At 75.0% G+C, this 53,952-nt stretch carries 58 protein-coding genes (1 of these 58 running past the window's edge); 29 read left to right on the forward strand and 29 right to left on the reverse strand.

What is annotated here, in order from left to right; genetic code table 11:
* Positions 1–90 precede the first annotated feature (90 nt).
* Positions 91–1,011 (forward strand): YcnI family protein, encoded by a 921-nt coding sequence (locus tag DER29_RS00805; RefSeq protein ID WP_233599600.1) that lies wholly within the window; start codon positions 91–93, stop codon positions 1,009–1,011.
* Positions 1,012–1,026: 15 nt separating this feature from the next.
* Here DER29_RS00805 and DER29_RS00810 read toward each other — a convergent pair whose 3' ends face one another.
* The gene (locus tag DER29_RS00810) at positions 1,027–1,947 is read right to left on the reverse strand and encodes an ADP-ribosylglycohydrolase family protein (protein ID WP_121395407.1); all 921 of its coding nucleotides are present in this window, start codon (positions 1,945–1,947) and stop codon (positions 1,027–1,029) included.
* A gap of 73 nt (positions 1,948–2,020) precedes the next feature.
* Between DER29_RS00810 and DER29_RS00815 the strand changes: the two genes are divergently transcribed.
* Together DER29_RS00815 and DER29_RS00820 are read left to right on the forward strand one after the other, a co-directional pair.
* A complete protein-coding gene (locus tag DER29_RS00815; protein ID WP_121395409.1) occupies positions 2,021–2,710 on the forward strand; it encodes a response regulator transcription factor in 690 nt (229 codons plus the stop codon).
* Between the two features lie 29 nt (positions 2,711–2,739).
* Positions 2,740–4,128 carry a HAMP domain-containing sensor histidine kinase gene (locus DER29_RS00820; protein WP_199729064.1) on the forward strand — a complete coding sequence of 463 codons (1,389 nt, stop codon included), beginning with the start codon at positions 2,740–2,742 and terminating at the stop codon, positions 4,126–4,128.
* Between the two features lie 234 nt (positions 4,129–4,362).
* Here DER29_RS00820 and DER29_RS00825 read toward each other — a convergent pair whose 3' ends face one another.
* Complete coding sequence (locus tag DER29_RS00825) at positions 4,363–5,388, reverse strand: adenosine deaminase (RefSeq protein WP_121395411.1); 1,026 nt, start codon at positions 5,386–5,388, stop codon at positions 4,363–4,365.
* Complete coding sequence (locus DER29_RS00830; protein WP_121395413.1) at positions 5,385–6,182, reverse strand: trans-aconitate 2-methyltransferase; 798 nt, start codon at positions 6,180–6,182, stop codon at positions 5,385–5,387. The genes DER29_RS00825 and DER29_RS00830 overlap by 4 nt, the downstream gene beginning before the upstream one ends.
* Before the next feature lie 85 nt (positions 6,183–6,267).
* Between DER29_RS00830 and DER29_RS00835 the strand changes: the two genes are divergently transcribed.
* The gene (locus tag DER29_RS00835; protein WP_121395415.1) at positions 6,268–7,251 is read left to right on the forward strand and encodes an aldo/keto reductase; all 984 of its coding nucleotides are present in this window, start codon (positions 6,268–6,270) and stop codon (positions 7,249–7,251) included.
* A gap of 40 nt (positions 7,252–7,291) precedes the next feature.
* The gene (locus tag DER29_RS00840; RefSeq protein WP_121395417.1) at positions 7,292–7,486 is read left to right on the forward strand and encodes a hypothetical protein; all 195 of its coding nucleotides are present in this window, start codon (positions 7,292–7,294) and stop codon (positions 7,484–7,486) included.
* Between the two features lie 179 nt (positions 7,487–7,665).
* On the opposite strand, the gene DER29_RS00845 is transcribed toward DER29_RS00840, so the two are convergent.
* From DER29_RS00845 to DER29_RS00875, 7 genes are all read right to left on the reverse strand, one after another.
* Complete coding sequence (locus DER29_RS00845; RefSeq protein WP_007075740.1) at positions 7,666–7,869, reverse strand: cold-shock protein; 204 nt, start codon at positions 7,867–7,869, stop codon at positions 7,666–7,668.
* Positions 7,870–8,159: 290 nt separating this feature from the next.
* Positions 8,160–8,432 (reverse strand): DUF4235 domain-containing protein, encoded by a 273-nt coding sequence (locus DER29_RS00850; RefSeq protein WP_121395419.1) that lies wholly within the window; start codon positions 8,430–8,432, stop codon positions 8,160–8,162.
* Positions 8,429–8,779, reverse strand: a complete 351-nt coding sequence (locus DER29_RS00855) for a DUF3618 domain-containing protein (RefSeq protein WP_121395421.1) — start codon at positions 8,777–8,779, stop codon at positions 8,429–8,431. Before DER29_RS00855 ends, DER29_RS00850 begins: the two co-directional genes overlap by 4 nt.
* A complete protein-coding gene (locus DER29_RS00860) occupies positions 8,776–9,210 on the reverse strand; it encodes a phage holin family protein (protein WP_121395423.1) in 435 nt (144 codons plus the stop codon). Before DER29_RS00860 ends, DER29_RS00855 begins: the two co-directional genes overlap by 4 nt.
* 344 nt (positions 9,211–9,554) lie before the next feature.
* Positions 9,555–10,751 carry a mechanosensitive ion channel family protein gene (locus DER29_RS00865; protein WP_121395425.1) on the reverse strand — a complete coding sequence of 399 codons (1,197 nt, stop codon included), beginning with the start codon at positions 10,749–10,751 and terminating at the stop codon, positions 9,555–9,557.
* A gap of 82 nt (positions 10,752–10,833) precedes the next feature.
* Positions 10,834–11,655 carry a DUF1206 domain-containing protein gene (locus DER29_RS00870; RefSeq protein WP_121395427.1) on the reverse strand — a complete coding sequence of 274 codons (822 nt, stop codon included), beginning with the start codon at positions 11,653–11,655 and terminating at the stop codon, positions 10,834–10,836.
* Positions 11,656–11,715: 60 nt separating this feature from the next.
* Positions 11,716–12,081, reverse strand: a complete 366-nt coding sequence (locus DER29_RS00875) for a hypothetical protein (protein WP_121395429.1) — start codon at positions 12,079–12,081, stop codon at positions 11,716–11,718.
* A 90-nt stretch (positions 12,082–12,171) separates the two neighbouring features.
* On the opposite strand from DER29_RS00875, the gene DER29_RS00880 reads away from it, so the two are divergent.
* Together DER29_RS00880 and DER29_RS00885 are read left to right on the forward strand one after the other, a co-directional pair.
* Positions 12,172–13,398 (forward strand): cysteine desulfurase-like protein, encoded by a 1,227-nt coding sequence (locus DER29_RS00880; protein ID WP_121395432.1) that lies wholly within the window; start codon positions 12,172–12,174, stop codon positions 13,396–13,398.
* Positions 13,395–13,682, forward strand: coding sequence for a GNAT family N-acetyltransferase (locus tag DER29_RS00885; protein ID WP_121395434.1), 288 nt, complete (start codon positions 13,395–13,397; stop codon positions 13,680–13,682). The genes DER29_RS00880 and DER29_RS00885 overlap by 4 nt, the downstream gene beginning before the upstream one ends.
* Before the next feature lie 4 nt (positions 13,683–13,686).
* Here DER29_RS00885 and DER29_RS00890 read toward each other — a convergent pair whose 3' ends face one another.
* On the reverse strand, positions 13,687–15,183 hold the full coding sequence (locus DER29_RS00890; protein ID WP_121395436.1) for a glycoside hydrolase family 3 protein: 1,497 nt from the start codon (positions 15,181–15,183) through the stop codon (positions 13,687–13,689).
* A 178-nt stretch (positions 15,184–15,361) separates the two neighbouring features.
* On the opposite strand from DER29_RS00890, the gene DER29_RS35890 reads away from it, so the two are divergent.
* Positions 15,362–15,484 carry a hypothetical protein gene (locus tag DER29_RS35890; protein WP_255421002.1) on the forward strand — a complete coding sequence of 41 codons (123 nt, stop codon included), beginning with the start codon at positions 15,362–15,364 and terminating at the stop codon, positions 15,482–15,484.
* A gap of 96 nt (positions 15,485–15,580) precedes the next feature.
* Complete coding sequence (locus DER29_RS00895) at positions 15,581–16,531, forward strand: TIGR03557 family F420-dependent LLM class oxidoreductase (RefSeq protein ID WP_121395437.1); 951 nt, start codon at positions 15,581–15,583, stop codon at positions 16,529–16,531.
* Positions 16,532–16,584: 53 nt separating this feature from the next.
* Here DER29_RS00895 and DER29_RS00900 read toward each other — a convergent pair whose 3' ends face one another.
* Positions 16,585–17,391 (reverse strand): hypothetical protein, encoded by an 807-nt coding sequence (locus tag DER29_RS00900; protein WP_199729066.1) that lies wholly within the window; start codon positions 17,389–17,391, stop codon positions 16,585–16,587.
* Between the two features lie 120 nt (positions 17,392–17,511).
* Here DER29_RS00900 and DER29_RS00905 point away from each other — a divergent pair, with 120 nt between their 5' ends.
* The 3 genes from DER29_RS00905 (at position 17,512) to DER29_RS00915 (ending at position 20,099) form a co-directional block, all read left to right on the forward strand.
* Positions 17,512–17,790: a hypothetical protein gene (locus tag DER29_RS00905; RefSeq protein WP_199729068.1), complete on the forward strand. Its 279-nt coding sequence runs from the start codon at positions 17,512–17,514 to the stop codon at positions 17,788–17,790.
* A gap of 107 nt (positions 17,791–17,897) precedes the next feature.
* Positions 17,898–19,529, forward strand: coding sequence for a RecQ family ATP-dependent DNA helicase (locus DER29_RS00910; RefSeq protein WP_121398878.1), 1,632 nt, complete (start codon positions 17,898–17,900; stop codon positions 19,527–19,529).
* Positions 19,530–19,595: 66 nt separating this feature from the next.
* Positions 19,596–20,099: a hypothetical protein gene (locus tag DER29_RS00915; protein WP_121395439.1), complete on the forward strand. Its 504-nt coding sequence runs from the start codon at positions 19,596–19,598 to the stop codon at positions 20,097–20,099.
* A gap of 114 nt (positions 20,100–20,213) precedes the next feature.
* Here the strand turns inward: DER29_RS00915 and DER29_RS00920 are convergent, their stop codons facing one another.
* Complete coding sequence (locus DER29_RS00920) at positions 20,214–20,987, reverse strand: ABC transporter permease (RefSeq protein WP_233599601.1); 774 nt, start codon at positions 20,985–20,987, stop codon at positions 20,214–20,216.
* Positions 20,980–21,945, reverse strand: coding sequence for an ATP-binding cassette domain-containing protein (locus DER29_RS00925; RefSeq protein WP_121395441.1), 966 nt, complete (start codon positions 21,943–21,945; stop codon positions 20,980–20,982). Before DER29_RS00925 ends, DER29_RS00920 begins: the two co-directional genes overlap by 8 nt.
* A 100-nt stretch (positions 21,946–22,045) precedes the next feature.
* Between DER29_RS00925 and DER29_RS00930 the strand changes: the two genes are divergently transcribed.
* Both DER29_RS00930 and DER29_RS00935 read left to right on the forward strand, forming a co-directional pair.
* Positions 22,046–22,804, forward strand: a complete 759-nt coding sequence (locus tag DER29_RS00930; protein WP_121398882.1) for a TetR/AcrR family transcriptional regulator — start codon at positions 22,046–22,048, stop codon at positions 22,802–22,804.
* A 107-nt stretch (positions 22,805–22,911) separates the two neighbouring features.
* Positions 22,912–23,892 (forward strand): helix-turn-helix domain-containing protein, encoded by a 981-nt coding sequence (locus DER29_RS00935; protein ID WP_121395443.1) that lies wholly within the window; start codon positions 22,912–22,914, stop codon positions 23,890–23,892.
* Between the two features lie 217 nt (positions 23,893–24,109).
* On the opposite strand, the gene DER29_RS00940 is transcribed toward DER29_RS00935, so the two are convergent.
* Genes DER29_RS00940 through DER29_RS00975 form a run of 8 tightly spaced genes read right to left on the reverse strand, consistent with a single transcriptional unit; the run spans position 24,110 to position 32,758 of the window.
* Complete coding sequence (locus tag DER29_RS00940; RefSeq protein ID WP_121398885.1) at positions 24,110–25,093, reverse strand: DNA topoisomerase IB; 984 nt, start codon at positions 25,091–25,093, stop codon at positions 24,110–24,112.
* A complete protein-coding gene (locus DER29_RS00945; protein WP_121395445.1) occupies positions 25,077–26,030 on the reverse strand; it encodes a glycosyltransferase family 9 protein in 954 nt (317 codons plus the stop codon). Before DER29_RS00945 ends, DER29_RS00940 begins: the two co-directional genes overlap by 17 nt.
* Positions 26,027–26,728 (reverse strand): SDR family oxidoreductase, encoded by a 702-nt coding sequence (locus DER29_RS00950; protein ID WP_121395447.1) that lies wholly within the window; start codon positions 26,726–26,728, stop codon positions 26,027–26,029. Before DER29_RS00950 ends, DER29_RS00945 begins: the two co-directional genes overlap by 4 nt.
* Positions 26,725–28,302, reverse strand: coding sequence for a PfkB family carbohydrate kinase (locus DER29_RS00955; protein ID WP_121395449.1), 1,578 nt, complete (start codon positions 28,300–28,302; stop codon positions 26,725–26,727). The genes DER29_RS00950 and DER29_RS00955 overlap by 4 nt, the downstream gene beginning before the upstream one ends.
* Positions 28,303–28,315: 13 nt before the next feature.
* Positions 28,316–28,954 (reverse strand): SIS domain-containing protein, encoded by a 639-nt coding sequence (locus DER29_RS00960; RefSeq protein WP_121398887.1) that lies wholly within the window; start codon positions 28,952–28,954, stop codon positions 28,316–28,318.
* On the reverse strand, positions 28,951–30,168 hold the full coding sequence (locus DER29_RS00965; RefSeq protein WP_121395450.1) for a glycosyltransferase: 1,218 nt from the start codon (positions 30,166–30,168) through the stop codon (positions 28,951–28,953). Before DER29_RS00965 ends, DER29_RS00960 begins: the two co-directional genes overlap by 4 nt.
* Complete coding sequence (locus tag DER29_RS00970) at positions 30,153–31,130, reverse strand: glycosyltransferase (protein WP_121395452.1); 978 nt, start codon at positions 31,128–31,130, stop codon at positions 30,153–30,155. The genes DER29_RS00965 and DER29_RS00970 overlap by 16 nt, the downstream gene beginning before the upstream one ends.
* Positions 31,127–32,758: an HAD-IIIA family hydrolase gene (locus tag DER29_RS00975; RefSeq protein WP_233599602.1), complete on the reverse strand. Its 1,632-nt coding sequence runs from the start codon at positions 32,756–32,758 to the stop codon at positions 31,127–31,129. The genes DER29_RS00970 and DER29_RS00975 overlap by 4 nt, the downstream gene beginning before the upstream one ends.
* A gap of 285 nt (positions 32,759–33,043) precedes the next feature.
* Between DER29_RS00975 and DER29_RS00980 the strand changes: the two genes are divergently transcribed.
* From DER29_RS00980 to DER29_RS00990, 3 genes are all read left to right on the forward strand, one after another.
* Positions 33,044–33,472 (forward strand): SRPBCC family protein, encoded by a 429-nt coding sequence (locus tag DER29_RS00980; RefSeq protein WP_370040001.1) that lies wholly within the window; start codon positions 33,044–33,046, stop codon positions 33,470–33,472.
* Positions 33,469–34,470, forward strand: a complete 1,002-nt coding sequence (locus DER29_RS00985; protein WP_121395457.1) for an SDR family oxidoreductase — start codon at positions 33,469–33,471, stop codon at positions 34,468–34,470. Before DER29_RS00980 ends, DER29_RS00985 begins: the two co-directional genes overlap by 4 nt.
* A gap of 119 nt (positions 34,471–34,589) precedes the next feature.
* Positions 34,590–35,357 (forward strand): polyprenol monophosphomannose synthase, encoded by a 768-nt coding sequence (locus DER29_RS00990; RefSeq protein WP_121395459.1) that lies wholly within the window; start codon positions 34,590–34,592, stop codon positions 35,355–35,357.
* Positions 35,358–36,009: 652 nt separating this feature from the next.
* On the opposite strand, the gene DER29_RS00995 is transcribed toward DER29_RS00990, so the two are convergent.
* On the reverse strand, positions 36,010–37,614 hold the full coding sequence (locus DER29_RS00995; RefSeq protein WP_121395461.1) for an NAD(P)/FAD-dependent oxidoreductase: 1,605 nt from the start codon (positions 37,612–37,614) through the stop codon (positions 36,010–36,012).
* Positions 37,615–37,684: 70 nt separating this feature from the next.
* Between DER29_RS00995 and DER29_RS01000 the strand changes: the two genes are divergently transcribed.
* Complete coding sequence (locus tag DER29_RS01000) at positions 37,685–39,118, forward strand: aldehyde dehydrogenase (protein WP_121395463.1); 1,434 nt, start codon at positions 37,685–37,687, stop codon at positions 39,116–39,118.
* 61 nt (positions 39,119–39,179) lie between these two features.
* Here the strand turns inward: DER29_RS01000 and DER29_RS01005 are convergent, their stop codons facing one another.
* A complete protein-coding gene (locus DER29_RS01005) occupies positions 39,180–39,581 on the reverse strand; it encodes a ChaB family protein (protein WP_089001082.1) in 402 nt (133 codons plus the stop codon).
* A 178-nt stretch (positions 39,582–39,759) separates the two neighbouring features.
* On the opposite strand from DER29_RS01005, the gene DER29_RS01010 reads away from it, so the two are divergent.
* From DER29_RS01010 to DER29_RS01025, 4 genes are all read left to right on the forward strand, one after another.
* Positions 39,760–40,740, forward strand: coding sequence for a YihY/virulence factor BrkB family protein (locus DER29_RS01010; RefSeq protein WP_121395465.1), 981 nt, complete (start codon positions 39,760–39,762; stop codon positions 40,738–40,740).
* A 72-nt stretch (positions 40,741–40,812) separates the two neighbouring features.
* Positions 40,813–41,229, forward strand: a complete 417-nt coding sequence (locus DER29_RS01015) for a DUF2795 domain-containing protein (protein WP_121395467.1) — start codon at positions 40,813–40,815, stop codon at positions 41,227–41,229.
* Between the two features lie 52 nt (positions 41,230–41,281).
* Complete coding sequence (locus tag DER29_RS01020) at positions 41,282–41,743, forward strand: SRPBCC family protein (protein ID WP_121395469.1); 462 nt, start codon at positions 41,282–41,284, stop codon at positions 41,741–41,743.
* A 94-nt stretch (positions 41,744–41,837) separates the two neighbouring features.
* The gene (locus DER29_RS01025; protein ID WP_121395471.1) at positions 41,838–42,098 is read left to right on the forward strand and encodes a hypothetical protein; all 261 of its coding nucleotides are present in this window, start codon (positions 41,838–41,840) and stop codon (positions 42,096–42,098) included.
* Positions 42,099–42,224: 126 nt separating this feature from the next.
* Here DER29_RS01025 and DER29_RS01030 read toward each other — a convergent pair whose 3' ends face one another.
* Complete coding sequence (locus DER29_RS01030; protein WP_121395473.1) at positions 42,225–43,433, reverse strand: sugar MFS transporter; 1,209 nt, start codon at positions 43,431–43,433, stop codon at positions 42,225–42,227.
* A 154-nt stretch (positions 43,434–43,587) separates the two neighbouring features.
* On the opposite strand from DER29_RS01030, the gene DER29_RS01035 reads away from it, so the two are divergent.
* Positions 43,588–43,800, forward strand: a complete 213-nt coding sequence (locus DER29_RS01035; RefSeq protein ID WP_121395475.1) for a hypothetical protein — start codon at positions 43,588–43,590, stop codon at positions 43,798–43,800.
* Positions 43,801–43,841: 41 nt separating this feature from the next.
* Here the strand turns inward: DER29_RS01035 and DER29_RS01040 are convergent, their stop codons facing one another.
* Positions 43,842–44,405: a TetR/AcrR family transcriptional regulator gene (locus DER29_RS01040; RefSeq protein WP_233599603.1), complete on the reverse strand. Its 564-nt coding sequence runs from the start codon at positions 44,403–44,405 to the stop codon at positions 43,842–43,844.
* Positions 44,406–44,479: 74 nt separating this feature from the next.
* Between DER29_RS01040 and DER29_RS01045 the strand changes: the two genes are divergently transcribed.
* Positions 44,480–46,249: an ABC transporter ATP-binding protein gene (locus DER29_RS01045; protein WP_233599604.1), complete on the forward strand. Its 1,770-nt coding sequence runs from the start codon at positions 44,480–44,482 to the stop codon at positions 46,247–46,249.
* 79 nt (positions 46,250–46,328) lie between these two features.
* On the opposite strand, the gene DER29_RS01050 is transcribed toward DER29_RS01045, so the two are convergent.
* Complete coding sequence (locus DER29_RS01050; RefSeq protein ID WP_121398893.1) at positions 46,329–46,778, reverse strand: hypothetical protein; 450 nt, start codon at positions 46,776–46,778, stop codon at positions 46,329–46,331.
* Between the two features lie 162 nt (positions 46,779–46,940).
* Here DER29_RS01050 and DER29_RS01055 point away from each other — a divergent pair, with 162 nt between their 5' ends.
* Positions 46,941–47,318 carry a DUF6401 family natural product biosynthesis protein gene (locus DER29_RS01055; RefSeq protein WP_121395477.1) on the forward strand — a complete coding sequence of 126 codons (378 nt, stop codon included), beginning with the start codon at positions 46,941–46,943 and terminating at the stop codon, positions 47,316–47,318.
* A gap of 156 nt (positions 47,319–47,474) precedes the next feature.
* Here DER29_RS01055 and DER29_RS01060 read toward each other — a convergent pair whose 3' ends face one another.
* Complete coding sequence (locus DER29_RS01060; protein WP_121395479.1) at positions 47,475–48,341, reverse strand: hypothetical protein; 867 nt, start codon at positions 48,339–48,341, stop codon at positions 47,475–47,477.
* A gap of 189 nt (positions 48,342–48,530) precedes the next feature.
* Between DER29_RS01060 and DER29_RS01065 the strand changes: the two genes are divergently transcribed.
* The 3 genes from DER29_RS01065 to DER29_RS01075 all read left to right on the forward strand — a co-directional run bounded on the left by DER29_RS01065 (position 48,531) and on the right by DER29_RS01075 (position 52,771).
* A complete protein-coding gene (locus DER29_RS01065; RefSeq protein WP_121395481.1) occupies positions 48,531–50,657 on the forward strand; it encodes a SpoIIE family protein phosphatase in 2,127 nt (708 codons plus the stop codon).
* A gap of 41 nt (positions 50,658–50,698) precedes the next feature.
* Positions 50,699–51,376, forward strand: coding sequence for an HAD family hydrolase (locus DER29_RS01070; RefSeq protein ID WP_121395483.1), 678 nt, complete (start codon positions 50,699–50,701; stop codon positions 51,374–51,376).
* Between the two features lie 105 nt (positions 51,377–51,481).
* The gene (locus tag DER29_RS01075) at positions 51,482–52,771 is read left to right on the forward strand and encodes a sodium:proton antiporter (protein ID WP_121395485.1); all 1,290 of its coding nucleotides are present in this window, start codon (positions 51,482–51,484) and stop codon (positions 52,769–52,771) included.
* Positions 52,772–52,805: 34 nt separating this feature from the next.
* On the opposite strand, the gene DER29_RS01080 is transcribed toward DER29_RS01075, so the two are convergent.
* Positions 52,806–53,747, reverse strand: coding sequence for an NAD(P)/FAD-dependent oxidoreductase (locus tag DER29_RS01080; protein ID WP_199729382.1), 942 nt, complete (start codon positions 53,745–53,747; stop codon positions 52,806–52,808).
* A 164-nt stretch (positions 53,748–53,911) separates the two neighbouring features.
* Between DER29_RS01080 and DER29_RS01085 the strand changes: the two genes are divergently transcribed.
* Positions 53,912–53,952: the 5' portion of a DUF3072 domain-containing protein gene (locus tag DER29_RS01085; RefSeq protein WP_121398895.1), read on the forward strand. Its footprint extends 175 nt past the window's final position; the window shows 41 of its 216 coding nt (coding positions 1–41); the start codon lies at positions 53,912–53,914; its stop codon lies off the right edge, out of view.

Below are 53,952 nucleotides of genomic sequence, written 5' to 3' on the forward strand. Positions count from 1 at the left end.
GCCTCGCGTTGAACCTTTCCGTCCCCGCATCCGAACTACCCGGTGTGGCCGGAACCGGTGCCGGCCCCGTGGAGACGGATGGGACCGACGATGGCGACGATGCACGGTGCGCGCCCCCGGCGCCGGGCCGCGACGGTGGCGGCGATGCGCGGTGTGCGGCCCCGGCGCCGGGCCGTGACGATGGCCGTCCTGGTGGCGGCCGGGGTGCTGACCTGGCCCGCCCCGGCGTACGCGACAGACGTGACGACCAGCCCGACGCAGGCGCGGCAGGGCGGTTCCGTGAAGCTGGAGTTCGTGGTGCCCGACGAGCTGCCAGGCGCCCGCGCAGACCGGATCGAGGTCCGGCTGCCGGCCGACGCCCCGATCGCCGAGGTCTATCCGATGTCGGTGCCCGGCTGGGCGCCCCGGATCACCTCCCGCCGGCTCGACCAGCCGGTCGCCGGCATCCACTCGTCCCGGATCGACGAGGTCGTCAGCGCGGTGACCTGGATCCGGATGCCCGGCACGGCCCCCGGCCCGGCCCGGCTCACCCTGTCCATGGGGCCGCTGCCGCAGGCCGACCGGCTCACCTTCGAGGTGGTGCGCACGTACGCCGACGGGACGGTGGTGCGCTGGGCCGGGCCGACCGGGGCCCGCCGGGCGCCGGCGCTCACCCTGCTGCCTCCGGCCCCCGGCGGCGCGGCGGCCGGGCACGGCGGGCACGGCGCCGACCCGGCAGCCGGGGCCGCGGGTGCGCCCCCCGCCGGGGCCGGCAACGTCCCGGCTGCGGGGGCCCGGGCGGCCGGCGTGCCGGCGGGCGGCGACGCCCCGGCCGGCGGGAACGCGGACGGGATGCTGGCCGCCGGGCTGCTCGCCGGCCTCGGCGGGGGCGCGGCGATCGGCTGGCTGGTCAGCCGCTGGCGCCGCCGCGAGCCGGCCGAGCCGGTCGACCTGTCGGTGCTGCGGGAGGACCCGACACCCCCGACCGACGGCGGGGTGGGGGCGCCGGGCGGACCGGTCGCCGCCCGCTGAGCGCGGCGCGCGGGGTCAGCCGGCCCAGTCCGGCAGGGGCTCGCGGGCGGCCAGCCACTCGGTCGGCACCCCGCCCGGGGTCCCGACGCCGGTGTGCGCGGCCACCACCGCCCCGACGATCGCGGCGGTGGTGTCGACGTCCCCGCCGGCCTCGACGCAGGCGCGCACCGCCGCCGGGTAGTCGTCCAGGTGCACGGCGGCCACCCAGCAGGTGAAGGCGACGGTGTCCTGGGCGGTGACCCGGGAGCCGTTGCCGAGCACGTCGGCGGCCTCGGCCACCGACCGGTCGAGCAGGCCGGCGGCCCGGCGCACGCCCCGGTGCACCTCGGTGGCCGGGTCCAGCGCGGCGGTGACGCCGGCCAGCAGCCGGTCCGGGGCGGGCCGGTGGCCGTCGAGGCGGGCGCGGGCGGCCAGCGACGCGGCCACCGCCACCGCGACCGCGCCGGCGACGCCCTCCGGGTGCGCGTGGGTCACCTCGGCCGACGCCCGGGCCTGCGTCGCCGCCCGCGCGGTGGAGTCGGCGTACCACGCGCCCAGCGGGCCGACCCGCATCGCCGCGCCGTTGCCGCAGGAGCCCTGGCCGTCGAAGGCCGAGGCGGCCGCGACCGGCCACGGCGTGCCGGTGCGGATCAGCCGCAGGATGGTCACCGCGCCCGGCCCGTACCCCCGGTAGGGCTCGCAGCGCTCGGCGAAGGCCGCGGCGAGCGCGTCCCGGTCGATCCGGCCGGTCCCGGCGAGGGCGGCGACCACCGAGCAGGCCATCTCCGTGTCGTCGGTCCACTGCCACGGCGGTGGGGGCAGCTTCCCGGCGGCCAGGTCGCCCGGGTGCCGGCCGGGGACGAAGAACTGTGAGCCGAGCGCGTCGCCGACCGACAGGCCGGCGAGGGAGTCCCGGGCCAGCGCGAGGCGGGTGTCGGGAAAGAGCGTGAAGGACATCGTTGTACCAGCTTGCCCTGTTGCCGCGTGCGCCGCAACGCGCTCGACTTGCCACCGCGAGTACGGTCTTGCTGTGGCCACCGTGCTCCTGGTCGAAGACGATCACGTCGTACGCGGCGCGATGCTGCGATCCCTCGCCGACCGGGGGCACGCCGTGCACGCCGTCGGCACGGCGCTGGACGCGCTGCGCCGGGTGGCGGCCGAGACCCCCGACCTCGTGGTGCTCGACCTCGGGCTGCCCGACCTCGACGGCTCGGACGCGCTGCGGATGCTGCGCGGCATCACCGACGTGCCGATCATCATCGCCACCGCCCGCGACGACGAGCAGTCCGTGGTCCGGCTGCTGCGCGCCGGGGCCGACGACTACATGGTCAAGCCGTTCACCGGCGCGCACCTCGACGCGCGGATCACCACCGTGCTGCGCCGGGCCGGGCGGGCCAGCCGGACGGTGCAGCCGGCCGTGCACAGCGTCAGCGGGCTGCGGGTGGACGTCGGCGAGCGCAGCGCCCACCTCGACGGCGAGCCGCTGGCGCTGACCCGCAAGGAATTCGACCTGCTGGCCTATCTCGCCGCACGACCGGGCCGGGTAGTGTCCCGCCGGGAACTTCTGGAGGAGGTATGGCGGCAGCCATCGGTCGGCGAGGACCAGACCATCGACGTTCACCTGTACTGGCTGCGCCGCAAAATGGGCGAGTCCGCGGCGAAGCCGCGCTACCTGCGCACCGTGCGGGGGGTCGGCTTCCGGCTGGTGGCGCCGGACTGAGGCCGTCGCTGGCCCTGCTCACGGCCGGCATGTGCGCCCTGGTGGCGCTGGCGTTCCTCGTCCCGCTCGCCCTCGGTCTCGAGGACCGGGCGCGCGAGGAGGCCATCGCGGACGCCGCCCGGCGCAGTGCGCTGGTGACCGGCGCCCTCACCGTCAGCACCGACCCCGCCGTGGTGCAGCGGGTCGTGGCGGCCAGCGGCGACGACCCGGCCACCCGGCCGGTCGTGCGCGGGCTCGGGATGGACGAGTCGTCGGCCCGCGCCGACGCCGGGAGCCTGGAGCGCGCGCGGGCCGAGCGGCGCTCCGTGGTCGTCGACGTCGAGGGCGGCGTGCTCCGGCTGGACCCGGTGGTGCTCGGCGACACCACGGCCGTGGTCGAGGTCTTCGTGCCCGAGTCGGCGCTGGGCGGCAACAGCCGGTGGCTGCTGCTGCTCGGGGTGGCCGCCGCACTGGTGGGCGCGGCGGTGCTGGTGGTGGACCGGGTCGCCGCCCGCGCGGTCGACTCGGCCCGGGGCCTGGTCCGGGCGGCGCTCGCGATCGGCGACGGCGACCAGGGCGTACGCGTCGACCCGAGCGGCCCTCGGGAACTGGCCGAGGCCGGGCACGCCTTCAACCGGATGGCCGACCGGCTGGACGCGGCCCGCACCGACGAGCGGGAGTTGGTCGCCGACCTGTCGCACCGGCTGCGCACCCCGCTGACGGTGCTGCGGCTGGACGCGGAGGCACTGGAGTCCGACGACACCAGCGTGGGCTCGTTCAGCGAGGCGGAGCTGGACCGGCGGCGCGGCATCCGCCGGATCCGGCAGGCGATCGTCACCCTCGAGGGCGAGATCGATGTGCTGATCAAGACCACCCGCAAGGCGGTCGCGCACGAGGCCGGGCCGGCGGAGTGCGACGTCAGCGAGGTGGTGCGGGACCGGATGGTGTTCTGGGCCGCCCTGGCCGGCGACCAGAACCGGCCGCACCGGGTCAGCGGCGCCCAACTGCGCATCCCGGCGCCGGTTCCCCGGGCCGAGCTGGCCGCCGCGCTGGACGCGGTGATCGGCAACGTCTTCCGCTACACCCCGCAGGGCACCGCGTTCGAGGTGGCGGTCTCCCGCCGCGACGGATACGTGGCCATCCGGATCGACGACGCCGGCCCGGGGATCGCCAACCCGGACCGGGCGCTGCGCCGGGGCACCAGCGACCAGGGCTCGACCGGGCTGGGGCTGGACATCGCCAAGCGGGTGGCGTTGCAGGCGAACGGCTCGGTCAGCATCGACCGGGCCCGGCTGGGCGGGGCGAGCGTGGTGATGCTACTCGCCGACCCGGAGGCGACGCCCCGGCAGGTCAGCCGGTTCGGCCTGGTCGGCCGGATGGCGCGGGAGCAGAAGACCGGCAGCCGTCGCTGGCCCCGCCAGCGGCCCACCGGCGACTGAGCCGCGGCCCGGACGGATGCCCCGGATCGACGGCCGGTTGTGGGGCGGCGCAAGTCTTCCTTAGATCGAGGTTAACCACGGTGCCGGAGCGGGCCGGCGCTGACAGGATCGAATCCGAACCCATCAGTTCCACCGGTCAATGCCTCGGGGCACCCCACCGGCCGGTGGAACCGGGCGCGCGGCGGGAGACTCGGTCCCCCCACACCTCCTCCCGCCGCGCGCCGTCCCCTCCGCTCAGCCGGTGGCGGCGGCCAGGTGGGCGTCGATCTCGGCGGTGATCCGCCGCTTGCCGGCCGGGTCCAGGAACGAGGCGGTCACCGCGTCGCGGGCCAGCGCGGCCAGTCCCTCCGGGCCCACGTCGAGCAGCCGGGCCGCGACGGCGTACTCGTCGTCGAGGGTGGTGCCGAACATCGGCGGGTCGTCGGAGTTGATGGTGACCAGCAGGCCGGCGTCGACCAACTGCCGCAGCGGGTGCTCCTCGATGCTGGCCACCGCGCGGGTACGCACGTTGGAGGTCGGGCAGACCTCCATGCCGATCCGGTGCTCGGCGAGATACGCCAGCAGCTCCGGGTCCCGCGCGGCGGAGATGCCGTGCCCGATCCGCTCCGCGCCCAGGTCGCGCAGCGCGTCCCAGACGGTCTCGGGGCCGGTGGTCTCGCCGGCGTGCGGCACCGAACGCAGCCCGGCTGCCCGGGCCCGGTCGAAGTACGGCTTGAACTGCGGCCGGGGCACCCCGATCTCGGGGCCGCCGAGGCCGAAGCTGATCAGCCCGTCCGGGCGCTCCTCCAGCGAGATGCGCAGCGTTTCCTCGGCCGCCGCCAGGCCGGCCTCGCCGGGGATGTCGAAGCACCAGCGCAGCTCGATGCCGAAGTCCGCCTCGGCCCGCTTGCGGGCGTCCTCGATCGCCTCGCAGAACGCGGGCGCGGGGATCCCCCGGTGCACGTGCGAGTAGGGCGTGACGGTCAGCTCGGCGTAGCGGACCTGCTGGCGGGCCAGCTCGCGGGCGACCTCGTGGGTGAGCAGCCAGACGTCGTCGGGGTCGCGGATCAGGTCCACGACGCTCAGGTAGACCTCGATGAAGTGCGCGAAGTCGCGGAAGGCGAAGTAGTCGGCGAGCGCGGCCGGGTCGGCGGGCACGGGGCTGCGGCCCTCGTGGCGGGCGGCCAGCTCGGCGACGATCCGGGGCGAGGCGGAGCCGACGTGGTGCACGTGCAGCTCCACCTTGGGCAGTCCGGCGATGAAGGTTTGCAGGTCGGTCACTGGTTCTCCTCTGCGCGGGCGCCGGTGCGGGCGACGAAGAAGACGCGGCGGAACGGGAAGTGCACCTGGCCGTGCCGCACCGGGTACGCCTCGGCGAGGCGTACGCCCAGTTCGGCCCGGAAGTCGGACCAGCCGGCGGCGTCCAGGGCCGCGCGGACCGGCCGGAGCGCCGTCCCCTCCAGCCAGCTCAGCACGGGGTGGTCGGCGTCGGCGCGGGCCGGCAGCAGGTGCACGTAGGTAGTCTCCCAGGCGTCGACCGCGCAGCCGGCACCGGTCAACAGGTCGGCGTAGCCGACGGCGGTGTCGTCGGCCGGGGGCCGGCGCAGCAGCCCGGCGACGTCGGCACGCCACGCCGGCCGGTCGGCGACCTCCCGCAGCGCCCGGTGCGAGGGGGCGTCGAAGTTGCCGGGCACCTGCACGGCCAGCCAGGCCCCGGCGGGCAGTTCCCGGGCCCAGCGGGTGAGCAGCTCCCGGTGGCCGGGCACCCACTGGAGCACGGCGTTGCTGACCAAGACGTCCACGTCGGGTTCCGGGTGCCAGTGCCGGACGTCGCCGACGACGAAGGAGACCCCGGGGGCGACGGCGGCGGCCTGCGCGATCATCTCCGGTGAGGAGTCGAGGCCGGCGACCCGGCTGTCCGGCCACCGCTCGGCGAGGGTGGCGGTCAGGTTGCCGGGGCCGCACCCGAGGTCGACCACCGCGCGCGGGCGCTCGGCGGGGACCCGGGCGAGCAGCTCGTGGAAGGGCCGGGAGCGCTCGTCGCCGTAGCGCAGGTATGTCGTCGGATCCCACATGGCTGCCTCCCAAACCGTACGTTCGTCTTGTTTCACCGTACGGCCCGTCGCGCGACCGGACAAGCCGATCACTAGGCTCAGTCCCATGCAGCAGCGCACCTTCCCCCGGCTGGGGCGGCGCGTCGGGGTGATCGGGCTGGGCGCCTGGCAGCTCGGCGCGGACTGGGGCACGGTCAGCGAGGCCGACGCCACCGCCGTACTGACCGCCGCCGTCGAGTCGGGGGTCACCTTCCTCGACACGGCGGACGTCTACGGCGACGGGCGCAGCGAGCAGCTCGTCGGGCGGTTCCTGCGCCGCCGGCCCGACGCCACGCTGACGGTCGCCACCAAGATGGGCCGCCGCGTCGCGCAGACGCCCGAGGCGTACACCCTGGCGCACTTCCGCGAGTGGACCGACCGGTCCCGGCGCAACCTCGGCACGGACACCCTCGACCTGGTGCAGCTGCACTGCCCGCCCACCGCCGTCTTCGCCGACGACGCCGTCTTCGACGCGCTGGACACCCTTGTCGCCGAGGAACGCGTCGCCGGCTACGGGGTGAGCGTGGAGACCTGCGACCAGGCGCTCACCGCCATCGCCCGGCCGGGGGTGGCCAGCGTCCAGATCATCCTCAACGCGCTGCGGCACAAGCCCCTCGACCGGGTGCTCCCGGCCGCTGCCGCCGCCGGGGTCGGCATCATCGCCCGCGTCCCGCTGGCCAGCGGGCTGCTCTCCGGCCGGTACGACGAGCACACCACCTTCGCCGCCGACGACCACCGCAGCTACAACCGGCACGGCGAGGCGTTCGACGTAGGCGAGACCTTCTCCGGTGTCGACTTCGCGCTGGGCCTGGCCGCCGTACGCCGGTTGGCGCCGCTGGTCGGCGACGGACGCACGATGGCCCAGTTCGCGCTGCGCTGGGTCGTCGACCAGCCCGGCGTCACCGTGGTCATCCCGGGCGCCCGCGACGCCGCCCAGGCCCGGGGCAACGCCGCCGTGGCCGACCAGGCGCCGCTCTCCGCACGGGAGCTGGCGGCGGTGGCGGAGGTCTACGACGAGCTGGTCCGGCCGCGGGTGCACGACCGGTGGTGAGTCGGGTGGCCGCGACGGGGATCGACGGAGGGAAGACGCGATGAAGGGCTGGCTGCCGCTCACCCTCGGCCTGCTCGCCGTGGTCGGCGGTGCGGTGTGGACGGTGCAGGGCCTCGGCTACGTCGAGGGCAGCGTGATGACCGACCAGCGGATCTGGGCCGTGCTGGGGCCCCTCGTCGTCCTGGCCGGGCTGGTCGCGCTCTGGTTCGGGCTGCGCGTCCGCAAGCGCCGCTGAGCGCCGCCGGCGGGCCCCTGCCTCTCGCCGCCCCGGCAGCCCGCAGCCCGGTTCCACGTGCGGCCACGGCGGCCGGCGTCGTGAGCGCGGAAAGCCCCGCATCCCGGTCGGGATACGGGGCTTCGCTGTGATCCGGGCGCCGGATCACCCACTGGCCGGCGGCTGCCGACCGGCACTGCTCAGATGGGGCGGACCTGCTCGGCCTGCGGACCCTTCTGACCCTGGGCGATCTCGAACTCCACCCGCTGGTTCTCCTCCAGCGTGCGGTAGCCGCTGGTCTGGATGGCCGAGAAGTGGACGAACACGTCAGCACCCCCGCCGTCGACGGTGATGAAGCCGAAGCCCTTGTCTGCGTTGAACCACTTCACGGTTCCCTGCGCCATGTGTATCTCCTTCTAAAACTGGCGGCCGAGCACGCCGTGCGGCCGATTGGCCGTTTTCGAGCAGCGGTGCCTGAGGCGGCCCCCACGAAGGAGACTTCACTCAACCCACGCCATCTCTCAACAGCGTGGAACAGCAAACCACGTAGCGAAAACTCTGCACAGCCTACCGGACGAAATTCTTCGACATGTGACCTGACGGATGCCGAAGATCCGCTGGGTGGGCCCTTGCACGCGCGCGAAAAGGCCCCCGCGCCGTCGTGCCGATGCGGGGGCCCTTCGGCATTGTCCGGTCAGTCCGGCCAGCTTCCGGTGAACCGGCGTACGCCCACCGCGCCACCCCGGTCGACGGCGGCCCGGACGACCGCGAAGATGGCGCCCTGCAACGCCGCCGCCGCCAGGATCTCGCCCCAGCCGCGGTCCTCGTCGGTGGCGCTGGGCGCCTCGCCGTCGCCCGCCGTCATCTTCCACACCTGCCGGAAGATCGCGCCCGCGACCGTACCGGCGGCGATGCCCATCAGCACACCGACCGGCTTGTACGCGGCCTTTCCGATGCCCCTGCTCACCGCTGCCTCCCCCGGACGATCACCAACACGATCACGGCCGCCACCGCCCCGGCCGCGAGGGCGACGAACGGCGTCGGGTTACGCCGTACGACGGCACCCTTCTCCTGCGCCTGCCCCCGCGCGAGCTGCGCCTTCTGCGCCGCCTGCCCGCGCACCCGGGCCACGGTCTGCGCCGTCTGGTCCCGCACCCGCTCCTTCGCCTGGTCGGCGGAGGACCTCAGCCGCGCCTTGACGTCGGCCTTGGCCGCCAGCGCCTCCATCGTCTCGCCCAGCTCGACCCGGGTCCGCCGGATCTCCTCCCGCAGCGCCTCGGTGTCGCCGCTGCCCCGGCCGTTGCCCGTCGTCATGCCCGTCCCCTGTCCTTCACGGCGGCGGCGACCGTGTCCACGTCCGCCCGGACGCTACGGACCGCGGCCTCCGGCACCGGCGGGACCGCCTGGCTGACCTGCTTCTTGCCCACCAGGGCCAGGACGCCGGCCATCGCGAAGAGCACCACCGCGACGATCAGGGCCGCCGCCCAGGCCGGAAGCACCAGGTCGAGCAGCAGGATCGCGGTGGCGACCAGGGCACCGAGGCCGTAGAGCGCCAGCGCCCCGCCACCGCCGAAGAGACCGATGCCGATACCGGCGTGCTTGCCCTTCTGGGTCAGCTCCGCCCGGGCCAGGGCCAGTTCGTCCCGGACCAGGCGGGAGACCTGCTCCGTGGCCCGCTGCACCAGCTCGGCGGTGGACGGCTCGCTCCCGGTACGGGATGTGCGGGCGTTCGCCACGTCAGCCATGCTGTCCTCCTTTCATCATCACCGCGCTGTATGCCCGGAGTCGCCGCCCGCCAATCCTTCGCCCCGGCGGTCGGTGGGCCCGGACCGCCGCGTCCCGAGCCGCCGCACGGCGCGGAAGAAGATGCAGAAGCGTCGCGCAGCGGTTCCCGCCACACGCCCGGTCAAACTTCCCGAGCCAGCGCACTTCGCCCGACCACCCCACGAGGCACCACCCCGCCCACACCCTCCAACGCCCCCGCCCCCCACAGGTCACGACCCACCCCGGAAGGTGGGGACGGGGGAGCCCTCCGGCGGGCGGGCGGCCGGAGGGCTCCAGGGGCGGGGCGGGTAGGGGGCCGGGTGGGTCAGCGGCGGGCTTCGGCGGGCTCGTCGGGGCCGATGAAGGCCTCGCTGCGGGCGTCGCCGTCGTCGCTGCCGCCGAAGACCCGGGCGTCGTCGGGCAGCTCGGCGTCGGTGCGGCGACGCACGGGCCGGCGGGGTCGTACCCACTGCCACGCCAGGTTGCTCTCCGCGTCCCCGATCTCGGTACGCATCCGGGGCATGGCCGTCGGCCGGTGGTCCCGGATCCAGGCGACCAGTTGCTCGCGCACCAGGCAGCGCAGGTCCCACAGGCTGCCGGCGTCGGCGGCGCTCACCAGGGCGCGCACCTTCACCGTCCCGCCGGTCGCGTCGGTCACCTGGAGTACGCAGACCCGGCCGTCCCACAGGTCGGTGCCCTCGACAAGCCGGCGCAGCTCCTCCCGCATGGCCTGCACCGGGATCGCCCAGTCGACGTCGAACTCGGCGGTGCCCAGCACCGCCGCCTCGGTCCGGGTCCAGTTCTGGAACGGCTTGCTGGTGAAGTACGAGGTCGGCAGGATCAGCCGCCGGTCGTCCCAGATCTGCACGACCACGTAGCTGAGCGTCAACTCCTCGATGCGGCCCCACTCTCCCTCGACCACCACGACGTCGTCGAGCCGGACCGCGTCGCTGAAGGCGAGCTGGAGACCCGCGAAGACGTTGCCCAGCAGGCTCTGCGCGGCCAGCGCGGCGACCACACCGACCACACCGGCACTGGTCAGCACGCCGGCGCCGATGCCGCGTACGGCCGGGAAGGTCATCAGCATCACGCCGACCGCCAGCACGACGATCACCGCGATCGTCAGCCGGCGCAGCATGACCACCTGGGTCCGCACCCGCCGCGCGTGCCGGTTGTCCGGCACGTCCACCCGGAACCGGGCCAGTGCGGTGTCCTCCGCCACGACGAGCAGCGAGGCGACCAGCCAGGCGACGCTGGCGATCACGCCCAGCACCAGCAGGTGCAGCAGCACCTGCCGCCACTGGTCGCCGACCGCGTAGCCGGTGCTGAACCGCACGGCGAACTGGACGGCGACGACGGTGGCGGCGACCTGGATCGACCGGTGCGCGTGGTCGGTGAGCTCGGTCAACAGCAGCGAACGCCGGCCGACCCGCCGGATCACGCGGTGCGCGACCTCGACCGCGAACAGGGCGATCGCCGCCGCAGCGAGCGCGGCGACGATCGTCCCGAGGTAGCTCTGCACGGGTTCTTTCCTCCTCCTTGCGCCGGGCACGCGCTTCGGGCAAAGGCCCAATAATGCCCGGCGACGCCGGAATCGACCAGGCTCAGACCTTCCGATACCGGGACTGGAGGAAGCAGAAGACGCCGAAGGCGGCGATACCGAGCGCCACCAGGGTGAGCAGGATCTGGCCGTACGCCTGGTCGCGCAGCGTGCGCAGTGCCGCGTCCAGACCACGGGCCTTCTCCGGGTCGTAGTTGACGGCGGCCAGGATGATCAGCAGGCCGGAGATGCCGTACGCGACGCCCTTGGAGATGTAGCCGGCCATGCCCAGCCGGCGGGTGAGCTGGCGCGTCTTCGCGTTCATCTCACCGGTCTTGAGGTGCTTCTCGAAACGCTTGATCAGGCCGTAGATCACCAGGCCGACGCCGATCGCGGCGAGCACGAGCCCGGCCAGGCCGACCAGCCAGCGGCCACCGGAGGACTCCATGGCCTTGCCGGTCAGCGCCTCCTGCTGGTCGGCGCTGTTGGAGCCGGCGTCCTTGAAGACCTTGAAGGCCGTCCAGGCGAAGTAGAGGTAGACGACGGTCCGCCCCGCCGAGGCGAGCCGCTCCCAGACCCGCTCCTTGCCGCGCTCGGCGCGGTGCCCGACGGCCGCCTCCAGCGCCTGCCAGATCGCCATGGCGAGCAGGCCGACCGCGATCGTGACGACGAGGAACTTGCCCAGCGGCTGGGCGGCGATGGTGCGCAGCGCGCCGGACTGGTCGCCGTCGTCGCCGGCCTTGCCGAACGCGATCTGCAACGCCAGCCAGGCGAACAGGAGGTGCACGATGCCGTAGCCGATGAAACCGACTCTGGCCAACAGTTCGAGCCACCTGCTGTTCGCCGTGCGGGAGGCGGTGGCTTCGGCGTTCCGGGTGAGTGACATGGCGCCACAATCACCGAATACGAAGATTTCCAAACGTCAGCCACCGCCGCCCCGGTCGGGTCAGTTGCCCGGGTTCCTCGACACCCGGATCTTGACCTCCTGGTCGGTGACGCTGTCCAGCGTCACGGCGAAGCCGCCGACCTCGGTGGCCTGCTGGCCGGTCGTCAGCGACAGCTGCTCACCGGCGACCTCGACGGTCACCTGGTCGCCCTGCGCGCCGATCAGCTTGGCCTCCACGCCGAGGATGGTGGCGCTGGCGTCCACGCCCCGGTCGAAGGTGACGGTGCAGGCGTCCAGACCGCAGTCGGTGCTGGCGCCCTCGGAGCTGCAGCCGGCGAGCACGGCGACGCCGAGCGCCAGGCCGGCCAACAGGCCGGCGGCCCGGCGGGTGGGGGTCAGCGGGGAGTCAACACGTCGGTTCGTCACCCCGCCAAGGGTACGAGACGTCGGCCACTGCGGCAGCGCGTGATCATCCGCCCAGGTGGGGCGCCCGCGGCAGGGGTTAGGGTCCCGGGCATGCCGTTCGACATCGCCCGCACCCGGGCCGCCTACCCCGCCCTCGCCGAGGGCTTCGTCCACCTCGACGGCGCCGGGGGCACCCAGACCGCCGGCCCGGTCGTTGACGCGGTCGCCGCCGCCATGCGCGCGGCGGTGGGCAACCGCAGTGCCGCCTTCGCGCCCGGCCGGCGCTCGCTGGAGATGGTGGCCGCCGCCCGCTCGGCCGTGGCCGACCTGCTCGGCGCCGAACCCGACGGGGTGGTGCTGGGGCCGAGCGCCACCACGCTGACGTACACCCTGGCCCGGACCCTGGGGGCGCGGTGGCGGCCCGGCGACGAGGTCGTGGTCTCCCGGCTCGACCACGACGCGAACGTGCGCCCCTGGGTGCAGGCCGCCGAGGCGGCCGGCGCGACGGTGCGCTGGGCCGAGTTCGACCGGGACACCGCGGAGCTGCCGGCGGCCCGCTACGCGGAGCTGGTCGGCGAGCGGACCCGGCTGGTCGCGGTGACCGCGGGCAGCAACGCGACCGGCACCGTCCCGGACGTGGCGGCGATCGCCACGACCGCGCACGCCGCCGGGGCGCTGGTCTGCGTCGACGGGGTGCACTCGGTGCCGCACGGGCCCACCGACGTCGCCGCGCTGGGCGCCGACTTCCTGGTCACCAGCGCGTACAAGTGGTCGGGGCCGCACCTGGCCGCGATGGTGGCCGCCCCGGCGACGTGGGAGCGGCTGCGACCGGCGAAGCTGCTGCCGTCCTCCGACGCGGTGCCGGACCGCTTCGAGTACGGCACCCCGAGCTTCCCCCTGCTGGCCGGCGTGGCCGCCGCCGTGGACCACCTGGCCGGGCTGGACCCGACGGCCGCCGGGAGCCGGCGCGAGCGGCTGACCGCCGGGCTGAGCGCCGCGCGGGCGTACGAGGAGTCGCTGCTTCAGCGGCTGCTCGCCGGGCTGGCCGCGCTGCCCGGGGTCACCGTGCTCGGCTCCCCCGCCCGGCGCTGCCCGACGGTGTCCTTCCGGGTGGACGGGCTCTCCCCGCAGCGCACCCAGGAGGAGCTGGGCGCGGCCGGCCTCTGCCTCTCCGCCGGCGACTACTACGCGTACGAGTACTTCCAGGCGATGGGGCTGCGGGACAGCGGCGGGGCGGTTCGCGCCAGCCTCTACCACTACAACACCGTCGACGAGGTGGACCGGTTGCTCGGCGAACTGGACCGCCTCGCCGGTCGCGGGGGCAGAATGGCCGGGTGAGCACCCTGGTCGAGGACAATCCCGCCAAGCACCGGTTCGAAATCCTGGTCGACGACGCGCTGGCCGGGTTCACCGCGTACCTGCCGCGCGGCGAGGTGCTGGTCTTCACCCACACCGAGGTCGACCCGAGGTTCCAGAACATGGGCGTGGGCGCGGCGCTGGTCCGGGGCACCCTCGACCAGCTCCGCGAGCGCGGCACGACGCTGGTGCCGCGCTGCCCGTTCGTGGCGGCCTTCATCGGCCGCCACCCCGAGTACGCCGACCTGGTCACCCCCGAGGCGTGACCCGTCAGCGGCCCGTCAGCAGCCCGACGGCGGCGTGGGCGGCGGCCCGGGTGGCGCCGTGGGTGGCGACGTGGACCGCGCCGGTGACCAGCTCGGGCACGCCCAGCTCGACCACCACCGCGTCCGGGCGGGCAGCCAGCGCACGGCCCACCGACGCCCGCATCCAGTCGTGCCGGTGCAGGTCGCGCACCACCAGCACCAGGCACCGGCCGGCCGCCCCGGCGGTCGGGTCGGCGGGCACGTCGGCCTCGGCGTAGCGGACGGTGGTGGTGCCGGCGAGCTGGTCGGCCAGGGGGGCGGCGAGCCCCCACGGGGTCTCCGGACCGATCGCGATGTTGCGCGGCGGCTCGAACTCGACCACGTGGGCGGGACCGGCCAGCGGCAGCGCGCCGACGCCGGCGGGCGCGGTGGTGACCCGCAGCGCCCGGCGGGCGGCGGCCAGCCCGACGGCCGAGCCGGCGGCGGTCGGGCGGGGCCGGTGCGGCCGGTCGGCGCGGGCGGCCACGGTCCAGGCGGCGAGCTGCCCCACCCGCTTGGCCGCCTCGGCGAGGCGTTCCTCGGGCAGGTCGCCGGCGACGACCGCGGCGACGATGGCGTCGCGCAGCAGCCGGGCCGATCCCTCGTCGGCGCGCTCCCCGCCGACGCAGATCGCGTCGGCGCCGGCGGCGAGGGCACGCACCGCCGCGCCCGCGAAGCCGTACCGGTCGGTGACCGCCCGCATCTCCACCGCGTCGGTGACCACGACGCCGGAGAAGCCCAGCTCGTCGCGGAGCAGCCCGCCCAGGATCCGGCCGCTGAGGGTGGCCGGCAGTTCCGGGTCCAGCGCCGGCACCAGCAGGTGGCCGGTCATCACCGCCTGCACCCCGGCGGCCACCGCGGCCCGGAACGGGGCCAGCTCCACTGCGTCGAGGCGGGGACGGTCGGCGGCGATCCGGGGCAGGTCGTGGTGCGAGTCGACCTGGGTGTCGCCGTGCCCGGGGAAGTGCTTGGCGCAGGCGGCGACCCCGCCCGCTTGGAGGCCGCGCACCCAGGCGGCGGTGTGCCGGGCGACCAGCGCCGGCTCGGCGCCGAAGGCGCGTACGCCGATCACCGGGTTGCCCGGGTTGGAGTTGACGTCGGCGTCGGGGGCGTAGTTGAGGGTGATCCCCAGCACGGCGAGGTCGGCCCCCAGGTCGCGGGCGACCTCCTCGGTGAGCGCCGGGTCGTCCACGGCGCCGAGGGCGAAGTTGCCGGGCCGGGAGCTGCCCCGGGCGGACTCGATGCGGGTCACGTCGCCGGCCTCCTCGTCGATGGCGACGACGACGTCGGGGCGCTCGGCGCGCAGGGTGGCGGTGAGGGCGGCCACCTGCTCCGGGTGGACCACGTTGCGGGCGAAGAGCACCACGGAGCCGAGGCCCTCGCCGAGCCAGCGGCAGATCCAGGGTGGCGGCGTGGTGCCGACGAATCCCGGTTGCAGGACGGCGGCGGCCAGGGCCGTCAGGCTCCCGGCGGGGGCGCTCACGCCGGCCCGCCCGCGTGGTGGCTGATGTGTCGCTCGCTCATGCGGTCGTCGTACCCCCGTCTTCTCCGCGCCCGGCGGCCCGCCACCGGCGGCGGTGCTGACATGGTCACACCGTGCGAGGAAATAGTCAATAAACCTTACAGTTGCCCTCGGGCGCGGAGCTGGGGACAGTTCGGGGATGGATCCCCTGCTGCTGGCCGACGCGACGAGCCCGGCCGACATCCCCGGCGTACGCCTGCTCGGCCTGGTCGTCGGCGGCCTGTTGCTGCTCGTCGCGATCCGCGCGATGTTCCGGCGCTGAGCGCGCCGCGTCCCGGCGCCGGCGCCCGGGATTCGGCGGCGGCCACCGGGGTACCGCCTGCCTCGTTGGACCGGTACGACACCGCGAGGGGGAACGATGAGGATCGGCTACTTTCTGTCCACCGAGGAGTACACGCCGACCGAGCTGCTGGAGCAGGCGCGCGGCGCGGAGCGGGCCGGCTTCGAGGCGCTCTGGATCTCCGACCACTACCACCCGTGGACCGACGCGCAGGGGCAGAGCCCGTTCGTCTGGTCGGTGATCGGGGCGCTCAGCCAGGTCTGCCAGCTCCCGGTCACCACCGCCGTGACCTGCCCGACCGTGCGCATCCACCCGGCCGTCGTGGCGCAGGCGGCGGCCACCAGCGCGGTCATGCACTCCGGTCGGTTCGTGCTCGGGGTGGGCAGCGGCGAGGCGCTCAACGAGCACATCCTCGGCGACGCCTGGCCGCAGACCGACGTCCGGCTGGAGATGCTGGAGGAGGCCGTCGAGGTGATGCGCGAGCTGTGGCGGGGCGGCTTCGTCAACCACCACGGCAAGCACTACACCGTCGAGCACGCCCGGATCTACACACTGCCGGACACTCCCCCGCCGGTCTACGTCTCGGGCTTCGGCCCCAAGGCGGTCGACCTGGCGGCCCGCATCGGCGACGGCTTCGTCAACACCTCGCCCGACGCGGAGCTGGTCCGGCGGTTCCGGGAGGGCGGCGGCGGCGACAAGCCGTGCCAGGCCGGCTTCAAGGCGGCGTACGCGCAGACCGCGGAGGAGGGGATGCGGATCGCGTACGAACGCTGGCCGAACGCCGGGGTGCCCGGCGAGCTGTCCCAGGTGCTGCCGTCGCCGCGGCACTTCGAGCAGGCCGCCGAGCTGGTCCGCCCGGAGATGATGAAGGACGCGTTCGTCTGCGGGCGGGACGTCGACGGGCACCTGGCGAAGCTCGAGGAGTACGCCAAGGCCGGCTTCGACGAGGTCTACGTGGCCAACACCGGCCCGAACTGGCAGGGCCTGCTCGACCTCTACCAGCGCGAGGTGTTCCCCCGCGTACGCTGACCGCGACGTCCCCGGGCACCCCCGCCGGTGGGGCTGCCCGGGCTCAGCGCGGGCTAGCCGACCCTCCTGGCACGTGGGCTGGTTTCCAGCGCGGCAGCCCTCGCGGCACCGGCGTGGGCGGTCAGCGTCCGTGGCTTCGCGAGAACGATCGGCCCCACCACCAGGAGCACGAGCCACAGTGGCGCCAGGCGGGGGGCGATCGACAGCCAGACGGGCCACACCGGCTCGGCGAGCATGTCCGCGGCCAGGTCCCTCCAGGTCAGGGCGACGCCCGGGAGCAGGGCCACCGTCACCAGCATGCCGATGAGCCGGGGCACGGGCGCAGGTCGTCGCGCCACCAGCCAGAACAGCGCGGCACCGGTGGCGGCGCCGAAAAGGACGCCAGCGAGGGTGATCGTGAGGAACCCGTCCAGCGCAGCCGGCGCGACGCTCAGTACCGACCCGTTCGCCTGGTGCTTGAGCGTGATCGTCAGCCCTTCCCTCTCGGCCCGCCAGCCGTCGCACGGGACGCCCGGCACGCGACCCAGGCCCTGCCACCCCGACGATGCGGCGTTGTGCCGGAGTTGGTCCGAGAGCGCGCAGTCGGCGCGGTCGCCGTAGTGGAACTCCGCATGAGCCGAACCGAAGTCGTCAGCGGCGAGGAAGACGCCGTACCGGTAGCCGGGAACGAACGACGAGCCGGTTCGCCCGGTCTCCGGGAGCAGTTCCGTCGCCACGCCCTGCGCGCGGTCGGGGCTGAGCGGTACGGTGCCGCGGCCGCCGTACCAGGAGCCGACGGCCAGGCCGACCGTCCCGAACAGCACCGCACCGAGCAGCAGCATCGCGACGTGCCGCAGTCGAGGTCCCCCCTTCCCTGTCACAGTGCGGCAGCGTAGCCGTCGCGCCGGCAAGCGGCAGCCCTGTGACGTACGGCCCTTGGGGATCTTCCAGAGGGGTCACGATAATGCCCAGCCCGCCCTGAGGACCGAGAAGGAGAAGCCGTGAACAGTGAGCCGGAGCCGGGCATCGCGCCCGAGGACCAGTCGCCCCGCTACGCCGGTGATCCCATCCTGTTGACGGTCGACGGGCACGACTTCCGGGTTCGGGTACGCACCGGGGAGCCCGGCACGTACGACTTCGACTGGCTCAGCGGGCCGCACGACTACGGCTTCGGCCTCTCCGGGGCTGCCGGCGCCCCGATGAGCCGGGCCGCGATGGAGGAGGCCATCCGCGGCTTCCTCGCCGGGATCGACCCCGCCACCGGCTACCTGGCGCAGTGACGGCAACTGGCGGCAACCCTGCCGTCGGCCACCAGGCGCGCCGGGTCGCCGGCGTCACCCGGGCCGGCGGTTTCGCCGCTGATCACGGCGGGTACCTCCGGCCCTCGATGAAACTGTCCACGCACTCCACGACACTGCGCCGCGCGGCCAAGAGCCTCTTCGGCTGGACGGCGCTGCGGCCCCACCAGTTGGCCGCCATGCGGGCGGTCATGAAGCGCCGCGACGCCCTGGTGGTGCTGCCCACCGGCGCCGGCAAGTCGGCGATCTACCAGATCCCGGCCAGCCTGATCCCCGGCCCGACCGTGGTGATCTCGCCGCTGCTCGCCCTGCAACAGGACCAGATCGCGGCGCTCAACGAGCGGCAACGACCCGAGCTGCGCGCGGTGCGGATCAGCTCGGACGAGTCGGCCGCCCAGCAGGCGGAGGCGATCGCCGAGATCCGCGACGGGCGCGCGGAGTTCCTCTTCATCACCCCGGAGCAGCTCGCCAACCCCGACCGGATGGCCGAGGTGAAGTCGCTGAAGCCGGCGCTGGTGGCGATCGACGAGGCGCACTGCATCTCCGCCTGGGGGCACGACTTCCGCCCCGACTACCTGGCGCTGGGCCACCTCATCGACGGCATCGGCCGGCCGCCGGTGGTGGCGCTGACCGCCACCGCCTCCCCGCCCGTACGCGACGACATCATCGCCCGGCTGCGGCTGACCGAGCCCGAGGTGGTGGTCTCCGGGCTGGACCGGCCGAACCTGTTCCTCGAGGTGGCGCACTGCCCGACGGAGGACTACCGGTGGCGGCGGCTGATCGCCCTGCTGCGCGACGACACCCGACCCGGCATCATCTACGTGCCCACCCGGCGCTCCGCCGAGGAGCTGTCGGCCCGGCTCACCGACGCCGGCTTCCCGGCCCAGTACTACCACGGCGGGATGGCAGCCGGGGCGCGCGCCGAACTGCACGAGGCGTTCCTCGCCGACCAGGTGCCGATCATGGTGGCCACCTCGGCCTTCGGCATGGGCATCGACAAGCCGAACATCGCCTGGGTGGTCCACATGGCGCTGCCGGACTCGCCGGACAGCTACTTCCAGGAGATCGGGCGGGCCGGCCGCGACGGCGCCCCGGCCCGGGTGCTGCTGCTGTGGCAGGCCGAGGACGTCGGGCTGCAACGCTTCTTCAGCGGCGGCCTGCCGGACGCCGACGAGCTGCGCGACCTGTCCGCGCTGCTGCGCAAGAAGGCCCGGAACAAGAAGGAGCTGCGCGAGGTCACCGGGCTCGGCCCGCGCAAGCTCGGCCAGTACCTCGCCCTGCTGGAGCAGGTCGGCGCGGCCGAGCCGAGGGCGAAGCAGCGCATCGGCGCCCCCCGCTACTCCCCCGCGCCCGTGGACGCCGCCGCGGCGGCCCTGGCGGAGGCCGAGCGGCAGCAGACCGTGACCCGGTCGCGCACCGACATGATGCGGGCCTTCGCCGAGACCACCGCCTGCCGGGGGCAGACGCTGCTGGCCTACTTCGGCGAGCAGATGACCCAGGTCTGCGGGCACTGCGACAACTGCCACGCCGGCACCAGCACCCCCGACGACGGCGCGGTCGGGCCCTTCCCCGTGCACAGCCAGGTCCGGCACCCGGAGTGGGGGCACGGCCTGGTGCTGAGCTACGAGGAGGACCGGATGACGGTTCTCTTCGACGAGGTGGGGTACAAGACGCTGTCCGTCAGCGTGGTGTCCGAACAGGGCCTGCTGACCCTCGACTAGCCTGAGCCGGGCACCGCTGGCGGGGCCGTGGACGACGAGCGACAACAGTGCGGAAGGGGCGTTGCCGTGATCGAGCAGCCGGCGTACACCGGATTCGGTTTCTCCGACGAGGAGTGGGGGCTGCTGGTCGGCCTGCCGCAGTCGGTGCTGACCGCGGCGAGCGCCGCCGAGTCCGACGGCACCCGGCGCACCATGGCCGAGAACGCGGCCGGGCTGGAGACCATCGCCGCCGGGCGGGAGTCGGCCAGCCCGCTGGTCGCGGCCGTGGCCGGCGAGATCGTCACCCGGGTGGGCGACCCGGAGGCCGGCGAGGAGATGCCGGTCATCGCGCCGTCCGACCCGCGCGCCTACCTGGAGGACGTGCTGGGCCGGGCCAGGGAGGCGGCGGCGCTGCTGGCCGCCCGGACGGACGAGGGCGAGGCCGGCGCGTACAAGCACTGGCTGGTGGACATCGCCGAGCAGGTGGTGGGCGCGGCGTCCAGCGGCGGCATCCTGGGCCTCGGCGGGGACGTCGTCAGCGACTCGGAGCGCCGCTTCCGCGACCGGCTCTCCCAGGTCCTCAACGACTGACGCGACGACGACGGCGGCACCGGGCGGGGTCCGGTGCCGCCGTCGCGCGTTCCGGCGCGGGTGACCGGCGCGTGGCGGTGGCCGGTGGCAACGGGCGCGGTCGGCCCGTGGCGGTCAGGCCACGCGGCGGCGGAACAGCACGGCGGCCAGCAGCACCGAGACCGCCAGGATGCCCAGGCACCAGGCCACCGCCAGGGCCGGGGCGGTGCCCGTCGGGGTGCCCAGCAGCAGGGCCCGCAGCGTCTCGATGACGGGCGTGACGGGCTGGTGGTCGGCGAAGCCGTGGATCCAGCTCGGCATCGTCTCCACCGGCACGAACGCGCTGCTCGGATAGGGCAGGAACATCGCCAGGAAGGTGAAGCCGCTGGCGGCCTCCGGGGTGCGGGCCAGCAGGCCGATGGCCGCCGACAGCCAGGACACGGCGAGCAGGAAGAGCAGCAGCACCCCGAACGCGGCCAGCCAGCGCAGCGGCGTGACGACCGGGCGGAAGCCGATGCCGACGGCGATGGCCAGCACCAGCACCGTGGAGACGGTGTTGCGGGCGATGCTGGCGGCGACGTGCCCGCCGAGGATCGCGGTGGCGCTGACGTCCATCGTGCGGAACCGCTCGATGACCCCGTTGGTCAGGTCGGTGGTCACGCTGACGGCGGTGGTCGCCGCGCCGAAACTGGCGCAGAGCAGCAGGACGCCGGGCACGACGTAGGTGACGTACCGGGTGCCGGTGTCGATCGCGCCGCCGAACAGGTAGACGAAGAGCAGCATCAGCAGCACCGGCAGCAGCAGTGACGTGAGCAGCGCGTCGACGTTGCGGCGGGACAGCCGTACGCAGCGCGCCACCATGACGAGGGCCTCGCCGGCACGGGTCGGCCGCAGGGTCAGCTCAGACACCGGCCGCCTCCCGCCCGACGGTCACCGGGTCGCCGGTGAGGGTGAGGAAGACGTCGTCCAGGGTCGCCTCGCGGACGGTGAACCGGGCGAGCCCTCGCCGGTCGGGGTCGACCTCGTCGAGCAGGTGGCGGATCTCCGGCGCGCCGCCGTCGGTGGCGACCGCCAACTCCAGCCGGGCCGGGTCGCGGTGCGTGACCCGCCCGCCGAGCCGGTGCGCCGCCTCGGCGAAGCTGCGCGCGTCCCGCAGAGTCAGCTCCAGCCGGTGGGCGCCGAAGCGGCGCTTGAGGTCGTCCGCGCTCCCCTCGGCGGCCAGCCGGCCCCCGTGCAGCACCGCGATCCGGTCGGCGAGCCGGTCGGCCTCCTCCAGGTACTGCGTGGTGAGCAGCACCGTCACCCCGGCACCGGCCAGCTCGGCGACCACCTCCCACAGCCCCTGCCGGCTGCGCGGGTCGAGGCCGGTGGTCGGCTCGTCGAGGAAGATCACGGACGGCTCGCCGACCAGGCTGGCCGCGAGGTCGAGGCGGCGGCGCATCCCGCCGGAGTAGGTCACCACCCGCCGCCCGCCGGCGGCGACCAGGTCGAAGCGCTCCAGCAGGTCCGTGGCGCGCCGCCGGGCGGCGGCCGGAGCCAGCCCGGCCAGCCGGGCCATCATGTGCAGGTTCTCCGCGCCCGTCTGCTGGTCGTCGAGCGCCGCATGCTGGCCGGCGAGGCTGATCGTCCGCCGGACCCGGCTCCGGTCGCGGACCACGTCGTGCCCGTCCACGCGGGCCACGCCCCCGTCGGGCGTGGTGAGCGTGGCCAGGATCCGGACGGTCGTGGTCTTGCCGGCCCCGTTGGGGCCGAGCAGGGCGTGCACGCTGCCCCGGGCGACCCGCATGGTCAGGCCGTCGAGCACCGCCACCCCGCCGTAGGACTTGCGTAGGTCGACGATCTCCACCGCCGAGGCTGCTGTCCCCATCGCTTTCACTCTCCATCTTCTGCGTACGCCATACGCTGTTCTGCGTGCACCATACGCAGAAGCTAGGATGGCGGTCAACACCGCGTACCGGGAGGTGAGGATGAGCGACGCCGACGTCGAGCTGCCGGAGAGCATCGAGCTCGCCTGGGGCCTGCGGGAACGGCCCGGCAAGGGACCCCGGCGCAGCCTCACCATGGGGCAGGTGGTGGCCGCCGGCATCCGGGTGGCCGAGGCCGACGGGCTGGCGGCGGTGTCGATGAGCCGGGTCGCCGGCGAGCTGGGCGTGGCGACCATGTCGCTCTACCGCTACGTCTCCGCCAAGAGCGACCTGCTGGACCTCATGGCCGACGCCGCGTACGGGGACCCGCCCGCGCCACGCGGCCCGGACGAGGGCTGGCGGCCGGCGCTCGCCCGCTGGGCGCTGGCCAACGTGACGGCGATCCACCGCCACCCGTGGATCCGGCAGATCCCGATCAGCGGCCCGCCGTTGGGGCCCAACCAGGTGCGCTGGATGGAGCAGGGGCTGGCCGCCCTGCGCGGCACCGGCCTGCGCGGCATCGAGCGGCTGTCGACGATCATGCTGGTCAGCGGGTACGCCCGGAACTGGGCCACGCTCACCGCCGACCTCGACGAGGCCGCGGCACGCGAGCAGATCGACCCCGACGACGCCGGGGCGCGGTACTGGCACCAGCTCGCCCGGCTGACCCGCCACGGCGCCTATCCGGCGATCCGGGAGCTGCTGGCGGAGAGCGCCGAGGGACAGCAGGACGAGGTGTTCGACACGGAGTGGCAGTTCGGCCTCGACCGGATCCTCGACGGCGTCGAGGCGCTGATCCGCGACCGGACGGCCACGCACTGACCCGACCCCGGCCGTCGCCCCCGGCTGCGCCGACCGGAAACGCCCTGGGCGGTCCGGCGCCCACGATGGACAATGGCCACCGGAACGGCGCGAGGACGGGGGAGCGGATGCTTCGGCGGACCACCGTCGACACCGAGCAGGTGCCGGCGGCCGAGCGCTTCGACATGTGGCTCGACCTCGTGGCGCGTACGGCCTCGCCGCTGCGGATCCGCACGGAGCACGCGCACGACTTCACCGCCCGGGCGGAGATCGTCGAACTCGGCCCGATCCAGGTGGTCAACTACCGGTACCCGTCGCTGGAGGGCGTCCGGACGCCGCGGCTGGGGCGCGAGTCGGCCCCGGAGATCTACACGCTGGCGCTCACCGTCGACGGGGACGGCGCGGCCAGCCAGGCGGGCCGGAGCAGCGTCCTCGGGCCGCAGGAGTTCATCTTCTACGACGGGTCACGGCCGCACGGGGTCCGGCACGTCGGCGACGACGACGGCCGCGAGCCGGCCCGGTCCGTCGTGGCGATCATCCCGCACGCCGCGTTGCCGCTGCCGCCGGACCGGCTGGCGCCCCTGCTCGGCGGCCGGATGTCGGGCACCGAGGGGATCGGCGCGCTGCTGGCCCAGTTCCTCCTCCAGATCGCCCACCACCCCGAGCAGTACCACGCCGCCGACGCCACCCGGCTCGGCGCCGTCGGGCTCGACCTGGCGTCCACCATGCTCGGGCGGCATCTCGTGGCCGAGGACGCCGTGCCGGCCGAGGTCCGCCGGCGCGCCCTCGTCGCCCAGGCACGGGCGTACATCCAGCGGCACCTCGGGGACGCGACGCTGAGCCCACAGGTGGTGGCCGACGCGCACCACGTCTCGCTGCGTACGCTGCACCGGCTCTTCGAGGCCGAGGAGTCGACGGTCGCGTCGTACATCCGCGAGCTGCGGCTGGCGCGGTGCCGGCACGACCTCGCCGACCCCGGCCTGCGCGGCCAGCCGATCCAGGCGATCGGGGCCCGCTGGGGCTTCCCCGACAAGGCGCACTTCAGCCGGGTCTTCCGCAAGGCGCACGGCGTCGGGCCGCAGGCCTGGCGGGCCGGCCAGGCGGAATGAGCGGCACGGGAAGTCAACTCCACGGCATCCACGGTCAACCCGGTCGCGGCAGACTGGCACCGAGGCGGCCGATCCCTCCCCGCCACGGCACCGGTCGGGATCGGACCGCCGACGAAGGCCGTGGCGTGCCGCCCGCCGCCACGGGGGAGGCGGGCGGCCGCCCGGTGACCCGGCCCGGCCCCGGCGCCCCTCGCCCAGGATCGGCGTCGGGGCCGCGTCAGGCGTCCTCCAGCAGTTCGAGCACGATCCGCTCGGCCTTCTCGCGGGGAGTCGCGGGCTCCACCGGGGCCACCACGCCGTCATGGAAGAGGTCGACCACGCGCGGGTCGACGTAGGACGTGCGGGCCACGGTGGCGGTGTTGCCGAGCAGCTCCGCGACGTCGCGCATCACCGCCGCGACCGCCCGCTTGCGGGCGGTCGCCGAGCGCGGCGGGCCCACCGTCGCCAGTTCGGTCGCCGCCAGCACCGTGGCGTGCCAGGTGCGGAAGTCCTTCGCCGTCATCTCCCCGCCGCTGGCGTCCCGCAGGTACTCGTTGACCTCGTCGCTGCGTACGTCGCGCCAGTCCCCGCCGTCCCGGTAGCCGAACAGCCGGTCGGCCGACCGGCGCTGGCGGCGCAGGTTGACCAGCACCCGGCACAGCTCCGGGTCCTCGATGCGACGCACCTGCTCGATGCCGCCCTTCGCGGGGAACTCGAACACCACACAGCCACCCCGGGACCGGGCGTGCTCGGGGCGCAGGGTCGCCACCCCGAACGTCGGGTCGTCGCCGGCCGCGTACTGGTCGCTGCCGACCCGGAACATGCCCATGTCCAGCAGCCGGGTCACCGTCGCCAGCACCCGGTCGCGGTGCAGCCCCCGGCCGGACAGGTCCCGCCCGACCCGCTCGCGCAGCACCGGCAGCCGGCGGGCCACCTCCAGCACGTGGTCGAACTTCGCCTCGTCGCGCTTCTGGCGCCACTTCGGGTGGTAGAGGTACTGCTTGCGCCCGGCCGCGTCGATGCCGGTGGCCTGGATGTGCCCGTTCGCGTACGGACAGATCCACACGTCCCGCCAGGCCGGCGGGATCACCAGCGCGCGCAGCCGGCCCAACCGGTCGGGGTCGCGGACCGGCTGCCCGGACGGATCCAGGAAGAGCCAGCCCCGACCGCGCCGGCGTCGCCCGTACCCCGGCCCACCCGGATCACTACGCCGCAACCGCACCGGAGCCACGCACCGCCCGTTCCACCTCGTCCACGGCGGTCACCACGTCGTCGACACCGATGCCCGCCAACGTCGGATGGCTTCCTACCCCGTCCCACCAGGGCCAATCCCCCGCGCCCGCCCACAGCGCCCGGTGCCGGGGCCGGTCCGCCGGCGGACCCCACAGCGCCGGGGGGACCGGGCCGAAGAGCACCACCGACGGGGTGCGGTAGCCGGTCGCGAGGTGCGCCACGCCCGTGTCCCCGCTGACCACCAGCCGGGCGTACGCCACCAGCGCGGCCAGCCGGCCCAGGTCCGTCCGCCCGGCCAGCACCGCGTCGGCGGGCAGCCCCGCGGCGTCCGCGATCCGCTGCGCCGTGACCCGCTCGTCGGGGCTGCCGGTGAGCACCACCCGGTGCCCCCGGGCGGCCAGTTCCCGGGCCAGCGCGGCGAAGCGTCCGGACGGCCAGCGCTTCGCGGGGATCTTGGAGCCGGGGTGCAGCACGGTCAGGCCGCCGGGGGCGCCGCCGGGGGGCGGGCGCCGCAGCTCCAGGTCGGTGCGGTCGGCGGGGATGCCGTACCAGCCGAGGAGCCGGCACCAGCGGTCGACCTCGTGTTCGTCGTCGCGCCATCCGGGCCCGTCGTGGTGGCCGGCCTCCGGGCTGGCGTAGGCGAGCAGCCGACCCGGGCGGGTGGCGGTGAGCATGCGGTGCGACTCGGGGCCCCGGCCGTGCAGGTTCACGGCGACGCGCGGCGTCCGCAGGGCCGGGTCGGGGCGACCGAGCCCGTCCGTGGGCACCAGCCGGTCGACGCCGCCCACCAGGTCGACCAGCGGCGCCAGCCAGCCGGGTGCCGCGAGGACGAGCTCCCGGTCGGGGTGGGCGGCGCGCAGGGCACGCAGGGCCGGCACGGCGGTGGCGAGGTCGCCGACGCCGAGGGCGCGCAGGGCGAGGATCACGGGTAGGAGGTCTCCTGGTCGGCGCAGACGACCATCTCGCGGACGGCGCAGCCGGCGGGTTGGGACAGCGCGAACATGACGGCGGCGGCGGTGTCGGCGGGGTCGTTCAGGACGGCGTCGGGACCGGGTCGGTACGCGGCGTCGCGGTCGTCGAAGAAGGCCGTGCGCATGCCGCCCGGCACGAGCAGCGTGACGCCGACCCTGCCGGCGAGTTCGGCGGCGAGGGCCCGGGTGAAACCGACGACCCCGAACTTCGCGGCGCAGTACGCGGTCGCGTCGGCGACGGCCTTCACCCCCAGCGTGGAGGCGACGGTGACGATGCTTCCCCGGGAGGTCTCCAGGAAGGGCAGGGCGGCCCGCACCACGGCCGCCGTGGCGAGCAGGTCCACGGCCACGATCCGGTCCCAGGTCTCGCCGGGCACGTCCGCCAGCTTCCCGGGCACGTCCATCCCCGCCGCGGTGACCACCGCGTCCAGCCCGCCCGAGCGCTCGGCGAGCTGCCGGGTGGCGGCCTCGGCGGCGCGGGTGTCGGCCAGGTCGCACTCCACCCACGGCACCCCGTCGGCGGGCGCCTGCCGGTCCAGCACCAGCGGTCGACCGCCGGCCCGGGCCACGGCCGCGACCACGGCGGCACCCAGGCCGCTCGAACCGCCGGTGACCAGCACGGTCCGCCCCGCGCCGGGCGACCCGCCGCTCATCGGGTGCCCTCCGCCGTGCTCGGCCCCGCGACGGGCCGGCCGGAGCGCGCCCGTGGGCGCTCGCCGCCGGTGGGCGCCGAGGCTCCACCGGGGGCGGGGCCGGGTGGCGGCGTACAGGCCGGCGGCACGGTGTCGGTGAGCGGCGGCCCGACCGCGACGGCGGTGCCGGTCGACCGGGCGGCGGCGATCAGCCCGGTCGTGGAGCGACCGTCCAGATACGGCACCACCACGGCGTTGCCGCCCCAGCGGCGCAGCACCTCCGCCTCGGGCAGGGCGGGCTCGCCGCCGTCGCCGGCGTAGTCGCCACCCTTCACCCAGATGTCCGGCCGCAGCCACGACAGCGCCGCGTGCGGGGTGGCCTCGTCGAAGATCATGACCGCGTCGACGCAGCTCAGCGCCGCGAGCAGCCGGGCCCGGTCGCACTGCGGGATCACCGGCCGGTCCGCGCCCTTCAGCCCCGTCACGCTCGCGTCGGAGTTGAGGCAGACCACCAGGCAGTCGCCGAGCTGCCGGGCGGCCTGCAACGTCGCCACGTGCCCGGCGTGCAGCAGGTCGAAGCAGCCGCCGGTGGCCACCACCGTCCCGCCGGACGCGCGTACCGCCGACACCACGCCGGCCGCCGCGGCCACACCGACGCGCTCGCCGCCGGGGCCGGAGACCGCCGGCGGCAGCGGACGCACCGGCCGCGGCAGCGCCGTCGCCACTCCCCCGCCGGCCACGTACGCCGACGCCTCGGCGACCGCCTCCTGCACCGCCTCGGAGACCAGCGCCCCCCGGGCCAGCGCGAGGCCGGCGGTGGCCGCGAACCGGTCACCGGCCCCGCAGGTGTCCCCCTCGGCGGTGGCCGGGGCGGGCACCACCATCGGGGTCGCACCGGCGTGGCAGAGCAGCGCGCCGTCCCCGCCCAGCGTCACCGCGACCGCGCCGGCGCGCCAGCGCTGGCGCAGCCCCTGCGCGCCCCGCGCCGCCGTCGCCAGCCGGGTCGCCCCCGGCGCGAGGGTGACCAGCTCCCGCACCTCGGACTCGTTGGGGGTCACCAGGTGCACCCCCGGGACGGCCGCCGGTCCCCGCGGGTGCGGGTCCCAGACCACCGGCGCCCGGGTGGCGGCGAGGGCCGCCCGCAGCGCGGGCTGCCGGGCCACGCCCCGGCCGTAGTCGCTGACCAGCACGGCGGAGGCCCGGGCGATCACCCGCAGCACCGCCTCGGAGGGCTCGCCCGGCGTGGCGGCCGCGCCGCCCCGGTCGTGGCGCAGCAGCACCCGGCCCCGGGCGCGCAGCCGGACCTTCTCCGGCGTGCCGCCACGCAGCCCGAGGGGATACACCTGCACGCCGGCGTCGGTGAGCAGCGAGGCGAGCCGGGCACCCCCCGCGTCGTCCGCCAACGCGGTCACCAGCACCACCTCGGCGCCCTGCGCGGCGGCGAACACCGCGGCCAGCCCGGCGCCACCGGGCCGGTCGACGTGCGCGGTCTCGTCCAGCACCGGCACGGGCGAGTCCGGGCAGAGCCGGTTCACCACCCCCTCGACGTCCCGGTCCAGCAGGGTGTCACCGACCACCACGACGGGTCCCCTCACGCTTCCCCCCTCATCACGCCTGGACCTGCTGACCTGCACCGCCGTCGAGCACCACCTCGACCCCGGTCCGTACGGGCGCGGCGGGCAGCGCCCGCTCGACGTACTCGCAGAGGAGGTGGCTGGTCACGAGGTGGAGTTCCTGCACGACCTGGCTGTCGGGCGAGCCGACGGCGAGCACGTCGTGGCAGAGCTCCGCCAGGGGGTTGGGGGCGGGACCGGTCAGGGCCCAGCAGGTGAGTCCGCCGTCGCGGCCGGCACGGGCGGCGGCGAGCAGGTTGGCGCTGGTGCCGCTGGTCGACAGCAGCAACAGGACGTCGCCGTGGCGGCCGTGGGCGCGTACCTGGCGGGCGAAGACCTCGTCGTAGCCGTAGTCGTTGCCGATGGCGGTCAGCGCGGAGGTCTCCGCGTGCAGCGCGATGGCGGACAGGGGCTGGCGGTCGTCGTGGAGCTTCCCGACGAGTTCGGCGGTGAGGTGCTGGGCCTCGGCGGCGCTGCCGCCGTTGCCGGCCACCAGCAGCCGGCCGCCGTCCACCAGCCGACGCGCGAGGGCCTCGCCCCACCGGGCCAGCAGCGCCTCGTGCGCCCGGAAGGGCACCAGCGCCGCCGCCAGGTTCGTCAGGTGCGTGTCCAGCGGCGTGGGCGCCGCCATCAGGCCACCACCCGGGTCGGCCGGCGGACCGCCGCCACGTCGCCGTAGACCTCCACCAGCCGCTCCGCGGTGGCCGCCCAGGAGTACCGTCGCCGGGCCCGTTCCCGGGCCGCCGTCGCGTACGCGAAGCGGCGGATCCGGTCGTCGAGCAGCCCCTGGATTGCGGCGCCCAGCGCACGCGGGTCCCGGGCCGGCACGAGGTCGCCGGTGACGCCTTCGACCACGGTGTCCTTGATCCCGCCGACGGCGGTGCCCACCACGGGCACGCCGCACGCCATCGCCTCCAGCGGGGTGAGCCCGAACGGCTCGTACCAGGGGGCGGCCACCAGGACGTCGGCCGAGCGGTACCAGCGGCCCATCTCCTCGCGGGGCACCGCGCCGACCAGCTTCACCCGGTCGGCCACCCCGCAGCTGACCGCGAGGGCGCGCAGCCGGCGGGCGTACGGGTCGGTCTCCAGCAGGCCGGCGGGCGGGCCGCCGACCACCACGCACTCGGCCCCGGGCACGTACGCCATCGCCCGGACGACGGTCTGGAAGCCCTTTCGCTCGACCAGCCGGCCGACGGTCAGGATCCGCGGCCGGCCGTCCTCCCGCTCGGCGGTGGGCCCGAGCGGGGCGAAGGTGCCCAGGTTGACCCCGGACGGCACGACCGTCATCCGGGACCGGGGCACGCCCATCCGGACCAGCTCGCCGACCTCGTCCCGGCACTGGGCGATGACCCGGTCGACGGCCCGGCCCAGCTCCCGCTCGAAGCCGATGCGGCGGGCCGGGCTGGTGTCCTGCACGCCCTGGTGCCGCCGCTTGACCACCCCCAGGGCGTGGTACGTCTGCACGACCGGCACCCCGGTCTGCCGGCTGGCGGCCAGCGCGGCGAGGCCGCTCATCCAGAAGTGCGCGTGGATCACCTCGGGCATCCAGTCGCCGCCCCGCCACCGGTCGACCAGCCAGCGGCTGAACTCCCTCATGTGCGGCAGCAGGGCGTCCTTGGCTACCGGCTCGGCCGGCCCCGCCGGGACGTGCACCACGTCGTAGCCGTCCGCGCTGCGTACCGTGACCGGCAGGTCCACCGCGTCGCGGCGGGTGTAGACCCGCACGTCGTGTCCGGCGGCCGCGAGGGCTGCGGAGAGCTCGGCGACATGCGTGTTCTGACCGCCGGCGTCCTCGCCGCCCAGGATGGCGAGCGGGCTGGCGTGCTCCGAGATCATCGCGATGCGCATACTTCCTCCTCCAGCAGCCGGTCCCAGTCGGCGAGGAAACGGTCGAGGCCGTAGCGGTCCCGGGCGGCGACGCGGGCCCGTTCCCCCGCCCGGCGCGCCTCCGCCGGTTCGTCGACGAACCGGCGGGCGGCGTCGAGCAGGGTGTCGAGCCGGGTGGACAGCGCTCCCGCCCCGGGTGGCACCGCCATCGCCGCCTCGGTGGCGGCCAGCGCGACCACCGGCATCCCGATGGACATCGCCTCGATCAGGCTCAGCCCCAGCGAGGTCCACCGGCACAGGTGCAGGTACGCCCGCCGCCGCCCCAGCTCGGCGTGCATCCGGTGCTGGGGGACGTCGTCGTGGCTGGCGAGCCGGTCCGCCGGCAGGCCCAGGTGCTCGGCCAGCCCGGCCACCTTCATGCCGAAGACGTCCAGCGGGGCGATCTCGGCGAAGCGGGGCAGCAGGTCGGTGCCGGTGACCCGCCAGCGGCGTACCGGCTCGTTGATCACCACCGCGAGCCGGTCGAGTTCGCCGGTGTACTCGGCGGCGGGGGTGACGATGCCGTGGTCGACCACCGTGGTGCGGGTGGTGCCGGTGTCCCAGAACAGCTCGTTGAACCCGGTGACGTGGGCGACGAGCAGGTCGTCGCGGTCGGCCATGGGGTGCCGGCTGTTGGGCACGTCGCCGTCCTTGGGCGTGTTGTGCTCGACGTAGACGGCCGGGACGTCGCGGCCGGGCCGCCGGCCGAGCCACTGCTCGGCGAGGTCGATCTCCTCAGGGCGTTGCAGGACGACCAGGTCCACGTCGGCGGTGCGCAACTGCTCGGGGGTCACCTCGACGGCCGTGTCGGGCCACGGGTAGGTGCGGGCGCGGCCGAGGCCGTAGGGGCCCCGGTCCGGGGTGACGGGCACCAGGTACCGGTGCTTGCCGTGCACGAACGACGTGGTCCAGGAGCCGTGCACGTGCCACAGGAGCAGGTTCATCGGCCGCTCCCGCCGGTGCGGGCCCCCGCCGGCACGCCGCCTGCCCGGCCGGCGGCGGGCGGTGCCGGCCGGACCGGTGGGGTCACCCCGAGCAGCCGCAACCCGTCGAGCACCTGCCCGGGTTCGACGCCGCTGAGGCAGGGGTGTCCGGGCACCGGGCAGCGCGCGGCGCGGGTGTCCCGGCAGGCGGCCTCCGCGTCGCCGAGCCGCACCGTGGGCACCCGCCACGGCCCCCACTGCCCGAACGGGACCGTGGGGGCGAAGAGGCTGACCACCGGCACCCCGTGGGCGGCGGCGAGGTGGGCGGGGCCGGTGTTGCCGACCACGACCGCGCCGGCGCCGGCGACCGTCGCGGCCAGCCCGGCGAGGGAGGTACGCCCGCCCAGGTCGACGGCGACGTCGCCGGCCACCCGCGCGGTCAGCTCCTGCTCGTCGGGGCCGCCGGTGACCACCACCCGGTGGCCGGCGGCCGTCAGGGCGCGGGCGATGCGCGCGGCCATCTCCGGCGGGCAGCCCCGGGCCTGCGCCGCCGAGCCGGGGTGCAGCACCACGTAGCCGGGCGCGCCGACCTCCGGCGGCGGCGCCTGCGCCGGACGCAGGCGCAGGGCGGGTCCGTCGTGGTCGGCGAGCGTGAAGCCGGCGGCGGCGGCGAGCGAGAGCGCGCGCTCCGGTTCGGGTACGCCGGCCGGCACCCGGTGCCGGACGTCGAGCAGGCTGCCCGGGTAGTCGTCGCTGATGGCGCTCACGCGTCGGACCCCGGCCAGGCGCAGCAGCAGGGCCAGGGGCAGGGGCGACTGGTGGAAGCTGGTGAAGACGACCGCCTCGTCGGCGTTCACGGCGGCCAGCCGGTCGGTGAGCTGACGCATGTCGGCGGGGTCGACGGGGTCGGGCACGGGGTCGATCCACGGCAGCCGGTGTTCGACGATCTCGTCGACGCCGGGCAGGAGTTCCGCCGCGGCGCGTCCCCGGGGCCCGCACAGCAGCACCACCCGTTCGGCGGCGGCGGCGACGGCGCGGATGGCCGGCCCGGTCACCAGCACGTCCCCCGCCGAGTCGGCGCGTACCACCAGCACCGTCCCCGCCCGCCCCCGACCGGCGCCCCGCTCCGTGGCCGGGCCGACCGCCGCCTGGCGGCGCAGGATCTCCGCCACCGCCGCCGGCAGGTCGGGGGCGACCTGCGGCGCGGCGGCCACCTCCTGCGGGCGGGTCACCGGCGTGGGCACCAGGATCCCCGACGCGCCCGCGGCCGACGCCGCGACCATGTCCCGGCCGATGTCCCCCACCAGCACGCACCGCGACGGCACGGTGCCCAGCTCCCGCGCCGCGGCGTGCACCAGCCCCGGCGCCGGCTTGCGGCACCCGCATCCGTCGCCGTCGTCGTGCGGGCACACCAGCCAGGCGTCGAACGGCCCCAGCAGCCGCTCGACCCGGGCGTGCACCGCCCGCATCTGCGTTTCGGTGAACAACCCGCGGGCCAGGCCGGACTGGTTCGTCACCACCGCCAGCCGCAGGCCCGCCGCCCGCAACCGGTCCAGGGCGGCCCGTGCCCCCGGCACCGGCCGCACCTTCTCGGGATCGCCGTTGTACGGCACGTCCTCGATCAGCGTGCCGTCGCGGTCCAGGAGCACCGCGTCGAACAGGACGGGCCCGGACGCGGCCCCGTCAGCGCCGGCAAAAACCCGGGCTGACCTGCGCTGATCCGGCTCTACCTGGTCCTGTCGCACAGCCGGCGGGTTCCCGGCGCCCCGGGGAGTAAACGTCGTCTTGAACGCGCCCGCCGCGTCGGGCGCCGGCGGCGTCGACACGCCGGCCCGCAGGTGCCGTTACCCGTCGCCCGGGAGAAGCTAACCCGTCGGCACCGTTAGCCCCGCCCACACCCGGGGTATGGGAGCGCAGTGGCGATTGTGGAGAAAGTGATCGAAGCTTCCCCGGAGCAGGTCTGGGCGGTGCTGGCGGACGGGTGGACGTACAGCGACTGGGTGGTCGGCACGGTGCACGTCCGCGACGTGGACGACGCCTGGCCCCGGGTGGGCAGCCAGTTGCACCACAAGGCCGGACCGTGGCCGTTCTCCCTGCAGGACTCCTCGACGGTGCTGACCTGCGAGCCGCCGCGCCGGTTGGTCATCCGCGCCGGCCTCTGGCCCGCCGGGGAGGCCATCGTGGTGTTCACCCTCGAAGCGGTCGGCGCGGGCGCGACCCGCGTGCGCATCGGCGAGGACTTCGCCGCCGGCCCGCTGCGCTGGGTGCGCAACAAGGTCAACGACCTGGTGCTGCACCAGCGCAACAAGGAGACCCTGACCCGGCTGGCCGACATCGCCGTGCGACAGAAGGCGGACCGATGACGCAGACCGTGGTGGTCACCGGGGCGAGCGCCGGCGTGGGACGGGCGGTCGCCCAACGGTACGCCGAGCGCGGCGCCCGGCTCGCGCTGCTCGCCCGCGGCGAGGCCGGACTGGCCGCCGCGGAGCGCGACTGTCGCGAGCGGGGCGCCTCGGAGGTGCGCACCTACCGGGTGGACGTGGCCGACGCGGGGGCGGTGCAGCAGGCCGCCGACGACGTGGTGGACCGCTTCGGCGGCATCGACGTGTGGGTGAACAACGCGATGGTCTCGGTCTTCGCCCCGGCCTGGGAGATCCCGGCCACCGAGTTCCGGCGGGTCACCGAGGTCAACTACCTCGGCACCGTGCACGGCACCCTCGCGGCACTGCGGCACATGCGGGCCCGTGGCCGGGGCGCGATCGTGCAGGTCGGCTCCGCGCTGGCCTACCGCGGGATCCCGTTGCAGTCGGCGTACTGCGCGAGCAAGCACGCCGTCCAGGGCTTCAACGACTCGCTACGGGCGGAGCTGCTGCACGACTGCCCGGGCGTGAAGCTGTCGATGGTGCAGCTGCCGGCCATCAACACCCCGCAGTTTTCCTGGGTACGCACGCGGCTGCCCCGGCATCCCCAGCCCGTACCGCCGATCTTCGCACCCGAGGTCGCCGCGAGGGCGATCGTCTGGGCGGCCGACCACGGGCCGCGCGAGCTGAACGTGGGCGGACCGACCTGGCGCGCCCGGCTCGGCGACATCGTCGCGCCCGGTCTGCTCGACCGGAAGCTGGCACGCGACGGCTACGACAGCCAGCAGACCGATACCCCGATCGACCCGGCCACCTGGCGGGACAACCTGGAGCGTCCCGGGGACGACGAACGCGACCGGGGCGCGGAGGGCGTGTTCACCGCCCGGGCCCATGGCCACTCGGCCGCCCTGTGGATCGGTACGCACAAGCCGGCCGTCTCCGGCGTCGCCCTGGCCGGGCTGGCGGTGGCCCTCACCGCGCTGGGCCGCCGCCTGCGCTGACCCGGTATCCGCGCCTCGTCGGGGCGGAAGACGGGGCGGTAGGGGTGGCCTTTTCGACCCGGATGTGGCAACTGGCTACGCTCTCAGGGAGCCCTGTCCGCCGACCGAGGATGTCCGACATGATCGAACCCGTGCAGTTGCCCGTGCCGTGGCGGGACGCACGCCTGACCGTCGTGGTTCCCACCTACAACGAGGCGGGCAACCTCCCGGTGCTGGTCGAGCGGCTGCTGGCCCTGCCGCTGCCGGGCCTGAAGATCCTGGTCGCCGACGACAACTCGCCGGACGGCACGGGTGAGGTGGCGGACAAGCTGGCCATCGAGCACCCCGAGCGGGTCGAGGTCGTGCACCGGGCCGGCAAGGAGGGCCTCGGGCGGGCCTACGTGGACGGCATCGGGCGCGCCCTCGACGGCGGCGCGGAGTACGTGGCGCAGATGGACGCCGACCTGTCGCACCCGCCGGAGGCGCTGCCGGGGATGCTCGGCGCGCTGCTCTCCACCCAGGCGGGCGTGGTGATCGGCTCCCGGTACGTGCCGGGCGGCGAGCTGGACGAGAACTGGCCGCTCTACCGGCGGGCGCTCAGCGGCTGGGCCAACCTCTACGTGCACACGCTGCTGCGGGTCCGGATCCGCGACCTCACCGCCGGCTTCAAGATCTGGCGGGCGGACGCGCTGCGCGACATCGGCCTGGAGCGGGTGCAGTCCAACGGCTACAGCTTCCAGGTGGAGATGCACTACCTGGCCACCAAGCTGGGGCACACCATCCTGGAGGTGCCGATCCGCTTCGAGGAGCGGCGCGACGGCGCGTCCAAGATGACCACCGCGACCAAGATCGAGAGCGCGCTGATGCCGTTCAAGCTGCGCAGCAAGCACCGCAACATCGAGCGCTGACCCGGCCCGATCCCTCACCCCCGCCCACGCCCTGCGTTGCCTGCCCCGGTCCAGTTCAGCGAGCCGAGCCGGGGCGGCGGCCGAGCAGCCGCTGGGCGGGGACGCGGCCGAGCGGGAGCGGCGGCGGGCGCGGCCGAGCGGGAGCGGCGGCCGGGCGGGAGCGGCGGCCGGGCGGGAGCGGCGGCCGGGCGGAGCGTCGGGTCGAGTGAAGGACCTTGAGATTGGGCCGCTCCGCCGCACGGGACGTGTGATCACCCGGCACGCGATTGCGAAGCGTAACCCTCACCGCCTGTGACCGATGGTCCTGCCCTTCGGATTGCCGCTCTCCGCCCTTTGCTCTGCAGCCACGGACGCACCACGCCACTGACCTGCGGCTGGCCCGGCGACGGTGCGGCGGGTCAGCCCGCCGGCCGTTACCCGGAGCAACCGTTGCGTATATGGCTGCAGAGCAAAGGGCGCGGGGAGCGACCCACGCGGCCAGCATTCACCTCACTGTGAGTGAACAGCCTCGCCCCACGCATCCGCAGGCGGGCACGCGCCCGTCCGGTGCCCCGCAGGCAGCACCACGGCCGTCCGCCATCCGGCGTCCGGCTGGCCGGCGTCCGCGACCGGCGCAAGCTGGCCGTCCTCGCCGGCCTCGCCGTGCTGGCGGTCAGCGGTAGACCGCGCGGTGCGCGGCGTCGATCCCGGCCGCGTACAGCGGGCCGGTGAGGGCGCGGTCGCGGGCCAGGGCGGCGCGGGCGGCGTTCGCGCCGGGCGCGCCGTGCACCCCGCCGCCCGGGTGCGCCGACGCGCTGGCCAGGAACAGCCGGTCGACCGGGGTGTCCGCGCGGCCCAGGCCGGGGATCGGGCGCAGGAACAGCTGCTGGTACGCGGCGGCGGTGCCGCCGCCGAGCGCGCCGCCGACGAGGCTCGGGTCGCCCGCCTCCAGGTCGGCCGGCCCGGCCACGTGCCGTCCCACGATCAGGCTGCGGAAGCCCGGCGCGGCCTCCTCCAGCACCTGCTCCATCCGCTCGACGTGCGCGGCGATCTCCTCGGCCCGCCACTGCCGGCGGAACGGCAGGTGGGTGTACGACCAGAGCGACTCGGTGCCCGGCGGCGAGTGGCTCGGGTCGGCCACCGACATCTGCCCCAGCAGCAGGAACGGGTCGCGGGGGATCTCCTTACGGGCCAGCGCGGCGGCGTAGCTGGTGAGGCCGTCCAGGTCCGCGCCCAGGTGCACGGTGCCGGCGGTGGCGACCGCCCGGTTGGTCCATGGCACGGGGGCCGACAGCGCCCAGTCCACCTTGAGCGTCGAGCCGTCCCAGCGGAAGTGCGCCAGATCCTCCACCAGCCGGGGCGGCAGCACCGCCGCGCCGACCAGGTCCAGGTAGAGGGCGGGCGCGGGGACGTCGGCGAGCACCGCGCGGCGGGCCCGCCAGAGGGCGCCGCCGACGGTACGCACGCCCATCGCCCGGCCGCGCGCGGTCAGCACCCGGTCGACTGTGGCGCCGTAGAGGATCCGGCCGCCGCGCTCGGTCAGCCGGGCCACCAGCGCGTCGGTAATCTTCTGTGCGCCGCCGTCGGGCACCGGCCAGCCGACCTGCTGGCCGAGCATGGCGAGCAGCCAGCCGTACACGCCCGAACCGGCCTCCTCGGGCGACAGGTCGGTGTGCAGGGCGCAGCCGGCCAGCAGCACCGGGCCTCCCTCGCCCTCGAAGAGTTCGTCGCCGAGCTTGCGTACCGGCACCACCAGCCGCCGGGCCAGCCGCAACGCCCCCGACACCCGCAGGCGGCGCAGCAGGGTCAGGCCCCCGCGCACCGGCGGGAACGGCGTGGTGATGGTCTCCAGCATCGGCTCGGCCACCTGGCGCCAGTCGTCGTACGCGTGCAGCCAGCGCTTGCCGTCGCCCGGCGCGAACGCCTCCAGCGAGGCCGCGGTGGCCTCCGGGTCGCGGTTGAGCACCGCCGCCCGGCCGTCGGGCATCAGGTGGGCCAGCACGTCCGGGGAGTGCCGCCAGCGCAGCCCGTACCGTTCGAGCCCCAACCCGCGCAGCACCGGCGACGCGTAGCCGAGGGGATAGAAGGAGCTGTAGAGGTCGCTCAGGTAGCCGGGGGCCGTCACCTCGGCGGAGCGCACCGCCCCGCCCGGCGTGGCCGTGGCCTCCAGCACCAGCACGTCCCAGCCGGCGTCGGCCAGGAGATTGGCGGCGACCAGGCCGTTGTGGCCTGCTCCCACGATGACGGCGTCCGCGCTCTCCGCGCCGGGCGAACTCATCCGATCCGCCTACCCGGCCAGCAACCGGGCGAAACGCGTTTGCCGCGCCGGGGCCGGGGCATGCACTGCCATGTACACGGTTGCGCAGCTCATAGGCGGAGTGTGGGGCGCGGGCGGCGCGGGTGGCGAGTTGGTCGTACACGATCCGGCCGACGGCTCCCCGGTCAGCTCGGCGCCAGCGGCGACGGCCGACGAGGTCGGCAAGGCGGTGGAGGCGACGCGCGGCGTCGCCACGGAGTGGGCGGCGACCGCCCCCGCGGAACGGGCGGCGGCGCTGCACCGGGCGGCGGACGCCGTGGCGGCGGCGGCCGACGACCTGGCCCGGGCGACGACCGCCGAGATGGGCAAACCCCTGGCGGACGCCCGGGGCGGTGTGGAGGCGGGGATCGGCACGCTGCGACAGTACGCGGAACTCGCCCCCGTGCGCGGCGGGCGGACCCTGCACGGCGCCACCCACGCCCTCGACTTCATGACGCCGCAGCCGCGCGGGGTGGTCGCCGCGATCACCCCCTGGAACGACCCGGTTGCGGTGTCCTGCGGGCTGCTCGGCGCGGCCCTGGTCACCGGCAACGTGGTGCTGCACAAGCCGAGCGAGCGCGCTCCGGCGACCGGCTGGCTGCTGGCCAAGGCGCTCGACTCCGCGCTGCCGCCCGGGGTGCTGTCGCTGCTGACCGGAGGCCCGGAGGTCGGCGCCGCGCTGGCCGCGCAGGAGGTGGACGTCGTCGCCCACGTCGGCTCCACCGCCACCGGGCGGGCCATCGCGGCCGCGGCGGCGCGGACCGGGGCGAAGGTGCTGCTGGAGAACGGCGGCAGCGACCCGCTCGTCGTGGACGGCGACGTCGACCCGGTGTGGGCGGCCGGGCAGGCGGCTCTCGGCGCGTTCGCCAACGCGGGGCAGATCTGCGTCGCGGTGGAGCGGATCTACGTGCACCGGGACGTCGCGGAGGACTTCGCCCAGGCGCTGGTGGAGCGCGCCACGCAGTTGCGGACGGGTCCGGGCGGCGACCCGCGTACCGAGCTGGGGCCGCTGGTGGACCGGCGGCACCGCGACCACGTGCACGGGCAGGTGACCGCGGCGGTGGCCGAGGGCGCGCGGATCCGCACCGGCGGCACGCTGCCCGACGGACCGGGGGCGTTCTACCCGGCGACCGTGCTGACCGACTGCCGGCACGACATGACGGTGGTACGCGAGGAGACGTTCGGGCCGGTCGCCGCGATCGTCGCCGTCGACTCGTTCTCGGAGGCGCTGCGGTGCGCCGCGGACTCCCCGTACGGGCTGGCCGCGACGGTGCTGACCGGATCGATGAGCCACGCCCAGCGCGCCTGGCGGGAACTGCCGGTGGGCACCGTGAAGGTCAACGCGGTGTTCGGCGGGGCGCCCGGCGGTGCCGCACACCCGCGCCGGGGCAGCGGGCACGGCTTCGGCTACGGACCGGAGCTGCTGGACGAGTTCACCGCCACGAAGGCGGTGCACATCGAGGCGCCCGGCGGCGGCCACTGGTGACGCACGCGCGGAGGCTGTCCGCCGTGCGGACAGCCTCCGCGTCGCGTACCCGATGGTGGCCTCAGCGGCCTCGGGCCTTGGCGGTCTGGCGGTTGTTCGCCTTCTCGATGGCCTTGACCAGTTCCGGCTTCGTCATGGTCGAACGACCGGGCACGTCCAGCTTGCGGGCCACCTTCATCAGGTGGTCCTTGGTGGCGTTGGCGTCCACCCCGCCGGCCGTCGGCGCCCGGCGTTCCGGCCCGCCGCCGGCCGCCTGGCGGTCGCTCGGCCCCTTGCGGCCCTTGGGCTCCCAGTGGTCGCCCACCTTCTCGAACTCGTGCTTGACGGCGGCGAAGGCGGTGCGGTGCGCCCGCTCCCCCTCGCCGTACGTCTCCACGGCCGAGTCGTGCGTCTTCTCCCAGGTGCGCTGCGCCTTCTTGGGGGAGCGTCGCAGCGTGCTGGGCAGTACCTCGCGCCCGGGCATCTCGTCCTCCTCCGCGTCGATGGGTTCCCCTTGACCGTTCCCCCGCCTCCGGTCGGCAAACCGGGAGGTCGGGTTTGTCGATTTCCGGCCAGGGGTACCGGCGGGCCAGGCGAATCCGGATGCACCGGGTCATCCGGATGCACCGGGTCATCCGGAGGCCGGGGCACAGGGAGCGGGCATGACGACGACGGAACCCGGCGCGGTGCCCACCGGGCAGCGGCGACCGCGGATCCCCCGCCGGGTACGGCAGCTGAGCTGGCCGACCTGGCGCGGGGTGCTGGTGCGCAGCGTGCGCAACTTCGTCAAGGACAACTGCGCGGACTGGGCCGCCGCGCTGACCTACTACGGGGTGCTCGCGCTCTTCCCGTCCACGATCGTGGTGGTCGCCCTGGTCGGGCTGGTGTCCAACGGCGAGCAGACCGTCGACACCGTGCTGGACCTGGCCCGGGACATGGGCGCCGGCTCGGTGGTGGCCAACGAGGGCTTCGTCGGCGTGGTCCGGGGCGTGGTCGACCAGAACGACTCGGCCAGCGTGCTGCTGAGCTTCGGTCTGCTTGGTGCGCTCTGGTCGGCCTCCGGCTTCATCGGGGCGTTCACCCGGGCCTCCAACGCCGTCTACGGGGTCGAGGAGGGTCGGCCGGTCTGGAAGCTGCGGCCCATGCAGATCGGCCTGGCGGCGATCTCGCTGGTGCTGCTGGCGGTCGTCGCCACCGGGCTGATCGTCAGCGGGCCGGTCACCGACGCGGTGGGCGACCTGGTCAACGCCGGCGGGCTGGCGCGTACGGTGTGGAGCGTCGCCAAGTGGCCCCTGCTCGCGCTGATCATGATGGTGCTGCTGAGCCTGCTGTTCTGGATCGCGCCGAACGTCCGGCAGCCGCGGTTCCGCTGGCTCACCCCGGGCGGCGCGGTCGCCCTGCTCGCCTGGGCCCTCGCCTCCTTCGGCTTCGGCCTCTACGTGGCCAACTTCGGCTCGTACGACGCCACCTACGGCAGCCTCGGGGCGGTGATCGCGTTCCTGGTCTGGCTCTACCTGTCCAACTCGGCCCTGATGCTCGGCGTGCAGATCAACGCGGAGCTCCAGCGCGGCCGGGTGCTCCAGGCCGGCGAACCGGACGCCGACGAGCCGGTCCTGCCCCCGAAGACGCCGGCCACCACGTGACCCGCACGGGTTTACCGGTCACGCCGCCGGCCCGCCCGTTTACCGCCGGTGCCACCGGGTAGCGCAGAAGGCATGGAACGTGGCAGCAGCAAGCACGGACCGAGGGTCGACGAGCAGATGAGCCGGGAAGTCAGCGGCCTCGTGCAGGGGCCGGGGACCGGCGGCTCGCGGGTCGACGAGTCCCGTGTGCCGGAGCCGGCGGGCGAGGACCAGCCGGAGCCGACCACGGCCCCGGCCGGCGAACTGCGTACGGGCGCGCCCAAGGGGATGAGCTCCGAGGACGTCGAGCGACGCAGCCGGCTCGGCCGGTTCATCACGATGGCCGCCCTGCCCGGTGACCGGGAGACGCTGATCGCCAACGCGCGGGACAACGAGGCACCGGCGGACATCGTCGCCGAACTGGAGCGGCTGCCCGATGGCACCCGATACCAGACGATCTCCGAGGTGTGGGCGGCGCTCGGCCACAAGAACGAGACGACGCGCTGGTGACCGGATCCCCGCACGATCCGGCCCGTCACCGGCGGACGAAGGAGGATGCCTTATGAGTGGCGTTACCGAACACGTGGACGTCTCCGTCCCGGTGCGCACCGCGTACGACCAATGGACCCAGTTCGAGGACTTCCCGCACTTCATGGAGGGGGTCCAGGAGGTCCGGCAGCTGACGGACACGATGACCCACTGGACGGTCGAGATCGCCGGGGTGAAGCGCGAGTTCGACGCCGAGATCACCGAGCAGCTCCCGGACGAGCGGGTCGCCTGGCGCTCCACGGGCGGCACCCAGCAGGCCGGCGTGGTGACCTTCCACCGGCTGGACCCGGACACCACCCGGGTCACGCTCCAGCTCGAGTTCGAACCGCACGGCGTGGTCGAGCAGGCCGGCGACAAGCTCGGCATCGTCGACCGGCGCGCCAAGGGCGACCTGGAGCGGTTCAAGCAGTTCATCGAGCGGCGCGGTCAGGAGACCGGCGCCTGGCGCGGCAAGGTCGACCGCCCGCAGCCCTGATCCCCCGCCCCCCGGGCGCGAACGTCCGATGGCCGCCGGTCGCCCCGGCGGCCATCGTCGTTTGCGGGCACCGGGCCGGGGTACCGCGACAGGTATGACGGACGACGACAAGGTGTGGCGGGACGAGGAACGGACCCCTCTGCGGGAACTGGACCGGGCCGTGGCGCGGTCGACCCTGGACGGCCAGGCCGACGACGTGACGGGGAACGACGCCGGCGAGGAGGCGGCCTTCGGGCACGGCCCGGAGGCGGTGGACCGGGGCGGACAGGCCGCCGGTGCGGGCCGGGAGCCGACCGACCCGGACCGCGCGTACCGGCCGTCGACGACCGGCCGGACCGGACCGGACAACATGTGAACCGCACGTCGCGGCGGGCGGCCCGACCGGGGTCCGCCCGCCGCCGCTCGACGCCACGGGTCCGGGCCGCCCGGCGGCAGCCCGGGCACTGAGAAGCCGGCCCGTCGCGACGACGTGCCGGGCCGCTCAGCGGGGCGTCGGGGCCGGCCGCCGGGTGCTGGCCGCGTGCAGGGCGATCAGGCCCAGCGCGAGCACGACGAGCGCCGGCCCGAGCAGCTCGACCGAGGTGTTGCCCAGCAGCACCCCGATGCCGGCAGGCACCAGCGCGCCGCCCAGCCCGGCCGCGGCGATCTGGAGCCCGATGGTCCGGTCCGCGTGCGCCGCACCGACCCGCTCGGCGGTGGTGAGGGTGAGCAGCGGGAAGACCGGGGCGGCGGCGAACCCGACGACGAACAGCCCGGCCACGGCGACCCAGGCCGGTGCGGGCAGCGCGATCAGGACCGCGCCGACCGCCATCCCGACCAGGCTGCCCCGCAGCACCACCGCCGCGCCCAGCCGTTCGGCCACCACGCCCTGCACCACGCGTCCGACGAACAGGCTCCCCCAGTAGCCAGACACGCAGACGCCCGCGACGGCCGCGCCGAGGCCCCGTCCCTCGGTCAGCAGCAGGAACGCCCAGAGGCCGGCGGCCACCTCGATGGCCACGTAGACGGCGAAGGCCGACGCGCCGAGCCAGACCGCCGGCAGGCGCAGCGTCTCGCGTACCCGCGTGACGGCCGGCGGGGCGCCAGCCGCCTCCCCGTCGGCGGACCCGGCGGGCTCGCGGGCCGGGGCGCGGTCCCGCCACGCGCGGACGGTCAGCGCGAACGCGGCGGCCAGCGCGAGCTGGGCCCCCGCCACCAGGCCGTAGCCCCAGCGCCAGGAGAGCCCGGCACTGAGCGCACCGGTCATGATCAACGGGCCGAGCGCCACGCCGAGGCCGAAGAACGCGTGCATCCAGTTCATGTGGCGGGGGCCGAAGGCGCCGGCCGCGTACGCGTTCAGGCCGGAGTCGATCGCGCCGGAGCCCAGGCCGAGCACCAGCGCGCAGCCCACCATCAGCGCGAGCCCCGGGGTCAGCGCGTAACCGGTGAGCGCGAGGCTGGCCAGCAGCGTGCTGCCGGCGAGCAGCCAGCCGACGCCGAGGCGGGCCAGCGTGAAGCCGGCCAGCACGCTGGAGGTCAGGTAGCCGGCGGTGCCCGCGGTGAGCACGAGGCCGACGGCCTCGGTGGGCACGCCGAAGTCGGCCCGGATCGAGGGCCAGCCCACCCCGATCAGGCCGTCGGGCAGGCCGAGGCTGACGAAGGCGAGGTAGGCCAGCAGGAGCAGCGAGGCACGGGGCCGGACGGTGGACACGGAGGACCATCCTGCCCCCCGCCGGCGGCGACGCCGCGCGGCCTCCCCCGGTGGGACGAGGATTACAATCCGGACGGTCGAGGAAACGGACAGCTCATCCAGAATCGGCCGTTCGGCTGACGGCAAGCCCCGGGTCGCGCGCAAGACTTTCGGGATGCATCAGGGCTCCGGCATCCTCTCCACGCGTCAGCGCCGCCTCGCATGGCTCGGCTTCCTCCTCGCCGCGCTCCAGGCTCCCGTCTCCGCCAAGCTGGTCTCGGATGACTCCTGGTTGTTCAGCCTCTGCGTCGCGCTGATGGTGGCGACCGTGATCATCGCCGACGACGCGGCCCGGCGCCGCCCGGCGGACGCCCGCTCCACGGACTGACGCGGCGGCCGGCGCGACGGCATCCCGCCGCGCCGGCCGGCTCAGTCCGGCTTGACCGCGATCGCGCCGTCGACGGTACGCAGAATCAGGCGCAGCACCTCGTGCCGGGAGGCACCGGTCTCGGCCAGGTAGGCCCAACCGGCGTACAACTGGGACCAGATCAGGCTCTGCACCCACCCCTCCGGCAACTCCGGGTCGATGGTGCCGTCGCGGTGCCCGCGTTCGACCATCGCGACGAAGTCCGGGTCGCATCCGCCGTCGACGGAACCGGCACCGGTCTCCGGCTCGGTGAAGATCAGCGAGAGCAGGCTGCCGAGGTCGAAGTACTCCTGGCAGAGCCGACGCACGGCCGACGCACCGGTGCCCTCGGCCATCCGCGCCTGGGCGGTCGCCCGGTCAAGCCGGGCCTTGGCCTCGACGCCGACCGCCCCGAACAGGTCGGCGCGCTCGGCGAAGTAGCGGTGCAGCGTCGTACGCCCCACGTCGGCGGCGGCGGCGATGTCGCCCAGGGAGGCGGCGGGATTGCGCCCCCACACCTCGATCGCCGCGTCGACGATGGCCTGGCGGGTCCGGGCGCGACTGCCGGACACCTGCTGCTCGGTCACGTCGGCGAGGATACCAACACCTCGTTTCGGAATACCGATTGACCGGACTGGAACACCGGTGTTCCATTCAGGGAATGACTTCTTCCACCCCGGCGCTCCCCCGTCTGCGCACGCTCGCCTCGTTCCTCGTTCCGCACCGGCGCACGATGCTCCTCGGCCTCGTGCTGGGGCTCGCCGCCAACGCGGCCGGGCTCGCGACGCCGATGGTCACCAAGTGGGTCCTGGACACGCTCGGCGCCGGCGAGTCGATGGCCCGCCCGATCGGCGCCCTGTTGGCGCTCGTCGTCGTCGGCGCGGCCGTCTCGCTGTGGCAGTGGCGGCTGCTCGGGACGCTCGCCGAGCACATCGTGCTCGACGCGCGGGCCGCGATCGTCCGGCACTACTTCCGGGCCCGCGTCGACGACCTGCGACGGCGGTCCACCGGCGAGCTGGTCACCCGGGCCACCTCCGACACCCAACTGCTGCGCGAGGCGTCCGGCAGCATCGTCGGCCTGGTCAACGCCGGCATCGCCCTGGTCGGCACGCTCGTGCTGATGGGGGTGCTCGACCCCTTCCTGCTCGGCTGCACCCTGGCCGCCGTGCTGGTCGTCGCGGCGATCATGGGCGCGCTGATGCCCCGCATCGCCAAGGCGCAGGCCGCCGCGCAGGAGTCGACGGGCGCGCTGGGCGGCGCGCTGGAGGGGGCGCTGCGCGCGATCCGTACGGTCAAGGCCAGCCGGGCCGAGGCCCGGTTGACCGAGCGGATCGTCGCCGACGCCCGGCAGGCGGCGGCGCACAGCGTACGGGCCGCGCGGGTGACCGCCTCGGTCTGGACGATCGCCTGGACGGGGATCCAGCTCGCGGTGATCGCGATCCTGGGCATCGGTGCCTGGCGGGCCGAGCACGACCTGCTGGAGATCTCCAGCCTGATCGCCTTCCTGCTGTACACGTTCCAGCTGATGGGGCCGATCACCGAGCTGACCCAGAACACCACGGCGTTGCAGGCGGGGATCGCGGCGGCGGGACGGATCCGCGAGGTCGAGACCATCGCGACCGAGCCGGCGGGCCCGGCACCCGCCCCGGCGGACCGCGCGCCGGCGCCCGACGCGGAGCAGCCGGTGCTCGTGTTCCGCGGGGTCACCGCCCGGTACGGGCCGGAAGCGCCCCCGGCGGTGCGGGACATCGACCTGGCCGTGCCCCGGCGGGGGCACACCGCGATCGTGGGGCCCTCGGGAGCCGGCAAGACCACGCTCTTCTCGCTGATCCTGCGCTTCCTCGAGCCCGAGCGGGGGCAACTGCTGCTCGACGGCCGCCCGTACGCGGCCCACGGGCACGACCAGGTGCGGGCCCGGCTGGCGTACGTCGAGCAGGAGACGCCGGTGGTGCCCGGCACCATCCGCGACAACCTGCGGTTCACCCACCCCGACGCCACGGAGGAGGAGATTCGGGCGGTGCTACGCGCCGTCCGGCTCGACGACAAGATCGACTCGTTGCCGGAGGGACTGGACACGTCGCTGTCGTCGACGGAGGTGTCCGGCGGGCAGCGCCAGCGCATCGCCCTGGCCCGGGCCATGCTGCGTACCCCCGACGTGCTGCTGCTCGACGAGGCGACCGCGCAGGTCGACGGGCTGACCGAGGCGGCCTTGCAGGAGTGCGTCCGGCAGCGCGCGGCGGCCGGCGCCGTGCTGACCATCGCGCACCGGCTCTCCACGGTGCTCGACGCCGACCGGATCGTGGTGATGGAGCACGGCCGGATCCGGGCCCAGGGCACCCACTCCGAGCTGCTGGCCGGCGACGACCTCTACCGCCGCTTGGTCGAGGCGCTGCGCATCGCGGCCGAGGAGCGCCCGGTAGCGGCGCACTGACCCGCACGCCGTCGCGGCGGGCCGACACACGCCGTCGCGGCGGGGCGGCCGGCCCGTACGCGGCGGGGCGCCCCGCCGGCTAGCCCTCGCCGGCGGGGCGCGCCTCGTGCCCGGGTCGGCCCCGGCTGCGCCGCCGCTCCTTCATCTCCGCCTCGTAGAGGTGCCGGCGACCGGCGACAAGTTCCTCCCGGGCGGCCCGGTCCAGGTCGCGGAAGAGGGCGTAGTAGTTGTCGTCGAAATCCTCGACGATCTGGAACGTCCACCGTCCGGCGATGACGTTGCGGCCCAGCAGGTCGGTGTCGATGCGGTCGGCGATCCGGTCGTGCCCGGCGGCGCGGAACATCTCCACGGCGTCGTCGAGCATCAGGTCGGCGTGCCCCACGAGCTGGTGCAGCGAGTAGAGGTGACCGCGGACCCGCTCGACGCACTCCAGCGCCTCGCTCAGCTTGCCCAGCGCCGCCACCGTCTCGTCGCTGACCCCGGCGGGCCTGCGGTGCCGCTCGTCCGGCCCGTCCTCGTGTCGTCCCATCCGTTCCTCCAGGTTTCGGCTGTGCCCGTCCGGGCGGTTCTCCTCCTGCCCCACCCGCGTCGGGTCAATCCCCGAGCCGCCCGCTGACCGTTCGGGGGAGGGTCAAAAACCCGCCGACCGGCCGAGGTCGACCCTGGTCAAGGCCGGATAGCCTCGGTCACCATGCGTGTGCCGTTCACCCGGGTCGAGGCCCGTTCCGCCGCCAGTTCGGCGCGAGCCACCCTCGCCCTCCTGTCCGCCTCGGTCGGCGCCGAAGGGCTGGCCGCCGCCGCCGCGCGTCCGGGCCTGCTCGCCCTGGTCGACCAGCACGCCGCGGCGGTGCGGGAGAGCCTGGACGGCGACCGCCGGCCGCTGAGCGCCGCCGCGCTCGCCGGCTACGCGGAGGGCGTCCGCGCCGCCGCGCTGGAGCACGGCTGGCAGCCGCCGACGGCGCCGGTGGACTGGTCCGCGCCGGACTGGCTGCTCACCCGGCTGCTCGCGGTCTGCGCCCTGACCCGCTCGCTCGGGGCCCCGGCGACCGCTCCGCTCCCGCTGGTCTGACCGACGCCCTCGAGGCCGCGCCGACCGCCGCCGGCCGGGCGTTCCGCTGGTCTGAACCGGCGCCCCGGGAGGCCGGGCGCCCCGACCCCGGCCGGACACGCCGGAGGGGCGCCCGCACGTCCGCGGACACCCCTCCCCGTTTCGCTCACCACCCGGTCAACGGCGGAACTGCTGGGTCTCGTCGCCCACGTTCCCCGACTGGTACGTGCCGCGCCCGCCAGCCGTCGCGGACTGCTGCCCGCGGGGCATGACCTCGGTGCGCTCGGCCGCCGTCCGGTCGGCCATCTGCCGGCCGACGTCGGTCTGACCGGCCTCCCGGGCCCGGCGGTGCTCCTGCACCGCCCGCGACTCCTCGGCCATCCGGTTCAGCCAGCCTTCCCAGCGGTTCTGCATCGGCCGCACCAGACCACCACCGACGCCGATGATCAGGATGCCGGCCACGGTGGCGAGCACCGCGATCAGCACCGGCGTGGTCACCGTGGTGGCGATGCCCACCTGGTTCAGTGCGGCGATCACACCCAGCGCGAGGATGAAGACCGCCACCAGGTCGGCCAGGATCTTGCCGTACGCGAGCCCGCCCAGCGCCCCGGTGACCAGATCCCGGACGGCGTTGGCGATCGCGGCGGCCACGACCACGATGACGATCGCCACGAAGGCGCGTGGCAGCCAGGCGACCACGCCGCTGATCAGGTCACTGATCGCGTTGGGTCCCCACACCCCGAAGGCGAACTGCAGGGTGAACAGCAGCACGGCGTAGTACGCCAGCTTCGCCAGGATGTCACTGGCGTCGTACTTCGTGCGTTCCAGCGCGCGCTTGATGCCGCCCCGTTCCACCGCCCTGTCGAAGCCGACCCGTTCCAGCGCCGCGTCCACGATCTTGAGCACCGCTCTGGCGATGAGCCATCCGACCACGAGGATCGCGATGAACGCGATGGCCCGCGGTATGAACAGCAGCACCGACCTCCACATGTCGGCCACGGCGTCGCCGATGTCGACCTGCCTGACCGCGAGGCTTTCCGGCATGATGTCCCTCCTGTCGCATGGACTGCGCCGCGCGCTTACCCGGTCACTGACGCCGCACGCCGTCCCGGTCCCCGAGTTTTTCCCGACATGTCACCGCAGAAGGGCCCCGACCTGCCCGAACCTTCGGCCCCGGCGACGCGCGGGGCATGATCGGAAACAGCCGACGGACCCTCCGGCTAGGCTGCGCTCATGCCAGGTACGGTCGGACGGGTCCCGAACCCACCAGCCCCGGTCTCGGGAACACCCTCCGCGTCGGGCATGGCGACCACCGTCCCGCGCCACGACTGGGGTGGCACCCCGCTCGGCCCGTGGCGGACGTGGGATCCGGCGGTCCGGGCCGCCACCGAACTGATCCTCGCCTCGCCCGTACCGATGGCCCTCACCCTGGGCGACGAGCACCTGCTCGTCTACAACGACGCGTACGCCGAGCTGATCGGCGACCGGCACCCCGACGTGGTGGGACGGCCGGCGGCCCAGGTGTTCGCGGAGTCCTGGCCGCTGCCCGGCGTCGGCGACGCCATCGCGCACACCTACCGCTCCGGGGAGCCGTTCCTGGAGAAGGAGACCACCCTCCCGCTGCACCGCCGTCCCGGCCTGGTCGAGCAGTCGGTCTTCACCCGGGGCTACTCCCCCGTGCGCGACAGCGCCGGGCGGATCGTCGGCGTGCTGACCGTGGCCGCGGAGACCACCCAGGTCACCCAGCAGTTGCAGAGCCTCAGCGACTTCGCCGCGGCGCTCGCCGGCACGCTCACCCTGGACGACGTGGCCCGGGTCGCGCTGCGCTACGCGATCACCGCGTTCGACGCCGACCGGGTCTCGTTCGCCGTCGACGAGGGCGGCGGCGGTTGGCGGATGGTCCGGCGTATCCGCGGCGAGCTGATGGACGAGGCCGACGAGCGCCTCCCCCCGCTGTGGCGGCGCGTCCCGCCGGACTGGCTGGGGCCGGTGGTGGCCGCCGCCCGCAGCGGTGTGCCGCACTTCGTCGACGACGGCCAGCCGCTGCGGGAGATCGCGGTGGACCGGCACGACCAGAAGGTCCGCTCGCTCGCGGCGGTGCCGCTGCGGGCCTCGGTGGTGCGCGGCGGGCTGACGGTCGGCTACCAGGTCCCGCACGTGTGGTCGGCCGCGCGGCGCGCGCTGCTGGCCGCCTCGGCCGAGCTGGTGGGTCAGGCCGCCGAACGGGCCCGCCGGTTCGAGACCCAGCACGGCACGGCCCAGCTGCTGCAACGCAGCATGCTGCCGGAGCACCTGCCCGACCTGCCCCGGATGCGGATCGCCGCCCGCTACGACCCGGGCGTCGACGGCAACGCCGCCGGCGGGGACTTCTACGACGCCTTCCTGCTGCCCGACGGTGGCCTGGGTATCGTGCTCGGCGACGTCGCCGGCCACGACGTGCAGGCCGCGGCCCGGATGGGTCAGGTCCGTGCGGCGCTGCGGGCGCTGGCGTTGACCGACCCCCGCCCGGACGCCGTGCTGGCCGGGCTCGACCGGCTGGTCACCAGCCTGGGCGCCGAGGGCGACACGCACGAGCTCTTCGTGACGGTGGTCTTCGGCGTCGTCGACGCCGACCGGCAGCGGCTCACCCTGGCCAGCGCCGGTCACCCCGCCCCGCTGGTCCGCCGGTGCGCCCCGGACGGCGTCCCGGTCGCCGAATACCTGGACGTGCCCGCGGGCGCCCCGCTGGGCCTGGGCTGCCGGCCGCCCACCGTCACGGTGCCCTTCGCTCCCGGCGACACGCTGCTGCTGTTCAGCGACGGTGTGGTGGAGCGGCGCTGGCAGGACCTGACGGCCGGCCTGGAGGCCCTGGCCGTCGCCGTGGCCGGCGCGGGCAGCGGCGACCCGCGCGCGTTGTGCGCGGTGGCCACCGCGGCGGTGCCCGGCGCCACCGAGGACGACGTCGCGGTGCTGGCGGTGGAGCACGCGCTGCGGCCGTCCCGGTCGACGGGCATGGAGGTGCCGGCCGAGCCGACCGCGCCGAGCCGGGTACGGCACTGGATGACCGCGCAGCTCACGGAGTGGCAGGTGCCCGAGTCGATCATCGGCGCGGCGGTGCTCTGCACCAGCGAGCTGACCACCAACGCCCTGCTGCACGCGGGCACCGCCGCCCGGGTGGAGATCGACCTCAGCCCGGAGCGGCTGCTGGTGTCGGTGGCCGACTCGGGCACCCGCGGCACGGTGACCCGCGCGCAGACCGACACGCTCAGCAGCCGGGGTCGGGGGCTGGGGCTGATCGAGGAGCTGAGCGACGCGTGGGGGACGGACCCGACCGTACGCGGCTCGACGGTCTGGTTCGAGATCCTGATCCCGGCCGGGTGAGCCGTGGCGTCAGCCCGGCCCGGACGGGGTAGGAGGACCGTATGCCCACCGACAAGCACGCCGGTGTCCTCTTCGACGTGGACGGCACCCTGGTCGACACCACCTACCTCCACACCGTGAGCTGGTGGGAGGCGCTGCGCCAGACCGACCGGCCCGTACCCATGGCGACGATCCACCGCGCCATCGGGATGGGCTCGGACAAGCTGCTCGACCACCTGCTCGGCCCGGAGCGCGACCGGAGCGCGGACCAGAAGCTGCGCGACGCCCACGACACCCTCTTCGCCGAGTACTGGGAGCGCCTCGTCCCGCTGCCCCGCGCCGCCGACCTGCTGCGGGCCTGCGCGGAGCGGGGGCTGCGGGTCGTGCTCGCCACCTCCGCCGCCGAGCACGAGGTGGTCGCGCTGCGCCGGGCGCTGGCCGCCGACGACGTGATCCACACCGTCACCTGCTCGGCGGACGCGAAGGAGAGCAAGCCGGCGCCGGACATCCTGGTCGCCGCGCTGGAGCAGTCCGGGCTCGCCGCCGAACGCGTGGTCTTCGTCGGCGACTCGGTGTGGGACGTCGCCGCCGCCGGCGGGCTGGACATCCCCTGCGTCGGCCTGACCTGCGGCGGCACCAGCCGGGGCGAGCTGGCCGGGGCCGGTGCGGTGGCCGTCTATGAGGACCCGGCCGCCCTACTCGCCGCCCTCGACGACTCGCCGGTCACCCGGGCGAGGTGACCGACGCCGGCTCCGTCGCTCCGAACAGGAATACGAGAAGTCTTCCGGGGGCAAGGACTTGCACCACCTGCCCGCACGCCGTGGGCGAGGCGGAGAGGTGGGGTCGTGGAGCCGGTAGACGTGGCGTTCGCGGTGGTCGGTCTGGGTGCGCTGCTGGCGGGGATCCTCCCCCGCGTGCTCGAACGTCGGCCGCTGTCCATGCCGATCGCCTTCCTGGGGCTGGGCATGGTGGTCTTCCTCCTCCCCGTCGGGCTGCCGGACCCTGACCCGCTCGCGCACCCGGAGATCGCCACCCACCTCACCGAGATCGGCGTCATCGTCGCGCTGATGGGCGCCGGGCTGAAGATCGACCGGCCGTTGAGTTGGGCCCGCTGGTCGTCGACCTGGCGGCTGCTGGCCATCGCCATGCCGCTGTGCATCGCGGCGGTGGCGCTGCTCGGCTGGTGGTGGGCCGGGCTGGTGCCGGCCGCCGCGCTGCTGCTGGGGGCGGCCCTGGCCCCGACCGATCCGGTGCTCGCCGCCGACGTGCAGGTCGGCGAGCCCACCGACGTGGAGGACTCCGAGGACGAGGTCCGCTTCGCCCTCACCTCCGAGGCCGGGCTGAACGACGGGCTGGCCTTCCCCTTCGTGTACGCGGCCATCGCCATCGCCACCACCAGCCTCGCCCCCGGCGACTGGCTGGGCCGCTGGCTCGGCGTGGACGTGCTCTGGAAGGTGGCGGCCGGGGTGGCGGGCGGTTGGCTGGTCGGCTGGCTGCTCGGCAAGCTCTTCTTCCGGGCCCCGAGCAAGCTGCGGCTCGCCCGGCACTCGGAGGGCTTCCTCGCGCTGGCCGCGACCTTCCTGGCGTACGGGCTGGTGGAGGTCGTGGGCGGGTACGGCTTCCTGGCGGTCTTCGTGGCCGCGCGGGCGATCCGGGCCGCCGAACGCACCCACGAGTTCCACTCCGTGCTGCACGACTTCGCCGAGCAGGTCGAGCGGCTGCTCACCGTGCTGTTGCTGCTGCTCTTCGGCGGCGCGGTGGTGGGCGGACTGCTGAGCCCGCTGACCTGGCCGGCCGCCGCGGTCGGGCTGGCGCTGGTCTTCGTGGTCCGCCCGCTGGTCGGCTGGCTGTCGCTGCGGGGGGCGCCCGGCCGGCCGGCCGAGCACTGGGTGATCGCCCTGTTCGGCATCCGGGGCGTCGGCTCGTTCTTCTACGTGGCGTACGCGACGACGAAGGCCGACTTTCCCCAGGCGGACCTGATCTGGGCGACCGTCGGCCTCGTGGTGATCGTCTCAGTGGTGGTGCACGGCGTCGCGGCGACCCCGGTGATGCAGTTGCTGGACCGGGCGGGGGAACGCACCTCCGACCCGTCCGAACGCCGCCGCGCCGGCGAGCCCGTCACCACCGGGGGTTGACCGCCCGGCCCGCCGGCGCGGATGGGCCCTTTCCTCACCCTCCGCCCAGGCGGGTGACGAGGGCGCGGCCGAGGTCGCGGCCGGAGAGCCAGGCGCTCTGCACCCTGGGCTTGCCGAAGGCGTCGCCGGCCAGCCCCACGCCGTCGGCGTCGAGGTGGTACGTCCCGCCGGGGCCGGCGGTCGGCTTCGCGTACGTCCAGCGGTGCACGTGCACGTGCTCCGCCGCTTCGGGCAGCCCCAGCAGGTCCCGGACGGCCTCCTCGATCTCCGGGCCGGCTGCGGTCGGCTGGGCCAGGTGGCCGGCGGCGAACTCGGGCGTGGTGTGGGCGACCAGCACCGGCGCGTCGTCGCCGCGGCGGTCGCCGTCGTCGCAGACGAGGTTCAGCAGCGGGTGGTCGTTGACGAAGGCGCCCCGGAAGGTGGTCCACCGGCGGGCCGGGAAACGCAGCACCCCGGCCAGGGACGGCGACCAGCGTTGGTCCTGCGTGGCCCGGGTGGCGGCGGCGAGGGCCGGGTCGAGCAGCAGGGCCGCCTGCGGTCCCGGCATGGCGAGCGCCACCGCCTCGCAGGGCCGCCCGTCCACCACCGGCCCCGGCTCGACGCCGAGCACGAGCCGGTTCACGGTCACCGCAAGGTCCCGGGCCAGGTGCTCCACCAGCGAGCGCAGCCCCCGGGTGGCCGCCCAGCGCATCGGGCCGGACACCTCACGCCGCCCGTCGGCGCCGTACGCGACGAAGGTGTCGGTCCACTCGCGGACCAGGCCGGCCGACCGCAATTCCTCGGCCACCTCGGCGAAGTCCGGATCGCTGACGGTGAAGTACGCGGCGCCGGTGTCGGCCGGCCGGCCGTCGAAGCGGCGGCTGGCCATCCGACCGCCGGCCACCCGGGCGCGCTCGCGGATCTCCACCGGGATGCCGGCGCGGGCCAGTTCCGTCGCGCACGCCACCCCGGCGATGCCCGCGCCGACCACCACCACACCCGCCCGCTCCGCCGCAGTCATCCGGTGATCGTAAGCGCGCCCACGTCGCCCGGACGGCCGGAGACACACGGGCGCGCCCGGGGCGTACGACGCGCCGGGGAGCCGCATGGATCGGTGCCGCACGGGGTATTGGCACGTCTGTTCGAAGGAAGGTGGAGACCATGACGGACCGCACCAGCAGCCAGCCCAACCCGCAGGGCGC

The organism is Micromonospora sp. M71_S20, from assembly GCF_003664255.1.
In the GTDB taxonomy this organism is placed as follows: domain Bacteria; phylum Actinomycetota; class Actinomycetes; order Mycobacteriales; family Micromonosporaceae; genus Micromonospora.

What these genes read in the sequence shown, in the direction of transcription:
- DER29_RS00805 (WP_233599600.1), top strand. Translation starts at nt 91, where the DNA reads ATGGCGACGATGCACGGTGCGCGCCCCCGGCGCCGGGCCGCGACGGTG.
- DER29_RS00810 (WP_121395407.1), bottom strand. Translation starts at nt 1,947, where the DNA reads ATGTCCTTCACGCTCTTTCCCGACACCCGCCTCGCGCTGGCCCGGGAC.
- DER29_RS00820 (WP_199729064.1), top strand. Translation starts at nt 2,740, where the DNA reads ATGTGCGCCCTGGTGGCGCTGGCGTTCCTCGTCCCGCTCGCCCTCGGT.
- DER29_RS00830 (WP_121395413.1), bottom strand. Translation starts at nt 6,182, where the DNA reads ATGTGGGATCCGACGACATACCTGCGCTACGGCGACGAGCGCTCCCGG.
- DER29_RS00835 (WP_121395415.1), top strand. Translation starts at nt 6,268, where the DNA reads ATGCAGCAGCGCACCTTCCCCCGGCTGGGGCGGCGCGTCGGGGTGATC.
- DER29_RS00840 (WP_121395417.1), top strand. Translation starts at nt 7,292, where the DNA reads ATGAAGGGCTGGCTGCCGCTCACCCTCGGCCTGCTCGCCGTGGTCGGC.
- DER29_RS00845 (WP_007075740.1), bottom strand. Translation starts at nt 7,869, where the DNA reads ATGGCGCAGGGAACCGTGAAGTGGTTCAACGCAGACAAGGGCTTCGGC.
- DER29_RS00855 (WP_121395421.1), bottom strand. Translation starts at nt 8,779, where the DNA reads ATGACGACGGGCAACGGCCGGGGCAGCGGCGACACCGAGGCGCTGCGG.
- DER29_RS00860 (WP_121395423.1), bottom strand. Translation starts at nt 9,210, where the DNA reads ATGGCTGACGTGGCGAACGCCCGCACATCCCGTACCGGGAGCGAGCCG.
- DER29_RS00870 (WP_121395427.1), bottom strand. Translation starts at nt 11,655, where the DNA reads ATGTCACTCACCCGGAACGCCGAAGCCACCGCCTCCCGCACGGCGAAC.
- DER29_RS00880 (WP_121395432.1), top strand. Translation starts at nt 12,172, where the DNA reads ATGCCGTTCGACATCGCCCGCACCCGGGCCGCCTACCCCGCCCTCGCC.
- DER29_RS35890 (WP_255421002.1), top strand. Translation starts at nt 15,362, where the DNA reads ATGGATCCCCTGCTGCTGGCCGACGCGACGAGCCCGGCCGACATCCCC.
- DER29_RS00895 (WP_121395437.1), top strand. Translation starts at nt 15,581, where the DNA reads ATGAGGATCGGCTACTTTCTGTCCACCGAGGAGTACACGCCGACCGAG.
- DER29_RS00910 (WP_121398878.1), top strand. Translation starts at nt 17,898, where the DNA reads ATGAAACTGTCCACGCACTCCACGACACTGCGCCGCGCGGCCAAGAGC.
- DER29_RS00925 (WP_121395441.1), bottom strand. Translation starts at nt 21,945, where the DNA reads ATGGGGACAGCAGCCTCGGCGGTGGAGATCGTCGACCTACGCAAGTCC.
- DER29_RS00930 (WP_121398882.1), top strand. Translation starts at nt 22,046, where the DNA reads ATGAGCGACGCCGACGTCGAGCTGCCGGAGAGCATCGAGCTCGCCTGG.
- DER29_RS00935 (WP_121395443.1), top strand. Translation starts at nt 22,912, where the DNA reads ATGCTTCGGCGGACCACCGTCGACACCGAGCAGGTGCCGGCGGCCGAG.
- DER29_RS00950 (WP_121395447.1), bottom strand. Translation starts at nt 26,728, where the DNA reads ATGAGCGGCGGGTCGCCCGGCGCGGGGCGGACCGTGCTGGTCACCGGC.
- DER29_RS00965 (WP_121395450.1), bottom strand. Translation starts at nt 30,168, where the DNA reads ATGCGCATCGCGATGATCTCGGAGCACGCCAGCCCGCTCGCCATCCTG.
- DER29_RS00970 (WP_121395452.1), bottom strand. Translation starts at nt 31,130, where the DNA reads ATGAACCTGCTCCTGTGGCACGTGCACGGCTCCTGGACCACGTCGTTC.
- DER29_RS00985 (WP_121395457.1), top strand. Translation starts at nt 33,469, where the DNA reads ATGACGCAGACCGTGGTGGTCACCGGGGCGAGCGCCGGCGTGGGACGG.
- DER29_RS00990 (WP_121395459.1), top strand. Translation starts at nt 34,590, where the DNA reads ATGATCGAACCCGTGCAGTTGCCCGTGCCGTGGCGGGACGCACGCCTG.
- DER29_RS00995 (WP_121395461.1), bottom strand. Translation starts at nt 37,614, where the DNA reads ATGAGTTCGCCCGGCGCGGAGAGCGCGGACGCCGTCATCGTGGGAGCA.
- DER29_RS01000 (WP_121395463.1), top strand. Translation starts at nt 37,685, where the DNA reads ATGTACACGGTTGCGCAGCTCATAGGCGGAGTGTGGGGCGCGGGCGGC.
- DER29_RS01005 (WP_089001082.1), bottom strand. Translation starts at nt 39,581, where the DNA reads ATGCCCGGGCGCGAGGTACTGCCCAGCACGCTGCGACGCTCCCCCAAG.
- DER29_RS01010 (WP_121395465.1), top strand. Translation starts at nt 39,760, where the DNA reads ATGACGACGACGGAACCCGGCGCGGTGCCCACCGGGCAGCGGCGACCG.
- DER29_RS01015 (WP_121395467.1), top strand. Translation starts at nt 40,813, where the DNA reads ATGGAACGTGGCAGCAGCAAGCACGGACCGAGGGTCGACGAGCAGATG.
- DER29_RS01020 (WP_121395469.1), top strand. Translation starts at nt 41,282, where the DNA reads ATGAGTGGCGTTACCGAACACGTGGACGTCTCCGTCCCGGTGCGCACC.
- DER29_RS01025 (WP_121395471.1), top strand. Translation starts at nt 41,838, where the DNA reads ATGACGGACGACGACAAGGTGTGGCGGGACGAGGAACGGACCCCTCTG.
- DER29_RS01035 (WP_121395475.1), top strand. Translation starts at nt 43,588, where the DNA reads ATGCATCAGGGCTCCGGCATCCTCTCCACGCGTCAGCGCCGCCTCGCA.
- DER29_RS01045 (WP_233599604.1), top strand. Translation starts at nt 44,480, where the DNA reads ATGACTTCTTCCACCCCGGCGCTCCCCCGTCTGCGCACGCTCGCCTCG.
- DER29_RS01050 (WP_121398893.1), bottom strand. Translation starts at nt 46,778, where the DNA reads ATGGGACGACACGAGGACGGGCCGGACGAGCGGCACCGCAGGCCCGCC.
- DER29_RS01055 (WP_121395477.1), top strand. Translation starts at nt 46,941, where the DNA reads ATGCGTGTGCCGTTCACCCGGGTCGAGGCCCGTTCCGCCGCCAGTTCG.
- DER29_RS01060 (WP_121395479.1), bottom strand. Translation starts at nt 48,341, where the DNA reads ATGCCGGAAAGCCTCGCGGTCAGGCAGGTCGACATCGGCGACGCCGTG.
- DER29_RS01065 (WP_121395481.1), top strand. Translation starts at nt 48,531, where the DNA reads ATGCCAGGTACGGTCGGACGGGTCCCGAACCCACCAGCCCCGGTCTCG.
- DER29_RS01070 (WP_121395483.1), top strand. Translation starts at nt 50,699, where the DNA reads ATGCCCACCGACAAGCACGCCGGTGTCCTCTTCGACGTGGACGGCACC.